Consider the following 55552-nt stretch of genomic DNA (forward strand, 5'->3'; position numbering starts at 1 on the left):
TCATCCATCTTGCCATGGATGTGCGGGAAGGCCGGGAGATCATGCGCGGCGATTATGGTTCCGCGCAGGTGATCTCCAAATCCGAGGTGACGCAGTCGCTGGTGCTCGATGCCGATCAGGTGCTGGTTGGCACCAACCGCACCCGCCGCCGCTACAATCAACGTCTTCGCGAGCTGAAGGGTTTTACCGCCGATTATCCGCAATCGGGCGACAAGCTGGTCTGCCTTCGCAACGATCCGGCCAAGGGCCTGCTCAACGGCTCGCTGTGGCAGGTGATGAGTTCGTCGCGCGAGACGGTGAAGCCTGGCATCAACCTGATGATCCGGCCTGAAGACGACGATATGGATCGCGGTGCGGCCAAGATCAAACTGCTGAAGGCGGCCTTCGAGGACGTGGAGACCGAAATTCCGTGGTCCACGCGCAAGCGTTATGACGAATTCGATTTCGGCTATGCGTTGACGGTGCACAAGGCCCAGGGTTCGCAATGGAATAACGTGGTTCTCTTCGATGAGAGTTATGCGTTCCGGGACTCGCGCGAGAGGTGGCTTTACACCGCCATTACCCGCGCGGCTGAGACCCTGACCATCGTTCGCTGATCCTGATCAGGCGCGGATGACGCCGAGCAGAACCGCCTTGGCCACCGCCTGAAAACGGTTGCTGGCGCTGAACTTGCCGATAATCTTCGCTTCGAGGATGTTAAGCTCGTTTGCCGAAAGGCCAAGGGCGCGGGCGAGCCTGACAGGGGCGTATCCTTCCGCCATGAGTTCGAGACATTTCCGTTCAGGATCGGTTAGCGCGATGTCGTTTGCCTGTCCCCGCTCGGCCGCGTCCGCGCGATCTTCGTCGCTATCGGTGACGAGCAGTTCCTCGATCTGCTGGGCCTGGCGCTGGAGCGTGGAAAGCTCCGCCGTCAACTCTCGCTTTCGCTGCCTTAGTGCGTCGCGAAATATATCGTCTGCCTCTTCCTGCGAGAGAGAACGGACCAGTTTTTCCATGATCTCCGTAATCGAAGCCACGGAAATACCGACTTCGCGGCAAACGTTGATAACGGCCATGCGCTGGACGTTGCGGTGAGAATAGACCCGCATCTGTCCGATGCGTTTAGACGTCAGCAGTGCCTTTTCTTCGTAAAAATGCAGGGTACGGTGGGTCACTCCGAAGATATTGGCCATGTCGGCGATCGGAACCGGTTCCGCGGGCAGCGATGAGGGCAGGCTTATATCCGGTAGAAAGCTGTTGACCCTTAGATTGGGTTTGTCCTCGTCGCCGTGACTTTCGAACGGCATCCGGCCATCCTGCATTGTCTCCCCCTTCGCGCTCTCCGGCAGCGTGTCTGCCTTTTTAAAGGCGTCTGTTGCTTATTCCCCCGCAACAGACCGTTTTTCGATAAAAACATAATGCCAAACGCTACATCAAAACCGGAACGTGTCATGCGCACTTTCGTTCCCGGTATGATAAAAAATTTATCAGCCTCCTTGCGGTCGGCGTCAACCTGCGTGAAACAGGATGTCAATTCCGAACCGGAGCCCGATGCCATGCCCGCAAAACTCTCTGTCAATCTGAACGCAATTGCCATGTTACGCAACCGCCGCGATCTTCCATGGCCGGATGTCGCGCATTTCGGGCATGTTGCACTGGAGGCGGGGGCAAGCGGGCTGACTGTACACCCGCGGCCTGACCAGCGCCATATCCGCTTCTCGGATCTACCGGCCCTGCGCGCGCTGATCGATGACAGGTTTCCCTCCGCGGAGTTCAATATTGAAGGATATCCGAGTGAGGATTTTCTCCTTCTGTGCGAAAAGACCCAGCCCGAACAGGTCACACTCGTACCTGACGATCCGTCGCAGGCAACCTCCGATCATGGCTGGGATTTCCGCGCGCATGCGAAATTTCTGAAGCAGGTCGTCGGACGGCTGAAATCGGGTGGCATGCGGGTGTCGCTTTTCGCAGATGGCGACGGCGAACGCGAGCCGGTGGAACTGGCGGCTGAGACGGGCGCTGCGCGTATCGAACTTTATACCGGGCCCTATGGCGGCTGTTATGACGATCCGCACAAGGCCGATGTGCTCGTCGAGACGCTTGGGCGGACGGCGGACCATGCTGCGGCGCTCGGACTTGCCGTCAATGCGGGCCATGATCTCACCGTCGCGAACCTGCCAAAGCTGATGAAACGTATCCCTTATCTGGCCGAGGTTTCAATCGGCCACGGGTTGACGGCGGATGCCCTGGAATATGGCATGGCGGAAACAGTCCGGCGTTTTCGGCAGGCCTGCGGTCAGGCTATTTCATAACCAAAGCCAATTTTTTCGCCTATGTTCTGCCTTGCGCATGCTCCGTGCGCGAGGGCGGCGGGAGATATGTCGGAACCGGTCCCGCCGAACTAGGTTCTGGGTTGAGTATCGGCGTTTCCGATAGTCGGAATTCACTTTCCGGACCGATGCTCGGGCTTTTGAAGGCAGAGACATATGCAAGAACATCATGTTGTCGTCGTGGGTGGAGGCTTCGGCGGTTTGCAGCTGGTACACGGGCTGGAGGGGGCCCCTGTCCGCATCACATTGATCGATCGTCGCAATCATCACCTTTTCCAGCCATTGCTTTATCAGGTTGCGACGACTGCGCTGGCGACATCCGAGATCGCGTGGCCGATCCGTCATCTCTACCGCGATCGCAAGGAGGTCACGACGCTGCTTGCCGAGGTGACCGGCGTGGATCGGGCGGCCCGGACCGTGCATCTCAACACCGGTGAAACGATCCGCTTCGACACTTTGGTGCTGGCTACAGGCGCACGCCACGCCTATTTCGGTCACGATGAGTGGGAGCGTTCCGCGCCGGGTCTCAAGACGCTGGAGGATGCGACAACGATCCGCCGCCGCCTGCTTCTGGCTTTCGAACGGGCCGAACTCGCGACCAGCGAAGAGGAACGACAGGCACTGCTAACCTTTGTCATCATAGGGGCAGGCCCGACCGGCGTGGAAATGGCAGGCATGATTGCAGAGCTTGCCCATAAGGCGCTGCCGGCGGAATTCCGCAACGTTGACACCCGAAAGACCCGCGTGCTGCTCGTCGAGGCTGGTCCCCGCGTGCTGCCGGTCTTTACGGAGGATCTTTCGGCCTATGCCAAGGAGGCGCTTGAGAAACTTGGCGTCGAGGTTCTGCTCGGAACGCCGGTGACGGCCTGCAGCGACGATGGCGTGACGGTGGGCGAGACCCATTATCCATGCCGTACGGTCGTCTGGGCCGCCGGCGTGCAGGCTTCTCCCGCGGCCAAATGGCTCAATGCCGCCGCCGACAGGGCAGGACGGGCCATTGTTGGGCCGCAGCTTAATCTGGAAGACGATCCCGATATCTTTGTCATCGGCGATACCGCCGCCGTCAATCAGGAAAACGGCAAGCCGGTGCCGGGTATTGCGCCTGCGGCAAAGCAGCAGGGCGCTTATGTCGCGAAGGTCATCAAGGCGCGGCTTGACGGCAAGCCGTTTCCTTCACCCTTCCGCTACAGCCATCAGGGCAATCTTGCCACGATCGGCAAACGCGCCGCGGTGATCGATTTTGGCCGGTTCAAGCTCAAGGGCGTGCTGGCATGGTGGATATGGGGACTTGCCCATATCTATTTCCTGATCGGAACGCGTTCGCGGCTGGCCGTGGCGTGGAGCTGGCTTTGGATTTACTTGAGTGGCCAGCACAGCGCGCGGCTGATCACCCAGAAAGAAACGCTGAAGGACGAGGCGTGAGGCAAGCGACAAAGAAACGGCGGGAAGCATGGCTTCCCGCCGTTTCCTGTTTCGCCGTTTCCGGACGCATCAAGCGTCGAGCGACGCCATGTCAATGACGAAGCGGTAACGTACGTCGCTCTTCAGCACGCGCTCATAAGCCTCGTTGACGTCCTTGATGTCGATCTTTTCGATTTCGGAGACGATGTCGTGCTTGCCGCAGAAATCCAGCATCTCCTGGGTTTCCTTGATAGAGCCGATCATAGAGCCAGCCAGAGAACGGCGGCCGGGGATGACCGAGAAGGCGTGCACGGGGATCGCATGTTCAGGCACACCGAGAAGCACCATGGTGCCATTGACCTTCAGCAGGCCGAGATAGGCATTCCAGTCGATTTCCGCCGAAACGGTGCAGAGGATCAGGTCGAAGGTGCCGGCGAGCTTTTCGAAGGTCGAGGCATCGCTGGTGGCATAATATTCCTTCGCGCCAAGCTTAAGGCCGTCTTCCTTCTTGGAGAGTGTCTGCGAAAGCACGGTGATATCCGCGCCCATGGCTGAACCGATCTTCACGCCCATATGGCCAAGACCGCCCATGCCGACGATAGCCACCTTCTTGCCCGGGCCGGCATTCCAGTGCTGAAGCGGCGAATAAAGCGTGATACCAGCGCAGAGCAGGGGAGCGGAGGCGTCGAGCGGCAGGTTTTCCGGAATGGAGAGGACGTAATCTTCCCGCACGACGATATGGTCGGAGTAACCGCCCTGCGTGGCGGTCTTGCCGTCGCGTTCGACGGAGTTATAGGTCTGCACGAGACCCGGCATGTACTGTTCATTGTCGAGATCGCGGGTGGCGCAACCGACGCAGGAATCGACAAAGCAGCCCACGCCGACATGATCACCGACCTTGAATCTGGTGACCTTGGAGCCAACGGCGCGGACGACACCGGCGATTTCGTGGCCCGGAACGATCGGGTAGACGGCGTTCTTCCATTCGTTGCGGACGGTATGAATGTCGGAATGGCAGATACCGGCATATTTGATATCGATGACGACGTCGTCATCATTCGGCTCGCGGCGTTCGAAGGTGAACGGGGTAAGCGGCTTCGACGCATCTGTCGCAGCGTAACCTCTTGCAATAGCCATCTGAATATCCTTTCGGAAGTTGGGGACGGCGGAATATGCAATGGAAGAACGAACGGGCGTTAGAGCGATCCTCCTAGCTTTTTGCACGATCCTGCAAAAATATGATGGTGCGCTCTTTGCGCGGGCCGAGAGGCTTTCTAGATAGATGACATCAAACACACCTCTTCCGTCAGTCAAGGGATTTCCCCTATGTCCTTGTCGTTCAATGTCTATCAGGAAATTGCTTCCATCGCCGCGCGGCATGCCACCAGTGACGGCGAGGTGCAGACGGCAATCGGCTCCCTTGGCATCAGCCGGCGTACGACTCCGAGCGCTCCCTGCCACGGCAGTTATCGCCCTTGTCTCGCCATGGTGATCCAGGGATCGAAAAGCGTCCAATTGGGGACGGACACCATCAACTACGGTGCCGGCGATTATCTCCTGACATCGCTTGATCTGCCGGTTGCGTGGCGGGTGGTGGAGGCGAGCAGGGAAGTGCCGCATTTCTGCATCTCGCTTGCCATCGACAGTGAAAAGCTGCTCGATCTCATGCGGCGTGTTCCTATCGATCCGCCGGTGGAGCCGACGAATGCGCAGCGCGGCATCGTGGTCAACACAGCCACGCCGGAACTTCTCGATGCGGCCATCCGCCTGCTGCGCCTGCTCGATCGTCCTGCAGACATTGCCGCCGTGGCGCCGCTCATCGAACAGGAAATCCTTTATCGCATTTTGACCGGACCGGCCGGCGGGCAGCTGATGAACATCATTGCCGCTGGAAGTCACGGCAACCGCATCGCCCGCGCCGTCGCATGGCTGCGCGAGAATTTCGCACGCCAGCTGCGCGTCGAAGACCTTGCAGATCACATCGGCATGAGCGTCTCGTCCTTCCATCATCATTTCAAGACGATCACGGCCATGACGCCGGTCCAGTACCAGAAGCAGCTTCGCCTGCATGAGGCCCGGCGGCTCATGATGCTGGAGCGACTGGATGCCGGCACCGCGGGCCATCGCGTCGGTTATCAGAGCCCTTCGCAGTTCAGCCGAGAATATAGCCGCTTTTACGGGCTGTCGCCGTCACGGGACGTCGATGCATCGCGCGAGATTGCGGCGGGGTAGACTGGGGCTGTGCATTCGTAGCGGGTCGTCGGTGGGTGTGGCTTACCCCCCTCTGCCCTGCCGGGCATCTCCCCCTCAAGGGGGAAATCAGCAAGAGGCCCCTTTCGCCACTCCATCCTCGACCGCTGAGATGGTCGAAACCTAGCCGCATATCGATCTCCCCCCTTGGGGGGGAGATGCCCGGCAGGGCAGAGGGGGGTAAGCCACACCCACCGACGACCCGCTACCACACACAACCGCCTGAAGACGTACCCCGCGTGCTATTCATCCCACGCCGCACCGCGTCAATTCTCATCCCCCTCTAAAGAATCCGCTTGACCGCAACGCAGCCTCCGCTTAAATGGCGCTCGAACCGTACCGTACGGTACATCAATCGAGCCCCTTGGAGTGGAAAGACTTGGCTTCCGACCCGATCACAGCGCAGGAATTTTCGCCGCGCCAGAACGCCGTTCTGGACCAGGCATTGCGTCTATTGGTCGAAGGCGGCGAGAAAGCGCTGACCACATCGGGACTGGCGCGCGCCGCCAACTGTTCCAAGGAAAGCCTTTACAAGTGGTTCGGTGATCGCGATGGCCTGCTGGCAGCGATGATCACCTTTCAGCAGAGCAAGGTCCGCACCTTCGAAAAGGCAGGTGACCGCGTCTCCGCACCGCAGCTTGCCGATCACCTCGAGGTTTTCGCCCATGATCTGCTGGATGTGCTGGCAGGCGACGTGTCATTGGCGCTTAATCGTTTGGCGATAGGGCAGGCGAGCCGGGATGGCTCGAAGCTCGGTGATCTGCTGCTGGAACGTGGTCGTCGCCAGATCGACCGCCGCGCCCGTGGGCTGATCGAGGCAGGTCGCCGTTCCGGTTACCTGCGTTTCGATGATGCGGAAGAGGCATATCGCAGTTTTTACGGCCTTATCGTTTCGGATCTGCATGTGCGCATGCTGCTGGGCGAGGCGCCGGACAAGGATTTTTCTGCCCGGGCGAAGAAGGCTGTCATTGCCTTCCTGACCCTCTACGGCACGGAAAAGGTACATTCGGAACTGGGCGGCAAGGTCGCTTAAGCTTCCGGTTCAGACAACTGAGAGACAAGCATTAGGGAAGGACCATAAAATGCGCGTTTATTATGATCGTGATGCCGATCTCAATCTCATCAAGTCCAAGAATGTCGTCGTCGTCGGTTACGGCTCCCAGGGCCGCGCCCATGCGCTGAACCTCAAGGATTCCGGTGCCAAGAACGTCGTCATCGCTCTCAAGGCCGGTTCTCCGACCGTCAAGAAGGCCGAAGCCGATGGCTTCAAGGTCATGACCGTTGCCGAAGCCGCCAAGTGGGGCGACCTGCTGATGATGGCAACGCCTGACGAACTGCAGGCCGACATCTACAAGGCCGACATTGCCGGCAACATCCGTGATGGCGCAGCGATTGCTTTCGCACACGGCCTCAATGTTCACTTCGGCCTCATCGAGCCGAAGGCATCGCTCGACGTCGTCATGATCGCACCGAAGGGCCCTGGCCACACGGTTCGCGGCGAATACCAAAAGGGCGGCGGCGTTCCCTGCCTCGTTGCCGTTCACCAGAACGCTTCGGGCAACGCCCTTGAACTCGCTCTCTCCTACGCCTGCGGCGTTGGCGGCGGCCGTTCGGGCATCATCGAGACCAATTTCAAGGAAGAGTGCGAAACCGACCTCTTCGGCGAACAGGTCGTTCTCTGCGGCGGTCTCGTCGAACTGATCCGCGCTGGTTTCGAAACTCTGGTCGAAGCCGGTTACGCTCCGGAAATGGCCTATTTCGAGTGCCTGCACGAAGTGAAGCTGATCGTTGACCTGATCTATGAAGGCGGCATCGCCAACATGAACTACTCGATCTCCAACACCGCAGAATGGGGCGAATACGTCACCGGTCCGCGCATCATCACTGCCGACACCAAGGCTGAAATGAAGCGCGTCCTGCACGACATCCAGACCGGCAAGTTCACCTCCGAGTGGATGCAGGAATGGAAGGCTGGCGGCGCTCGCTTCAAGGGTATCCGTCGCAACAACGACAGCCACCAGATCGAAGAAGTCGGCGCCAAGCTCCGCGGCATGATGCCCTGGATCGGCAAGAACAAGCTGGTCGACAAGGCCGTCAACTAAGCTTCATTGCTTGATGAAAATTTTGGAGGCCGGGGCGAAAGCTCCGGCCTTCCGTTTTCGATGTGCCCTCATATGATGGCGTCGTCTTCCTCGACGATAACGGAAACGGGAAAGTGATCGGAAAAACCGCCGAGATTGACATTTTTGACCGCGTCGCCCTTCGACAGGCCGAAGCGGATAGGCCCCTCGTTCTTGCTGTGACTGACCATGGCGGCGATGGCTTCGACCTTTGCGGTTTCTTCCCGCACCTTGAAACCGCTGCTGCCGACAAGAAGTGATCTGGAGACGAGAATCTGGTCGAAGATATTGGCATCGCCGTTAAAGTAGAGCGTGCCATAAATCGTTCGCGCTGAACCGACGGAATCCATCACCGGCTGGCGTAGGTAGTTCCAGGCAAGATTGTAGAACATGGCCGATTGCGAGTTTTCGACATCGTCGCGCTCGCGGGCGGAATTGGCGTGGTAGCGTAGCGAAGCATCGGAAGGATCGTCATTGAAGTCGCCGAAAGCGATGACGGCGATGTTGTTTCCTTTTTCTTCCCTGATGCGCTGGTGCCAGTAACCCAGCGTCTCACCGGCGGTCATGCGAAAACCGGCGCTTTCCACTGCGCCGCCGGATCGCGACGGCCAGTGATTGGAAAGCGCGATAAGCTGGCGGCCCCCCTTGGTGATGAAGGTGCACTGGGTAATGTCGCGCGTGCCGGTGCGGCGCATGACGAAATGGCTGAAAATCTCGTTCTCGTTGATCAGCAGCTTCCTGCTGTCATAGATGAAGGCGGTGTCGATGCCGCGCTGGTCCTTGCTGGAATCGGCGTGCACGACGCGATAGGCTCGCGTGGGCATGAGATCGTTCAGATGTTCCGCCAGCGTCTCCAGCACAAAACGGTTCTCGACTTCGCAGACACCCAGCAGATCCGGTCCCGCGCCGCCGATCTGACTTATGATCAGGCCGAGCTGTTTGACCTTGGTTTTGAACAGGTCTTCGGTCCAGCCTTTCAGATCGTTCTTCAGCCGCTCGGCAATCCACGGCTCGCGCGCCGGATAACCCTCCGGCGCAAACAGGTTTTCGACATTCCAGAATGCCAGGACATATCGTGTCATGATACCTCACCCCTCCGGTTGGTTTTGCGAACCCAGGGGAAGTTTCTGCCACAACAACTTGAAATTGTCATGACGGGTGAGATACCCGGCCCATCTTGTCGTGCGATCTTACTTGCCCGGCGGGATGACGCCCTTCGTCAGCAGAAAGCAGCCGTAAAACCGCGTCTCGCCCGTCGTGATGACGCAATAGGCCTGCTTGGCTTTTTCGTAGAAGGCAAAGCGTTCAATGCCGTACATGGGGGCGGATTTTCCTTCCGCCGCGTCTATTTCCTTCTGCACTTCGGCCTGCACCGGTTCCAGCTGATCGGGCGCCCCCATTACTTCCATGCGGCCGACCGAGGGCTGCAGCGGGGTATCGAGCGGCAGGACAGACAGGATCGCTTTCATTGCGCGGGCAGCGGAGACGTTGTCGATGTGAAGAACCTTGCCGACTGTGGTGTGGCGGGCAACAGAGTCGGAGGGGAAATTGGTGTCCGAGATCACCAGCGTGTCGCCGTGACCCATGGCGCGCAGCGCGTGCAGAACGTCGGCATTCAGCGCCGGGTCGATATTCTTCAGCATGTCCTCAAACTCCCATGATGCTTTCGCCGTGTCGTGGCTCGCGTGCAATCCAGCCGGAAAACCCCGTGGCGTCAATCGCAAAGGTGTGATTGTGAAGCTTTGCGCAAGGGTGTATTTGGCTTTGTCCGCGAAATCGGCCTCGATTGAGACCAGTTAAGGGCAATGTGCAGGGAGGCGGAAATAATTCGAAAAACTGATAAGTCAGTATTGCTGACGTATCGACATTTCTGTAAAGATGCACGCATAAAAACGACACAAGAGGAAACGTACCCATGCTCAATTGGGAACAAATTTTCGCCACGCGCTCTTCGCGTATGAAAGCGTCTGAAATCCGCGAGCTGCTGAAGCTGCTCGAGCAGCCCGACATCATTTCCTTTGCCGGCGGTATTCCGGACCCCGCTCTTTTCCCAGCAGAGGAGTTTCAGCAGGCTTACGCGGAGATTTTTTCCGGCGCGCAGGTCAACGCCGCGCTGCAATATTCCGTCAGCGAAGGTTACAAGCCGCTGCGCGAATGGCTGGCGAGCGAAATGGACAAGATCGGCATCGAATGCACCGCCGACAACGTCTTCATCGTTTCCGGTTCGCAGCAGGGTCTCGATTATCTCGGCAAGCTGTTCCTGTCGCCAAAGGATACGGCGCTGGTCACTTGGCCGACCTATCTCGGCGCGCTCTCGGCATTCAACGCCTATGAGCCCAACTATGACCAGCTGAACCCCGGCGGTAACCGCACGCCCGAGGCTTACCGCGAAACCGCGGCGAAGCTTGGCGGTTCGGTGAAGTTCGCTTATCTATCGGCCGATTTTTCCAATCCGACCGGCGAAACCGTCGATCTGGCCGGACGCCAGAAGCTTCTGAAGCTTGCTGACGAGCTCGATATCGCCGTCATAGAAGACGCGGCTTATCAGTCGCTGCGTTATGATGGCGAAGCCGTTCCGCCGATCATGGCGCTCGACATTGCCCGTTCGGGCGGCATCGAAAACACCCGCACCATCTATTGCGGCAGCTTCTCGAAGACGCTCGCTCCGGGTCTGCGCGTCGGTTACATCGTCGCTTCCGCCCCTGTCATCCGTAAGCTGGTGCTGATGAAGCAGGCCGCCGACCTGCATTCCTCGACGATCAACCAGATCGCCATCGAACGCGTCGCCTCGCGCGGCTTCGACAAGCAGGTGGCCAAGATCAAGGCAGCTTATAGCGCACGCCGCGATGCGATGCTGGCGGCGCTCGAGAAGTACATGCCGAAGACGACCAGCTGGACGAAGCCGGAAGGCGGCATGTTCATCTGGGTGACGCTGCCTGAGGGCATGGATGGGGCGGCGCTGCTTGCCAAATCCATCGCCACGGAAAAGGTCGCTTTCGTTCCCGGCCGTGCTTTCTTTGCGGATGGTTCGGGCACGAACACGCTGCGCATCAGCTTCTCCTGCGCCAACGAGGCGATGATCGAGGAAGGCATGAAGCGCCTCGGGCGGTTGATTGCGACGGCTCAGGCGGAAACGGCTGAGGTAGTTCCGGCGATTTGAGGGTTGCGAGGTTTTTCGGCGGCGACGGGGGTTGTGGCTTCACCCCCCTCTGTCCTGCCGGACATCTCCCCCTCAAGGGGGGAGATCGACTCGCGGTTAAGATATCGCCTATCGCAACAGTTGAAAATGAAGTGCTGTCAACGCCTCTTGCCGATCTCCCCCCTTGAGGGGGAGATGCCCGGAAGGGCAGAGGGGGGTGAGCCGCAAGCACCAAGAGGCACTGTTCCCCTCAATCCCGCTGGCCCCAACAGATCACACCACTAAAATCCTGCCTGTCACATACATGTTATGCAATCATGTTTTAGCGGTCCCACCGAACAACAGGGACTGGATCCATGAAAACGCTGCTCTCCGCTTTCACCGCCATCGTATCGCTTGGCTTCATCGCCACTGCTGCCAATGCCGCCGATCTGGTGCTTTATACCAGCCAGCCGAATGAGGACGCGCAGGCGACCGTTGACGGGTTCAAGGCTGCCAATCCCGGTCTCGAAGTCGAGTGGGTGCGTGACGGAACGCCGAAAATCATGGCCAAGCTGATGGCGGAAATCAGCGCCGGCAATCCGGTTGCCGACGTGCTTCTGATCGCCGATACCGTGACGCTGGAGCGCATGAAGCAGGCCGGTCAGCTGCTCGCCCACAAGTCTCCCGAAGCCAAGAATATCGATGCCACGCTCTATGATGCGGACGGCTTCTATTACTCCACGAAGCTCATCACGACAGGCATAATGTACAATACGGCCGCCGCGATGAAGCCGACGAGCTGGAAAGACCTGGCGAAGGCGGAAGCCAAGGGTCTCGTAACCATGCCGAGCCCGCTGACGTCGGGTGCGGCACTGATTCACGCGCAGACGCTTGCCGCCGCAAATGGCCTCGGCTGGGATTACTACAAGCAGCTGAAGGCCAATGAAGCCATTGCCGGCGGTGGCAACGGCGCGGTGCTGAAGTCCGTCGCTTCGGGCGAAAAGGCTTACGGCGTGGTGGTCGATTACATGCCGATCCGTGAAAAGGCCAAGGGCGCACCGGTCGAATTCGTCTTCCCGGAAGAGGGCGTTTCTGCTGTCACCGAGCCGGTCGCGATCATCAAGGGCACCAAGCACGAGGAAGCGGCCAAGAAGTTTGTCGATTACGTGCTTTCGGAAAAGGGCCAGCAGGGCTTCGTCAAGCTCGGTTACATCCCTGTCCGTGCCGATGCCGGCATGCCGGAAGGTTTCCCGGCCCGCGACAAGATCAAGGTTCTGCCGCTCAGCGCTGCCGATGCACTGAAGAATTCCGAACAGGATCTCAAGACCTTCTCCGATATTTTCGGTTCCAAGGGCTGATAAATCGGAATGACCCGTTCCAAGGCTTGTGGAAACAGCCAGCCGCGCTGGCTGTTTCCTTTTGTGGTGAGTGTTGTTTTTGCGCTGAGCGCGCTGCCGCTCGGACGCCTCGCCTATACCGGCGTCGTTTCGTCACTGAATGGTGATATATGGCGACTTCTGGCCGATCCGGCGCTCTGGGATGCGGCGCTGAACACGCTCTCCACCTCGTTTTTAGGCATGCTGATTTCACTCGGAATCGGCGGCGCTTTCGCGCTTGCCCTGACGCTCTGCGACATCCGCGGCAAGTCGATCTTAAGCTTCCTGTTCATGCTGCCGATGATGATCCCGCCGCAGGTGACGGCGCTGTCGTGGATCGGCATGACCGGCCCGTCAAGTACGCTGTTGAAGGCCATCGGCCTTGCGCCGGCGATGGGTTCGCCGCAGCCGCTTTATTCCATCGCTGGCATCGCACTCTTGCTCGGTGTGCAGCACGCGCCGCTCGTCTATCTGTCGCTGCGCGCGGGGCTACTCGCCTTGCCGCAGGATGGCATAGAGGCCGCCAAGCTTTCCGGTGCTTCACCGCGGCGCGTTTTGTGCGATATCATCCTGCCGCTTTCCACGCCTGGACTGATCGCCGGTGCGGCGATCTCCTTCGTCTCCAACGTCGGCAATTTCGGCATTCCGGCGATCCTCGGCATCCCGGCCTCGATCTTCACTTTGCCGACACTGATCTACAGCCGTTTTGCCAGTTTCGGTACCAGCACCTTCGGTGATATCGCCATTCTCTCGACCATGATCGCCATCATTTCGGTCGCCGGGCTTGCGCTGCAGGAACGGGCGATGAAGGGGAGGGACTATCGCATCATCGGCCTTTCCGGCAAGGCGGCGACCTTCCGGCTTGGGCTGTGGCGGGTGGCGGCGGAGCTTGCCCTGTGGCTCGTGCTGTTCATCATGCTGGTGGCGCCGCTGACGGCGCTGGTGGCAAGCTCGCTCGCTCCCGCCTATGGCGTGCCGCTCAGCCTCAAGACCGCAACGCTGCATGCCTATGAGGAACTGCTTTACCGGCAGAGCGTGACCCGCACGGCCTTCCGCAATTCGCTGTTTCTGGCGATGGCGACATCCTTGTGTCTCCTGGCGGTGACAGTGCTGACGGCTTATTTCCTCGTGCGTGGCAAAAGCCGGTTCATGTTCTTGCTCTCGGCGATGGTGGATATTCCCTATGCGCTGCCGGGGGTGGTGATTTCCGTCTCTTTCGTGCTGCTTTTCGCCGCTCCTATTCCATTGCTCGGCATTACGCTTTACGGCACGATCTGGATCATTCTGCTTGCCTATTTCTCCTCTTTCTTCGCGGTCAGCCTGAAACCAATGGTCAGCGCTTTCCTGCAATTCGATCCATCGCTGGAAGAGGCAGCAAGGCTGTCGGGCGCGGGTTTCTGGCGACGGCTCAAGGATATCATCCTGCCGCTGGTCGGGCCCGCGGCAGGGGCTTCCGTCATCCTCGTGTTTCTGATCGCCTGCAACGAACTGACGGTTTCGGCGCTCCTTTGGTCTGCCGGCACACAGACGCTCGGCGTGCTCATCTACAACCTCGATGACAGCGGCAGCTTCGATCTCGCCTCGGCGCTATCGGTGCTTGTCGTCATCATGGTGATTTTCCTCATGCTGCTGCTCGAAATTCTGGGGCGCTATCTGCCAAAAGGAGTTGTGCCTTGGCGAAACTGATCCTTAACCGCCTGTCGAAGAGCTTCGGTGCCGGTTCGAAACCGGCCGTGGACGATGTTTCTCTCACTGTGCGGGAAGGCGGCTTTCTGGCGCTGCTCGGACCCTCCGGCTGCGGCAAGACCACAGTGCTGCGCATGGTTGCCGGGTTCGAACAGCCGACGGATGGTTCCATCCTGCTCGGCGAGCGGGTGCTGGCCGATGCCGGCAGCATGGTGGCGCCGGAGCGGCGCAACATGGCAATGGTGTTCCAGTCCTATGCGCTGTGGCCGCACATGTCGGTTGCCGACAATGCCGGCTACCCTTTGAAGGTGCGCGGTATTACGGGCGAAAAATACCGCGAGAGGGTGCGTCAGGCGCTTGCCGCCGTCCGACTTGAGAGCTTCGCGGATCGCCGTCCCGCCGAACTTTCCGGTGGCCAGCGGCAGCGTGTTGCGCTCGCCCGCTGCCTCGTCACCGAGCCTGACGTCGTATTGCTCGATGAACCGCTCGCCAACCTCGACCGGCATCTGCGGCAGGAAATGGAAGAGACATTTCGGGATTTCCATGCCCGTTCCGGCGCGACGATGATCTATGTCACTCACGATCAGGCGGAAGCCATGGCGCTGGCAACCGATGTCGCCGTCATGTCGCACGGCAAGCTGCTTCAGGTCGCGGCGCCTGCGGAGCTTTACGCGCGGCCGGAGGGCAGGCTGGTCGGGTCGCTGGTCGGGCAGGGGACGATCCTCAGCCTCCCACTGCCGGAAGGGGCATCGCGCGATCTCGACTGGTCCGCACTTCGGGCGGCGATGGAGAGAGGCGCGGGAGCATCGCAGGCCGACGTGCTTGTGAGGCCGCAGGATGTGGTGCGGGACGCGGAAGGCATTGCCTGCACCGTCACCTCGGTTCTGTACGAGGGCGAGCGTTATGCCCTTCGTCTTGACCTGCCGGATGGGCAGGCGGTCAGAGCCTATTCGCGTGAAGCCGCAGCTGTGGGTGACAGGCTTCCGGTTGCCATTCGCAGCGGGTGGCGGCTTTGAGCGCACGCACTGCCGAACGCTGGAAAGGCGAAGCGACACCGGCTAAGCTGGGGTCGCAGCAATAGGAATGATTCATGTCGCTTCGGCTTGCCACCTTCAATATCGAAAATCTTCTCACCCGTTTCGATTTCACCGGCTTTCGCAACCAGACGCGACGCGACAGGGCGATCCAGCTTTTTGATATCAGGGACGAGGCGACCTATCAGGCCCTTGAAAGTGCGCGAATGGTGTCCTCCACCGACGATACGCGCCAGCTTTCGGCGCTCGCCATCGCCGACGCGGATGCCGATATTCTTTGCCTGCAGGAAGTCGACAACATGGCGGCCCTGCAGGCCTTCGAATATGGCTATCTCTATCGCATGGTCGGCAATGGCTATCTGCAGAAATATCTGGTCGAGGGCAATGACAGCCGCGGTATCGATGTCGCGGTCGTCATGCGCGAGGAGACGCGGGATGGCGAGAAGATCGAGGTGGTCGACATCAAGAGCCATGCGGCGCTGACCTATCGCAATCTCGATCTCTTCAATCCGGCACTTGCCGCGACCAACCAGATCGATGACAAGATATTCAAACGGGATTGCCTTGAAATCGATCTGAGGATCGGCGGCAAGCCGCTGACGCTTTACGTCACGCATTTCAAGTCCATGACCAATGCCCGCGAAGCATTGGACGCCCGGCTCGGCACCATGCCCATCCGCGAGGCGGAAGCCATGGCTGTGCGCCGCATCATCGAAAATCGCTGGGGTGCGGGCAATACGCGCAACAAGAATTTCGCGATCTGCGGCGACATGAACGACTATCAGGAACGCGTCGCGATTGCCGGTGACAGGCGCAATGGCTACAGCTTCACGCCCGTCGAAGAGGCAAGAAGTGCGCTCGATGTCTTCACTGCCGACGATTTCGTCATCAATCCGATGCTGCGTCGCGATGTCATGGACCGCTGGACGCTCTATCATTCGCGGGGCCCACAGGAGCAGCATTTGTGCCAGCTTGATTACATCTGGCTTTCTCCGCGCCTGGCCGAAAGCAACGCGACGCGGGTTCCCGAAATCGTCCGCGCCGGCCAGCCTTATCGCACCATCTTTCCGCCGGGGCAGGAGGTGGAGCGTTATCCGCGCACCGGCTGGGACCGCCCCAAGGCTTCCGATCATTGCCCTGTCGTGATGACGCTGGACCTGATCTGACGTCGCCGGCGGTCGGAAACCGGTGGCTTCTAACCGTTGGCGGCTTTCGGGAAATAGGTGGCCCAGACCCGGTTGCGACCTGCGCGCTTGGCTTCATAAAGCCGGTCATCGGCAATCGCGATCAACTCGTCCCAGCTGTTGACCGCCCGCGCTTCCTGCCAGACGACGCCAAAGCTCGCCGTCAGCGACAATCCACTTTGTTCATCCACGATCTGGGCTTCGATCAGGCGGCGGAGGCGGTCGGCCGTTGCCGTTGCCGTGGCATGGCTGACATCCTGCAGCACCACGACGAATTCTTCGCCGCCATAGCGGGCAAGAATGTCGTTCTTGCGCAATGCACCCCGCAACAGAGCCGCGGTCTTTTGAAGTGCAATGTCACCCATGGCATGGCCATAACGGTCATTGATCGATTTGAAATGGTCGATGTCGACGATCATCACGCCGAGCGACTGACACTGGTCCTCGCCCGTCAACAGGGAACGAACGGCCTTTTCGAGCGCCCGTCGGTTGAAGACGCCCGTCAGCGCATCCGTCTCGGAAAGTGCGCGTAACTGTTCGGCCAGCGCGCGCTGCTGGTTCTCCATTTCGCCCTTCTGACGAAGCTGCTCCCGCAGGAAGTCGAGTTCCTGGAACATCTTCTTCACCTCCGGGGCGACCCTGTCCTCATGCTGCGCCTCTGAAAGATCGCCCGCGGCGATGGCCGCAATCTGTGCCTGAACGGATTGCATGGGCCGGAACAGCGCTGTTTTGTAGACAGATGTGAGCCGTAGCAGGACCAGAACCGCAATACCTGCGAGAAAAAGCGATGTGGCGCCGTAGATCAGGGCTTCCTGCTGCTTCTTTTCGAGTCGCGCGCGTGTCTCGGCCAGAATGAGATCGCGCAAGGTATCGGATGAACGCATCCCCGAAATATAGTTCCTGGAAAATTCAAGCACGCTCGGCTGGGCGGACGGCATGGCGATCACGATCGTATTCTGCGCGTAGCGCAGCGCCTGTCCGAAATAATAGGTTTCGAGATCGCGGAATGCCCTGTCCAGTCGCGGCGTGGAAAGATAGGCGGCGGTGTAGTTGGTCAACGATGCCTTCAGTGATAGCAGGCTCTGCATCTCCGCATCGAACTTGGCGCGATAACCCAGCTTTTCCTGTCTGTTTGCCCGCAAACCCATGATCACATAGGAGCCGAGGCGGCCGATCCTGTCCCGCATGACACCGGCGGTGCCCGTCATCGCGATGTCTATCGCCACATCGGGCGTCACCTTGATGATGGCACGCGCTGCCTTGCCACGCAGCAGATTGACACTGTCGGCGGCCTTGAACATCGATGATATGGCGCCCGACATGGCCGTGTGGCTGCGTGCCGACAACGGCAGGGCGGCTACCTGATCCACCGCGTTGCGGGACTGCGCGAGTTTCTCGCGGGTCTCGACCAGCGATTTCGCCAGCTCCGGCTGGGTCCTGATGTCGTCGGCGAAGGAAGCTTCCAGTTCCGACAGCTTGTCGTCCGTTGCCTTGCGCGCGGCAGCGAGAGCTGCGACCAGATCCTGTTCAGCGGTGGATGCGCCCATCACATTGTTCGCGGGACCGCGCTCGGCCGAAACCAGCCATGCGGACTGGAGAGCGGTTTCGAAGCGGGTGAGCTGCGCCGCGTTGGTGCGGTAACGCAGATAGTTGGAAACGCTTGGCAGCGCGGCAAGTGTGGCCAGCAGGATGGAGCTCGCGGCGATGACGATCGTGCCCGTTAGCTGAATTTTCTGTATGCTTGCGCGCATTTGATGCGTTGTTCTCACTCAATCGGGTATAATTCATCACCATTTTAGCCGCGCCGCGTAAATACTTCGCTTATATTGCTGCGCTTTTGCCGTCTTGACGATCCTGCCGCCAAGCCTGCGGGCATGGTGTGGAAAAGCGCGCCGCCCGTGCTGCGTGATCAGTTTTCGCTTTACACCCGGTCAGAATCTGATAGTTGGCAAGGCACTGGATTGCCCTTGTAGCTCAGTTGGTAGAGCACCTGATTTGTAATCAGGGGGTCGCGGGTTCGAACCCTGCCGGGGGCACCAGTATTTTCAAGGATTTGGCCTGTCTTTCATACGCACTGCACGACTGATGTTCGTGCAGTGGCTACGGCTTTATGTGATAGAGCTTGTGCACGATCGTCCAGTTGCCGTCGTGTTCCAGCAGGGACAGATATTCGTAAAAATCCATACCGTCGAACCGGGTTGTCAGCTTTACCGAGGCGCTGTCTCCCTCCTTGTCGATGCCGAGGATTTCGAAGGCGGGGTCGTGATCGGGAAGGCCGCGTTCGGTTTTGCGGACCTGATCGACAAAATCCTCCAGAGACAGCCATTCAGTCGCGCCTTCGAATGTGCCGACGATGCTGGCGCGCGGGTCAAAAACATCGCGCATCAGGCCTTCATCCGCATAGGCCATGGCGTGCACATAATCCGTCACGGTCTGGGTAATGGTTTGCGGCATCGGATCGTCCCTCCCTCGGATCCAAAAGGGGAGCTTACACCCCTTGGCGACATTCCACCATAACCTCCTGAAAATGCGCTTGTTCGGGGCACGTGACGATCTCTCGTGGCGGCCCGTGCTGGAGGCGGTTCCGATGCCGGTCGACGTTTTGCGGCCACTGTCCACAATTTTGTCCCGGCTGTCGTTATAGTCGCCTTGGGTCCGACAAATTTCGGCATCAAGGGCTTTTTCGCCAGAGAGACCCTCTCGTGCGGGAGCGCGTAAATTCGTGTTCTGCCGGTTTAAGCGCCGTCGCGGGGTGCCGCACGGGGCGGATTTGGCCTATGATCCGGTTGCTGACCGGTTGAGAGTGGTAGCAGCGTGCGGGTAACAGTTTGCGTTTGAAGGTGTTTTTGTGATTGATCCCTATGTTTTGCTTGGCGTGGAGCGGGATGCCGACGAGGCGGCGATCAAGTCGGCCTACCGCAAGGTTGCGAAGGCTGCCCATCCCGACAGCGGTGGCGATGCCGAGCAGTTCGCGCGCCTGCAGACAGCCTATGAACTTCTGAAGGATCCCGTGCGCCGCAAGGTCTTCGATGACACGGGTTACGATCCGCAGCTTGCCGATGCCAAGGATCTCAAGGGCCTGCTGATGCTGGAAACGCTGGTCAATGAATTCATTCTGGACGAGCGGGAACCCGGCAGTTTTGATCCCGTGGCTGCCATGCGCCGGAAGCTGACCGATGATATTCTGAAAAGCCGCTTCCATATTCTGGAACTCGAACGGCACCGTACCCGGGTGCGTAAACATATGGACCGTCTCGGACGGAAGCCGGAAACCGATGTGCTGAGTTCGATGCTCCGCGCCCGAAGCCAGTCCATAGCCGAAGCCATACGCAACGCGGAGGCGCAGATCGAGGCGATAGAACAGGCCTATACCATGCTCGAGGGCTATTCCTACGAGCTGGAGAGCGTGACGCTCGCCGAGCCGTTGCTGAAGGGCGAGGCGGCGGAGTAACTGCCTGTCATGGGCCGTTGACGAGGGCGAGTATGAGCTGGTGAACCCGCCCGCCCGGGGACAGTTCATCCCGGTCGAAATCTCGGCCGCGTTGCCGCTGCTCGTTGGAAAGCTCACCCAACCTTTGCTGCAGAACAGCGCGCACCTTCTGGCATTTGGGATCGTCTTCCGCCCGTAGCCCGGTGCTGAAGGCTTCGATCTTTCTCACCATATCGAGAATGTGCTCGCCATGAACTCGCTCATGGGTTTCCACCCCGGAAATGAAGGTCTTCCAGCTGGCGGCGACGGCGGCCGGCAGATGGGCAGGTGCCTTTGGCCAGGTGTAGATGATGGTGAGATTGGGTCTGGCACTGGCCAGCACACAGGCACCGTCGGGCTGCGGTCGGTAGTCTCTCCGCCACGTCAGCTTGAAGGTGGTGTGGGCAATGGCCTGCACGCCCGCAGTCGGGCCGCGCTCGCCGATGGACTGATAAAGCGCACCGCCCGTATTGCCGCTGACGGCATAGGTCTTTATCTGCTCGGCGGGTTTCCAGCCGGTGGACTGTGCGGATAGCGGGAGAGCGCTCAGCAACATGATTGCGGCGCTGACGGTGAATTTGGGGAGGCTGTTGACGGGCACGCATCGATCCTTGCAGGTTTGCGCGCCGAAGATAGGCGAGAGGCGGGCAGTGAGGCAAGGGTGCGTGCGGTGGGAATGCTGCCTGATGTTCAGACTTCCACGCATGAAAAACCCCCGCGCCGGAGCGCGGGGGGACAAGCCTCGACTGCAGGGGTAATCAGTCGTCCAGCTTGTCGTAATCGAGCTTCGGAGCGTTCTGCAGTGCATCCTTGGTGGTGTCGACAAAGGCCTTCCATGTGCCGTTGTCATTATGAACGGCCACGGAGGCCGGATCGAGCACCACGTAGCTCTTGTCGATGCCCAGGAAGCCGCCGACGCTGGCAACGAGGCCGATCACCGCCTTGCCATCGCCGATCACGACGTCTTCGATTTCGCCGATGTTTTCATTCTGGGCGTTATAGATATCCATGCCATCAAGCTGGGAAGCGGTGAGATCGGTCTTCTGGACGTTGACGAACTTCAGCGGGCCGGTTGCCTTCGTACCCATGGTAATGCCGGGGCCCGACAAGGTCGCATCCGCGCCGGCAGCAGGAGCCGTGGCAGCCGTCTGGGCAAATGCCACGGAAGAGGAGAGCGCTGCTGCGGCAGCGAGAGCGATGACATTGATTTTCATGATGTTTCTTCCCTTTTTATGCTGAACATTGCGTTCGGGGAAGAAACGGCAAAGAGCGGATTTGGTTCCTCATGGGATGACAGGAAAATTTGGTCTATGGTGAAAAAGAAACAGGCGTGCGTCGAAATCGGGAGGATGTCATGGCGAAAAATACGGTGACTGAAGATGCGGAGCAGACCGCACCATCAGACTTCATCGACCGGAAGATCGCGGAGCTGGGCGACTGGCGCGGCGAGACGCTCGCGCGTGTTCGCGCGGTGATCCAGAAGGCCGATCCGGAAGTGGTGGAAGAGGTGAAGTGGCGCGGCGTTCCGGTCTGGTCGCATGCGGGCATTCTCTGTACCGGCGAAACCTATAAAAGCGCGGTGAAGATGACATTTGCGAAGGGCGCCTCTCTGGAGGACCTGTCAGGCCTGTTCAATTCGAGCCTTGAGGGCAACACGCGGCGCGCCATCGATTTTCACGAGGGCGATGTCGTTGATGAGGAGGCGCTGGCAGCGCTGATCCGCGCTGCGGTGGCGTTGAACGTGGCCGGAAAAAGCGGAAAGAAGCGGGGATAAAGCCGGGCGGTGTCACCGGCAAAGAACGACAGATCGTGATTTAATAGCGGTTGGCATCCGCTGTCTTGTCCCACTCTCCGTCGATGAATTTCAGCGCATCGATGATCGAAACCTTCCACACGGACCAGACGTGGTCGCCATCCGTCACCCGCAGTTCGGATTTGCGGTTGTCCGCCTGCAGGGTTTCATGCAGGGCAATGGCACCGCGCCAGAGGAAGAAGCCATCGTCATCTCCCACAGTCAAATAGGTGGCGGGGAGATCCTGACTTTCTGCGACATGCTGTGCGACGAGGGTGAAGACATTCTTTTCGTTAAAGAGACGTGCATCGAAAGGGGTGCCGAAGGCGCCGGAGAAATGATCGCCGGTTGAGGGAAGCACGATGCCGCTGGTGACGGTGGCGCGGTCGACGCGATGGAAAAAGGCGCTGTCCTGAATGAGCTTGAGTTCGGCGGGTGTCTTGTCGAGATCGGAGGCGGGCACGTTTTGCCAGATGGCGCCCGACAGGCTGGCGACGGCGCCATAGAGGTCCTCGTGGCCATAGGCGAGATGCAGGGCGCCGAAACCGCCCATGGAAAGGCCGGCAATGGCGCGGCCTTGACGATCTTTTCGCACCGGCAGCGTTTTTTCGATCTGGTGGCGCAGATCGCCGGTGAGGGCGGTCTCGTAATCGCCGGGACCGCCGACGGCGGCAGAATCCACATACCAGCTGTTTTTCACGCCGGGCATCACGACAACCAGAGGGCGGATGGCGCCAGCCTCGATGAGCGTGTCGAGCGTCTTTTCAATATTGCCGAGATCGCGCCAGCTGTTCTGGTCGCCGTCATGGCCGTGCAGGAGGTAAAGTACAGGCCAGTCGTTTTCGGGCGGCGGACCTTCGGGGCGATAGATATTGACAGGGAGCGGCGCGTTCAGGGCGGCGCTGTGAAAGGTGGCGTCTTCGATATGGCCGGCGAAGGCTGAACCGGAGGACATGAACAGACAGAAGGCCATAAGTTTTTTTCGATACATATGGGTCTCCTGTCATCATTCCCGAAAACGATCAACGTTCCCCGGGCCTACGCGTTCCTGATTTCATAATGTTACGGCAATGTTGTTCGCGCAAGTTTGCGCGCGGTCTGGCGATTGCGACGCCGCAAACGTGGTTTGACAAGCCCACTTCATTAAGCTGCTTTTTTCAGGTTCCAACAGGATGACATTGCTATTATCGCGTTTTGCCTGCCTGTCTGTTTTTCTACTGTTCCTCGCCGGTTGCATGACCGTACCGATTTCCAGCATTCCCAAGCTGATGCGGCAGGATTTTCTGACGATGGATTTCGAGCATGTGCGGGTCGGATTGCAACTGCCAGCCAATCTTTCCCTCCGGTCCGGTGACGCCGTGATGATCACCCGGAGCAGGACAGACGGCGCAGCCGAAGAAACCGTTGCGACCTACGCGCTGGTGGCGGATACGGATGCGGCTGCGCTCGCTAAATTCCGGCCGGAAAAACGGGATGGTATGTTGGCGAGCGTATGGCGGGTAAAGCCCGAAGACGTCGGAAGGCTCGCGGAGCTACAGGAGCGGGTGCGCCGTTCCCGCGCTCAGGGTCCCCGTATCAGAGGCAGCACCGAGATCAAGATCGTGAAAGCCTGCTTCAAAGGCACGTTTCCCGCTGGCCCGATCTATTCCTCGATCTATATGAAACCGGCGGAAAACGAAGACTATATTCCCACATCGCTTGATGCGGATCTGGTCAAGCTGTTCGGGGCAACCGCGGTCAAGTCGCTGATCACGCCTTGTGAAGGCTGACAGGCACCGCCGGCATGCGCAGACGGCGCTGACATGAACGATGGGAGCCTTAGCCGCTGTTCATGTCAGGCGGGCTTTGCACAAAGCGCATCAGCGGCCCGGACGGCCAGTCTTGCCCTTGGTCCGGCTTTTGCGCTTCTGCTCGCCGGCATCTTCATAGGAACCGGCGCCGATCTTGCCACGGACCAGCGGCCGCGGATCGTCCGTGGCGCGTTCGGGCTGGCCTTCCAGCAACGGGGAGAACCTCTTGCCGGGTTCGGTCGCGGGCTTATCGGGCACCGCGCCCCTTACGGGCTTTTCGGTCCGACCCACGGTCATCTCGTCCAGCGTGTTCTTGCGGAAAAGCGGTTTTCCTGCGTCGGAGCCCGGACCCATCTCGTCCAGTGAAGGTTTGGCGAAGAGAGACTTTCCGCTTTCGTTCGTGGAAGCGGCATCCCCGTCTGCCCTGCCGGATGTCTCCCCCTCAGGGGAGGAAATCGACAAGTGGCTCCGTCTGTTGTTTTTCCCGCCGCCTTCGACCGCACGTGCTTCTTCCTTGGCCATGGGGTCGTCCATGGTGGCAAGTTCGGCTGCCTTGAGGCGTTTGATTTCGTCGCGCAAGCGGGCTGCCTTTTCAAAGTCGAGGTCCGCTGCGGCGTCGCGCATGGATTTTTCCAGCGCGTTGAGATGCGCCTGGAGATTGTTGCCGACCAGATGACCGCCATCGGCGAAGCCCTTGCCGGAAACGCCTGAAATATCGGCTCTTACGTGGTCGCGTTCATATACGGAATCAAGAATGTCGGAGATCCTCGCCTTGACCGATTCCGGCGTGATGCCATGTTCCTGGTTATAGGCCATCTGCTTTTCACGGCGGCGGGAGGTTTCCTCCATCGCCCGCTTCATCGAACCGGTGATATTGTCGGCATAAAGGATGACCTTGCCATCGACGTTACGCGCGGCGCGGCCGATGGTCTGGATCAGCGAGGTCTCCGAGCGCAGGAAGCCTTCCTTGTCTGCGTCGAGGATGGCTACGAAACCACATTCCGGAATATCGAGACCCTCGCGCAGCAGGTTGATGCCGACGAGCACGTCGAAAGCGCCGAGGCGCAGGTCGCGGATGATCTCGATGCGCTCCAGCGTGTCGATATCGGAGTGCATGTAACGAACGCGGACACCCTGTTCATGCAGATATTCGGTGAGGTCTTCGGCCATCCGCTTGGTCAGCACGGTGCAGAGCGTGCGGTAGCCCTTGGCGGCGGTCTCGCGGATTTCGCCGAGAACATCGTCCACCTGGGTGCGGGCGGAGCGGACTTCGACCGGAGGATCGATGAGGCCGGTCGGACGGATGACCTGTTCGGCAAAAACGCCGCCGGATTGCTCCATTTCCCAGCCTCCGGGGGTGGCGGAGACGGAAATGGTCTGAGGGCGCATGGCGTCCCATTCCTCGAAGCGCAGGGGACGGTTGTCCATGCACGAGGGCAGGCGGAAGCCATATTCGGCCAGCGTTGCCTTGCGGCGGAAGTCGCCGCGATACATGCCGCCGATCTGAGGAACGGTGACGTGGCTTTCGTCGATGAAGATCAGCGCGTTGTCGGGAATATACTCGAACAGGGTCGGCGGCGGCTCGCCCGGATTGCGGCCGGTGAGATAGCGTGAATAGTTTTCGATGCCGGCGCAGGAGCCCGTGGCCTCCAGCATCTCCACATCGTAGCGCGTGCGCTGTTCCAGACGCTGGGCTTCCAGCAGGCGGCCGGCTTTTTCAAGCTCGGCGAGGCGCAGCTTCAGCTCTTCCTTGATCGACTTGATCGCGCCGTTCAGCGTCGGGCGCGGTGTCACATAGTGCGAATTGGCGTAAATCTTCACCGATTGCAGGTCGCCGGTCTTATGGCCGGTCAGCGGGTCGAATTCGGTGATGGATTCAATCTCGTCACCCCACATGGAAATGCGCCAGGCCGCATCTTCAAGGTGGGCGGGGAAGATTTCGATCGTATCACCGCGCACGCGGAAGGAGCCGCGCACGAAGTTGATGTCCTGCCGCTTGTATTGCTGGGCCACGAGGTCGGCAAGAAGCTGGCGTTGATCCAGCTTGTCGCCTACCTGCATCTGGAAGGTCATGGCCGTATAGGTCTCGACTGAACCGATACCATAGATACAGGAAACCGAAGCGACGATGATACAGTCGTCACGTTCGAGAATGGCGCGGGTTGCGGCGTGGCGCATACGGTCGATCTGCTCGTTGATCGACGATTCCTTCTCGATATAGGTGTCGGAACGCGGCACATAGGCTTCCGGCTGGTAATAATCGTAATAGGAAACGAAATACTCCACCGCATTGTTTGGAAAGAAGTTTTTGAATTCGGAATAGAGCTGGGCCGCTAGCGTCTTGTTGGGCGCCAGAATGACGGCCGGGCGCTGTGTGGCCTCGATCACCTTGGCCATGGTGAAGGTCTTGCCGGAGCCGGTGACGCCGAGCAGCACCTGCGAGCGGTCGCCGGAATTGAGGCCTTCGACGAGATCGGCAATGGCGGTCGGCTGATCGCCGGATGGCTTGTAGTCCGTCACCATCTCGATGGCGATGCCGCCTTCCGATTTCGGCGGACGGGCCGGCCTGTGGGGTGTCCACAGCTTGCCATCCTTGAAGAGCGGGTTGCCGCTTTCAATCAGTTTGGAAAGCGCGTCCACCGTCGCCGTCACCGCGCCCGGTGCCAGGGACTGGGCATCCTCCAAGGAGACATCGAGCCCTGCCACAGGATTGAGACCCGCGGCGGCGCGCGTTTTCGGATCGCTCGACGCGCCGATCGAAACGCCGCGTGCCGTTTTTGACGCGGTGGTCTTTTTCGCCGTCTTTGTGGCGGCTTTTTCCGCTTCCTTGCGCGCTTCTATTTCGATCTTCTTGCGGTGCTTGCCCGCCTTCGAAGCGATTTCGCGCTGGGTCTCCACGGAGGATGCTTCCGCTTCCGCCTCAAGTTGCTTGACCCAATCGGCAACGCTGCCGCCGAGCGGCGCGCCTTCGAATGACGATTGCGGAGCTTCCTCGAAGCCCGAGGGCGAGGAGGTGGAGTTTTTCTGTGATCTGGCCATGGGCGAAATATGGAGAGAGTCACGCGCAAAGGGAAGGGGAGACAGTGAAAAAATGAGTACAAAAAGGAAACGGAGCATGCGGAACAAAATTCCGCCGGATGCGTTGCGTAGCGGCTGAACACGGCCTTGCCGCGATCCGTAGAAATCGATTCCGGTTTTCGGTCGGATGCGCTAGAGCAAATCCATGACGGCGGGATGAGGGATCCCCTCAGACTGCCTTCTTCCGCTGCATTTTCAACATCCCTCTTTTTCCAGGACCCATCATGCCGTTCTCAATCAGCCCTGCCCACATCTGGCCTGTCCTGATGCTCATCGCCTCCAATGTTTTCATGACCTTCGCCTGGTACGGCCACCTCAAGCACAAGGGCAGCGCGCTCTTTCTGGCGATTGTCGCCAGCTGGGGCATCGCCTTTTTCGAGTATGTGCTCGCCGTTCCCGCGAACCGCATCGGGTCGGAGGTTTACTCCACCGCGCAGCTCAAGACCATTCAGGAGGTCATCACGCTCGCGGTCTTCGCGCTGTTTTCGATCTTCTGGCTGAAGGAAAGCATCACCATCAACCATGTCATCGGCTTTGCGCTGATCGCTTTCGGTGCTTCCTTCATTTTCCGGTCCTGAATAGGAGGAGACCCGCGCTTTGCCTGCCCAGAACCATCGCAACGGACAAGAGGTGATGTATCGATGAAAATACGGCCTGCGAGACTTGACGATGCAAAGGGAATGGCAGCGGTTCAAAACGAGATATTCGCGGCCGGCCTTCGAAAAGCGCCGACGGACGTCGCGGCGGTGCTGGAGAATTACATCCAGCACGCCGACCGTATCGAGTGTTCGGTCGCGGAGGATGAAGACGGGCATATCCTGGGCTTCCAGTCGCTGCGTTATGCACGGGCCGACAATCCCCATGGCGTGGCGGAAGGGTGGGGCATCATCGGCACCCATGTCAGTCCGCAGGCGGCGCGAAGAGGCGTTGGATCCACCCTCTTCGCCGCGACGCGCAGGGCGGCGGAGGCGCGGGGCCTCAAGAATATCGACGCCAGCATCGGCGCGGACAATGCGCTCGGGCAGAGTTATTATGATGCCATGGGCTTCATGACCTACCGCCAGCCGGAAGGGTTGGTCTGCAAGGTTTACCGACTGTACTAGATGCGGCGTGCCGCTGCCGGTCAGGTATTGCTCTGATGGTCAGCTGCGATTGTCGTTTTCGGAATATTGCAGGCGGGCCTTGCAGATGCGGACGTGGTTTTCGTCGGCCCATTGGACCAGCAATTGCATTGGTACCAGAAACGAGCGGCCAAGACCTGTCAGCTCATACTCCACGCGCGGCGGCACCTCGGCATAAAGCGTGCGCCGGATGAATCCATCCTCCTCCAGCCGCTTCAGCGTACGGGACAACATCTGCTTGGAAATGTCGTCAATCCTGCGGTTCAACTCGTTGAAGCGCAGCACGCCGCCCTGCAGCGCTTCGAGAACCAGAAGGCTCCATTGGTCTCCGATGCGGTCCAGCACATCCCGAATGGGGCAGGGCTGCTCGAAGTCGAAGATTTCTTTCGTCTGCGTATCCGACATTTCGATTACCCCATATCCTTGCAGGTCATCGCCATGTGACCAGATCACCGGCTGCTGACTTCTTGCGGCCGGGGACGCGATACCATAGCCCTTTCTTTCGGTCTATTATTTAGACCAACGACAATAGCAACAAAAGGAAGAAGCCATGGCTAAAATCGCGCTCATCGGTGCTTCCGGCAATGCCGGGTCCCGTATTCTCAAGGAACTTTCCGACCGCGGGCATCATGTTACGGCCATTGCCCGCAGCCCCGAAAAGATTGCCGCCCTGCCGAACGTCGTTGCAAAGAAAGGCGATGTCTTCGATCAAGCCGGACTTTCAAAACTGCTTGCAGGTCACGATGCCGTGATCAGTTCGGTGCATTTCACGGCGAGCGACCCGGTGACGCTGATCGAGGCCGTGCGTGCCTCCGACGTTCCACGCTACCTCGTGGTTGGTGGCGCCGGCAGTCTTGAAATCGCGCCCGGCCAGCGTGTCGTCGACCTGCCGGATTTTCCTGCCGATTACAAAGCCGAGGCCACCAAGGGTGCGGAGTTTCTTGATTTGCTGAAACAGGAAACGCAGCTCGACTGGACCTTTCTTTCGCCTTCCGCCGAGTTCGTGCCGGGTGAAAGAACGGGCAAATTCCGCATCGGCAAGGACAATCTTCTGAGCAATGAAGAGGGTAGCCGCATTTCCTTCGAAGACTACGCGATTGCGCTTGTCGATGAAATCGAGAAGCCGCAGCATTCCCGCCAGCGCTTCACCGTCGGTTATTGAGAGGTATCACCCATGAATGTCATGACACGTCGTCTCGCCATCGCCGCTCTCGCTCTTGCGCCCGCATTGACAGCCGTTCCGGTGCTGGCCGAAACCGCCGGGCGGGATTTCGCCCGGGAAGAGGCCAATCGCAAGCTGGTGATCGAGTTTTACGATACCGTCTTCAACAAGCACGAAGTGGAAAAGGGTGCTGCCGTTATTGTCGACAGCTACAAGCAGCACAATCCCATGGTGCCGGATGGCAAGAAACCGTTCGTGGATTACTTCACCGGCCACTTCAAGGAAAACCCGCAGTCCAAGGCGCGGATCGTGAGAAGCGCCACGGATGGCGACCTTGTCTATCTGCATATTCATTCAACAGAAAAGGACGGAGACCGGGGCAGGGCCATCGTCGATATTTTTCGGGTGACCGATGGCAAGATCACCGAGCATTGGGATGTAATCCAGCCCGTGCCGGAGACGGCGGCGAACAACAATACGATGTTCTGAGGCGACGAACTTTTGAGGCAGGCGGGCACGCCGGGATCGTGCCCGCTTGCCGGAACGGGTAAACTTCAGGCCAGAAGATCGTAAGTACGGAAAATCCAGGCGATCTGGTAAATCAGCGCAAAGATGACGAGAAACCGATGGAAACGGCGGTTCTCGATGAAGATCGCCAGCGTGAACAAAATGACGTAGATGGCGGTGCGTATAAGGTATTCCGGACCAAGTGAGGCGAGATAGTCCTGGCCTTTCAGCAAAGTATCCCCGACATCGGTGACGAAAAGCGCTGCCAGAAAGGCGAAGAACCAGCTTTTGCGGGAAAGGAAATAATCCTCATATCCCTTGTACTCCTTCATCTCCGTGGGAAAGAGCAGAACGCACAGGAAATAAAACAGCGAGCAGAACAGGATCAGGAAAAGGAACGCGCCGAAGCCCAGTACATGGCCTGTGGCAGAAAGCCGGTGCTCCCACCACCAGAAATGCACCAGCATCAGAAACAGGAACGCCACCCAGCCGATGTGCAGGGGATAAATCCGTTCTTTTTTGGGATGCTGCACGAAACCTGCAAGGCCGGTCAGCAATCGGGCGAGGCTGAGGCCGACCACCATGCCCATGACCGCGCGGATGTGCGAATAGGCTTCTGCGGCGTTGACGGCGGCCTCCATCGCTCCTACTCCGCCGGAGGAATGGGCGTCGGTTGCCCGTTTTCGTCCATCGCCACCATGATGAAGGTGCCGGCGGTTACCTTTTCCAGCTTGTCGTAACGCGACCGCTGCGCCCAGGCCTCTACCGTCAGCGTGATGGAGGTGCGGCCGACGCGGGCAATATCGGTATAGATGGACAGCGTGTCGCCGATCTTCACCGGCAGTTCAAAGGCCATTTCCTTGACTGCCGCCGTGACCACGCGACAGCGAGAGCGTTCCGCCGCACGAATGCCGCTCGCCAAGTCCATCTGTGACATGACCCAGCCCCCGAAAATATCGCCGGCCGGATTGGCGTCGGCCGGCATGGCGAGCGTTCTGAGCGTCAGCTCGCCGGTCGGTTTGATGGTCTGGTCGGTCATGTTGAGATGTGCTCCGTGCGAATGACAAAGGCGCAGCATGCGATGCGCTTTGTGATTTCGCAAGGAATGGCAAGCGTCAGGACGACGCTTTGCCCAGAAATTGCTGCGTTGCGTAAAGGGCGATGGCCGCCGCGTTCGACACGTTGAGCGATTTGATCGCTCCCGGCATATCGAGACGGGCGAGCGCCGAGACGGTCTCGCGGGTCTTCTGGCGCAGGCCCTTGCCTTCGGCGCCCAGCACCAGTGCGATTTTTTCGCCGCTGAAGGTCCGTTCAATCGGGGCGGGGCCCTCCGAATCGAGGCCGACCGAGAAGAAGCCGAGCTTGTGCAGTTCACCCAGCGCATCGGCGAGATTGGTGATCTGGATATAGGGGATGAGTTCCAGCGCGCCTGAGGCGGATTTCGCCAGCACACCCGATTCGGTCGGGCTATGGCGCATCGTGGTGATGACGGCGCCCGCATTGAAGGCGACTGCCGAGCGCATGATGGCGCCAACATTATGCGGATCGGTGACCTGATCGAGCACGAGAATGAGTGGGCTATCCTTCAGCGCGCCCAGCCGCTTGACCGGCAGCGGCCGGGTCTCCAGCATCACGCCCTGATGGATCGCCTCAGGCCCCAAAACCCTGTCGATATCCTGCGGGGATACTATCTCGACCGGGAAGGGCTGCGCCTCCGCCTCGCCGATATCGAGACGTGCAAAGGCATTCTGGGTAACCGAAAGCTTGACGATCTGCCGCTCCGGATTGGCAAGGGCTGCGCGTACGGTATGCAGGCCGTAAAGGTGCACCTGGTCGGGCGCAAGTTGCGGCGGCTTCCAATCGTCGGCGCCGCGGTTCCGGCGCTTCGACTGCTGCGGGGTCGGAATTTCACCGCGCTCGCGCTTCGCGTCGCGCACGGCACGACGCAGGTTGGCGTAATGTGTGTCGCGGGTGGATTTGTTGTTGGGATCGTCTTTGCTCATGGCGCCTTATATCTCCGGCGCGTGCCGCGCACCAGCCCCCGTGATAATCCACAGGGCTGCAAAGGGGATTGAATTTTTTCCCGAAAATTCGTGAAAGGGCGTGTTGACAGAAACGAACGAGGCCGTCATATACGCGCCACAGACGACGCAACGGCGCTTCGCCGCAGCGAAATCTGAAGAGCTTGGTCGCTTGATCCTCGCAGATAACTGGAGGGATGCCCGAGTGGTTAAAGGGGACGGACTGTAAATCCGTTGGCTACGCCTACGTTGGTTCAAATCCAACTCCCTCCACCATTCTGCACGGATCGAAATCGCCACCGCGGGTATAGCTCAATGGTAGAGCAGCAGCCTTCCAAGCTGAATACGCGGGTTCGATTCCCGCTACCCGCTCCAGCTTCCTACCAGTAAATCACCTTATCGCTGCGCGACGTGTTTCGCGTCCTCGGGTATTTGTGCCGTGAGCATTCAGCCGATGCGGTGATGGGCTCTAATTTATCCTATACGCCATGAATGCCGCGCCCCCAGTCACGCTCAGTAAGGCGAACGGCACTGGCTTCTTGTGCCTGCGGGCGCCAGGTAGCTGTTGTCAGTAGGATGATAGGAGGCGTAACGCGCCGCGCACCATTTTACGTGATTTATTTCGGCCTGCGACAGGGCGTATCCGTCAGGCGTGGCTTCTTCCCCGGTTCCCGCGGCAAAGGCGGATGCGGGATAACCGCGCTGGCCCGAATTTTGTGCCTGCGTTTCATAGGCTGGCTGTATGAGGCTCAACGCCTCAGCGGGCATAACAAAAGCGGCAGATAATGCGACGCCAAGAGCGAGCGCGGAGATGGTCTTCGGCATCCTCAACATCGATAAATCCTCATTATTCGTTCGGGATGCTAACGAAAATTTAGGAATTTCGTTCCGATGGAGGCTTGACGCCACACGAAGACGTGATTCTTCGGCTTGATCGGAGAGCGTGGGTTCGGATCGGGCCTCATGGGGGAATCCGAGGCGCGGCAGGATGGATTTATGCTCGCTCAACCGGACTTTGTATCCATGCCGCACTGCTCGTTGACAAGCGGAAAATCCGGTCAGATAGTCGACCGGCAATCATGCAAACGGGAGTCTTCAATGTTGAACAGGGTTGTCATTCTCTCATCCTTTGCGCTGCTGGCATCGGCGGCGTTTGTCTCCCCCGCTGCCGCACTCACCATGAAGGAGTGCAGCGTAAAATATCAGGCGGCGAAAGCTGACGGGTCCGCCAAGGACGTCAAGTGGAACGATTATCGCGCCAAGTTCTGCGGCAGCGAGGCGGCGGCTGAAGATGCGGCCGACGACAAGCAGGTCGCGGCCACAACCGAGAAGGAACCCGAGAAAGCGACGATCAAGGCTCCGAAGGGCGTCGCTTTCCCGAGCGCTGTTGACAAGAAATATTCAAGCGAGACGCCGGCAAAGGCCCGCCTGAAAACCTGTGTCGACTCCTATCACAAGAACAAGAATGACGGTACGCTCGGTGACCTGAAATGGATCCAGAAGGGCGGCGGCTACTGGAGCCTGTGCAACACGGCGCTGAAGAGCTGAGGCGGGCAGGGGCGGCGGTCGGTTTCCGCCGCCCTCTCCCAAGCCGATATCGCATGAAGCGTGTAGCGCTGGTGGCGAAGACCCGCGCGCTGGCGGATCTGTGCGTCCTGCTCCGTCCATCGACCCCATTTCGGGCGGGTAAAATATCCGAATAGCCTGTGATTCAGCCTCTTGGTAGACAGGCTGATCCCTGCGGTTTATCCGCATCCAGCAATTCAACGGTTACGGCTGTCGAGCAACGGCCGTCCGGCGATGGGGGCGGATGACCAGACGGTTTCGAAATTATCTCGTAGTTCTGGCCATATCCTTGGCGATGTGGGCTGTGATTCTCGGCATTGTTTACTGGCTGTTTCGATAGCCAGCCCCGCTTGGGGTGGATTGCAATGATGCACGCGTCCAGCGGCAATGAATCGGGGATATGGCGGCGGTTCCTGGAGCTGCCGCAATTTGGCTTTGCTGGCGTGACCTTATGACGGGGTCAAACCAGGAAGGCCCATCATGAAGAAATCCGTTGCAGCACTCTATCTTGCCGCTCTGTCCCTGCCGGCTGCCTCCAGCGCGCTTGCCGAGGATCTGGTGATTCCGCTTCCCGGGGATACAACGGTTGAAAAAACCGATGCCGTCTATCGGTGCGGCGCCGAGACGGTGGAGGCGGTTTATTACAATGCCGGCGACATCAGTCTTGTTCGGCTGGGCTTGAAGGACGGCGTTATCGTCGCCGCCAATGTCGTTTCAGGCTCCGGAGCAAAATACCAGGGCGGCGCTCGTGTCTGGTGGTCCAAAGGAGACGAAGCCGATCTCTACGATGTGATGGCGGATCCGGACATGAAACAGCCGGTTCATTGTGTGGAAGAGAAAAAAACCTGATCGCCATGATATTCATGGAGCGGCGGCAGGGCGGTTTTGAAAACCGTGCCATGCCGCCGGTCAGTGTCAGGCTGCGTGCTCAGCCAAGAACAAGCGACGCTACAAGCGCCAGCAGAATGAGAGAACTGGCGACGACGCCAAGCTTCATTCGGCGAAGACGACGGGTACGTCCGCCGCTCCAGTCATAAGCCATTGGGAGCTCTACCTTTCTTTTTATTATTATGACTTATAAGTAGCTCCCTAGGCTTGCCCGTGGCTGACCTCAATTGCCAGAATCCACCGGCGACAAATCACGATTTCCCAATCTTCTCCGGATGTTGCAGCGAAGGCGACAGCTGATTCCCCGCTCGCTCCACCAACGCAAAGGCCGGGTGGTCGGTGAGCTGGCCCCGTCATGCAAAAGGCCCGGAAAGCGAGGCTTCCGGGCCTTTTGAAAGTGTGTTTCTGCAGGTGGCTCAGCCGAGATAGGCCTGAATGTAGGGCAGGACTTCGAGCGTGCCGTGATACAGCATGTTGAGCGCCACGTAGATGATGACCATCAGGCCGAGATAGGAAATCCAGCGGTAGCGGTGCAAAAGCTTGGCGACGAAGTTGGCTGCAAGTCCCATCAGCGCGATCGAGACGATGAGCCCGATGACCAGAACAGTCACATGTTCCTGCGCGGCGCCGGCGACGGCGAGCACATTGTCCAGCGACATGGAGACGTCGGCGATGACGATCTGGGTCGCTGCCTGGAAGAACGTCTTGTGGCCCTTGGTCAGGTCGGCCTCTTCATCCGTCACCTCGTCCTCGATGGATCCCGAAGCTTCGCGCAGTTCGCTCCACATCTTCCAGCAGACCCAGGCGAGCAGCAGGCCGCCAAAGAGTTGCAGGCCGACGATGGCAAGAAGCTGTACGGTGACGGCGGCAAACCCGATACGGAGAACCGTGGCGGCGATGATGCCGACAAGGATCGCCTTGCGGCGGAGATGCGCGGGAAGACCGGCTGCGGCAAGGCCGATGACGATGGCGTTGTCGCCTGCCAGAACGAGATCGATCGCAATGACCTGTAAGAATGCCGTGAAACCGGCGGCTGTGAAGATTTCCATTGGCTGGTCCTGAAACGGATAGAGAGGCGGCGCGGGGAAAAGCGGCGGTCGAGACATGCATGGCAGCGCCGCAGCGCCCGTTTCTGCTCGCCCGTCTCCCCCCGGCGATGAAGTGTCCTTAAGCCATTGGGCCGCCCCAGGTAAAGAAGTTGTGATGGAAATATCTTAATTAGTGATCGGCTGCGACTGAAAAGGCGGCTCGTCTGTATCTCTGTGTGATGCCACGGCGCGGGTTTGAATGTCGCAAAACATACACCATATACGCCCCACAAGGCACGCTTAGAGCGCGCGCGAAGGCGCTTTCACAATTAAGTCTTGCGCATTCGCTTACAAAGCCTTAAACGGCGACACCAAACCGGTTCGCCGGGGAAACTACTTCACGTTCACAGGAAGCAATTCACATGGCAAAGAGCAAGTTTGAGCGGACGAAGCCGCACGTCAACATTGGCACGATCGGTCACGTTGACCATGGCAAGACGTCGCTGACGGCAGCAATCACGAAGTTCTTCGGCGAGTTCAAGGCGTATGACCAGATCGACGCGGCTCCTGAAGAGAAGGCTCGTGGTATCACGATCTCGACGGCACACGTTGAGTACGAGACGGCCAACCGTCACTACGCTCACGTTGACTGCCCCGGCCACGCCGACTACGTGAAGAACATGATCACCGGTGCTGCCCAGATGGACGGCGCGATCCTGGTTTGCTCCGCCGCTGACGGCCCGATGCCGCAGACGCGCGAGCACATCCTGCTTGCCCGTCAGGTTGGCGTTCCGGCCATCGTCGTGTTCCTCAACAAGGTCGACCAGGTTGACGACGCCGAGCTTCTCGAGCTCGTCGAGCTTGAAGTTCGCGAACTTCTGTCGTCCTACGACTTCCCGGGCGACGATATTCCGATCATCAAGGGTTCGGCGCTTGCTGCTCTTGAAGATTCCGACAAGAAGATCGGTGAAGACGCGATCCGCGAGCTGATGGCTGCGGTTGACGCCTACATTCCGACGCCTGAGCGTCCGATCGACCAGCCGTTCCTGATGCCGATCGAAGACGTGTTCTCGATCTCGGGCCGTGGTACGGTTGTGACGGGTCGCGTTGAGCGCGGTATCGTCAAGGTTGGTGAAGAAGTCGAAATCGTCGGCATCCGTCCGACCTCGAAGACGACTGTTACCGGCGTTGAAATGTTCCGCAAGCTGCTCGACCAGGGCCAGGCTGGCGACAACATCGGTGCACTTGTTCGCGGTGTTAACCGTGACGGCGTCGAGCGTGGTCAGATCCTGTGCAAGCCGGGTTCGGTAAAGCCGCACAAGAAGTTCAAGGCAGAAGCCTACATCCTGACGAAGGAAGAAGGCGGCCGTCATACGCCGTTCTTCACGAACTACCGTCCGCAGTTCTACTTCCGCACGACGGACGTTACGGGCATCGTTACGCTTCCGGAAGGCACGGAAATGGTTATGCCTGGCGACAACGTCACGGTTGACGTCGAGCTGATCGTTCCGATCGCGATGGAAGAAAAGCTGCGCTTCGCTATCCGCGAAGGCGGCCGGACCGTCGGCGCCGGCATCGTTGCCTCGATCGTCGAGTAATCTTAAGGCCTGAAAAGGCTTGACGAAAACCCCGCTGGAGACAGCGGGGTTTTTTGTTTTGTGTCTCGCGCCTGGAGGATGGGAGCTTTCGTTCCTCGGTCCCGGCTGCTACTTCATTGCTGGGGAGATGATGAGGAGTATCATGCAGAAGCGCATTCTGTTTACCGGTGGTTCCGGCAAGGCCGGACGGCATGTGATCCCGTGGCTCATCGGCAAGGGATATGAGGTCCACAACATCGATCTCGTTCCGCTCGACAGGCCGGGCGTGACCAATCTCATCGTCGATATCACGGACAGCGGGCAGGTTTTTAATGCCCTTTCCATGCATCGGAACTTCGCGGAGCTCGAAAGCGGGAAGGGTGTTCCGCCCTTTGATGCGGTGATCCATTTTGCTGCGGTTCCACGCATTTTGATCAAGCCGGACAACGAGACGTTCCGTATCAACACCATGGGAACCTATAATGTCATCGAGGCCGCGATAAAGCATGGCATCCGAAAGGTAGTGATAGCATCGAGCGAGACCACATACGGGGTCTGTTTCGCCGAGGGCGAGAAGGATTTTCACCACTTCCCGCTTGAAGAGGACTACGATGTCGATCCGATGGATTCCTACGGACTGTCGAAGGTGGTGAATGAAAGAACCGCGCGGGCCTTTGCCGAGCGAAGCGGATATGACATTTACGCGCTGCGAATCGGCAATGTCATCGAACCCGATGAGTATGAGAAGTTTCCCGATTTCTTTGCCCATCCGGAAACACGCAAACGCAACGCCTGGGGCTACATCGACGCACGTGATCTCGGCCAGATCTGCCATCTTTGCATCGAAAAGGATGGCCTCGGTTATCAGGTCTTCAATGCCGTTAATGATACAGCTACGGCAACGGTCCCCACGCGCGAGCTTGCCCGGACATATTTCCCTCAGGTGCAATTCCGCCGAGAGATCGGAGAGCATGAGGGATTGATCTCCAACCGCAAGATTCGCGAGATCCTTGGTTTCAAGGAAGAGCATGACTGGCGGAAATACGTCAAAACCTGACGGGTGCATGATTTTCGGGGGCAGAGTGGAAAAAACAAAAAACACACTTGCCATTCTTTTCCCTGCACCTTAAAGGAGCGCATACCGAATTGGCCAAGCGATTTCGCGGCCGGTTCAGGTGATTAAGGGGTATAGCTCAGTTGGTAGAGCGGCGGTCTCCAAAACCGCAGGTCGGGGGTTCGAGCCCCTCTGCCCCTGCCACTTTCCATTCGCAAGCGCGGTTTTCGCTGCATGGCAGATGGGGCCGGTTTACCGGCGAATTTCGCCGAATGTCGATTTCCTCTTGTTAAAAGTGGAATCGGTGTTTATGTAGGGTCAAAACAGACACGCGGTGCGTGGGGCTGATTAGTTCGGCTTTACGCGCCGTAATTGCGTGGGCAGTCAATGGCATCCAAAACCAATCCGTTTACGTTTCTGCAGCAGGTTCGCGCCGAAGCGTCAAAGATCACTTGGCCGTCGCGCCGCGAGACCATGATTTCGACGGCTATGGTGCTGGTGATGGTCATTTTCGCGGCTCTGTTCTTTTTTGCTGCTGACCAGCTCATTGGCTGGATTCTCAGCCTTGTGCTGAACGTCGGCCGGTAACGGATTGAACGGAGAGTAAAGATGGCAGCGCGCTGGTATATCGTTCACGCATATTCGAATTTCGAAAAGAAGGTCGCCGAGTCGATCGAGGAAAAGGCCCGTCAGAAGGGTCTGGACCATCTTTTCGAGAAAATCCTCGTGCCGACCGAAAAGGTGGTCGAGGTGCGCCGCGGCCGCAAGGTCGATAGCGAGCGCAAGTTCTTTCCGGGTTACGTGCTGGTGCGCGCCAACCTGACGGATGAGGCTTATCACCTCATCAAGAACACGCCGAAGGTCACCGGTTTCCTCGGTTCGGACAGCAAGCCTGTTCCGATTCCGGATTATGAAGCCGAGCGTATCCTTGGTCAGGTTCAGGAAGGTGTCGAGCGTCCGAAGTCTTCGGTTTCGTTCGAGATCGGCGAGCAGGTTCGCGTCTCCGACGGTCCTTTCGCGTCATTCAACGGCGTGGTTCAGGACGTGGACGAAGAGCGTTCGCGCCTGAAGGTGGAAGTTTCGATTTTCGGCCGCGCAACGCCGGTCGAGCTGGAATACAATCAGGTCGAGAAGGTCTGATTGGCGGGGCGATGCCCCAAGCGCGTGGAAGGCTAACTGGCTCTCTAAGCCGGGGCAGGGCGCCGCACCACGCAACCGCAGCCGCCGGAGAAATCCGGCTTAAGAGAAGCCGGGCAACCGGTTTGAATTGAAAGGCAGAGAGATATGGCTAAGAAAGTTGCAGGCCAGCTCAAGTTGCAGGTAAAGGCTGGGTCGGCCAATCCGTCCCCGCCGATCGGTCCGGCACTTGGTCAGCGTGGCATTAACATCATGGAATTCTGCAAGGCGTTCAATGCCGCCACGCAGGAAATGGAAAAGGGTATGCCGATCCCGGTCGTCATCACCTATTACCAGGACAAGTCCTTCACCTTCGTCATGAAGCAGCCGCCGATGACGTACTGGCTGAAGAAGGAAGCAAAGATCACCTCCGGTTCCAAGACGCCTGGCAAGGGCGCCAAGGTCGGCTCCATCACCAAGGCTCAGGTCAAGTCGATCGCAGAAGCCAAGATGAAGGATCTGAACGCAGCCGACATCGAAGGCGCAATGGCAATGGTTGAGGGCTCTGCCCGCGCCATGGGCCTGGAAGTGGTAGGTTGATCATGGCCAAGGTAGCAAAGCGCATTCAGAAGATCCGCGAAGGCGTGGATCCGAACAAGCTCTACGTTCTCACCGACGCCATTTCGATGGTCAAGGAACGTGCAGTCGCCAAGTTCGACGAAACCGTTGAAGTTTCGATGAACCTCGGCGTTGACCCGCGCCATGCGGACCAGATGGTTCGTGGCGTTGTCAACCTGCCGAACGGCACCGGCCGTGACGTTCGCGTCGCCGTCTTCGCCCGTGGCGCCAAGGCTGATGAAGCCACGGCTGCCGGCGCTGACGTTGTTGGTGCGGAAGAACTGGTTGAAATCGTTCAGGGCGGCAAGATCGACTTCGATCGCTGCATCGCGACCCCGGACATGATGCCGCTCGTCGGCCGTCTCGGCAAGGTACTCGGCCCGCGTGGCATGATGCCGAACCCGAAGGTCGGAACCGTGACCATGGACGTTGCCGGTGCTGTCAAGGCATCCAAGGGTGGTGCTGTCGAGTTCCGCGTCGAAAAGGCCGGTATCGTACACGCTGGCGTTGGCAAGGCTTCGTTCGACGCCAAGGCTCTTGAAGAAAACATCAAGGCTTTCGCCGATGCGGTCATCAAGGCAAAGCCGGCTGGCGCCAAGGGCAACTATGTCAAGCGCGTCGCCATCTCCTCGACCATGGGTCCGGGCGTCAAGATCGACCCTTCGTCGGTTACGGCTTAATCAATTCTCGCGCTTCCCGAGTGAAGTGTGAATAAAAGAATTTCCGGCTCCCAGGAGCCGGAGATTTCCGGGGAAACCCGGAACTCCTGTCCGAGATTGCGGGTGGCCATGTCCTTCGGGGCCCGGCCTTAATCATTTAGCCTGCATGAGACGGGTGAGGCTGGATTTGAGGCATCTGTCGATGCCTGACTGTCCGGTTCGAACCTGGTGTGCCTGTGCCTGAAGCCGTTTGCGGCGACAGAGCGGGGGACAGGATCCTCGAGCGTCGCTCGGGATCTTTGTAAAAAGGTCCCTTGGGGCAAAGGCAAACCCGACGGGTTCACAATCATGTGGCCCCGTCTACTGGAGACAGACAGTGGAAAGAGCGGAAAAACGCGAATTCGTCACGGAGCTGAACGAAGTCTTCAAGGCTTCCGGTTCGGTTGTCGTGGCCCACTATGCTGGTGTCACCGTTGCGCAGATGAACGACTTCCGTTCGAAGATGCGCGCTGCCGGAGGCACCGTCAAGGTCGCGAAGAACCGCCTGGCCAAGATCGCTCTTCAGGGTACGGAGTCGGAAGGGATGACCAATCTCTTCAAGGGACAGACGCTGATTGCATACAGCACTGACCCGATGATCGCTCCGAAAGTCGTCATGGATTTCGCCAAGACCAACGACAAGGTCGTTGTTTTGGGCGGTGCCATGGGCGCAACCACGCTCAACGCCGAAGCAGTCAAGTCGCTCGCGACCCTGCCTTCGCTGGACGAGCTGCGCGCAAAGCTGCTGGGCCTTCTCAATGCCCCGGCAACTCGCGTCGCTACGGTTGTCGCCGCACCTGCAAGCCAGCTGGCTCGGGTGTTCTCGGCTTACGCCAAGAAGGACGAAGCCGCTTAAGGCGGTTTTTCGCTGTAAATATTCAAACTGGTTCGAACTGAACAAAAGGAACTATCAAAATGGCTGATCTCGCAAAGATCGTAGAAGACCTCTCCTCGCTGACCGTTCTGGAAGCTGCAGAACTGTCCAAGCTTCTCGAAGAAAAGTGGGGCGTTTCCGCTGCTGCTCCGGTAGCCGTTGCTGCTGCTGGCGGCGCTGCTGCTGCTGCTGCTCCGGAAGAAGAAAAGACCGAGTTCGACGTTATCCTGGTTGACGCTGGCGCCAACAAGATCAACGTCATCAAGGAAGTTCGCGGCATCACCGGCCTCGGCCTCAAGGAAGCCAAGGACCTCGTTGAAGGCGCTCCGAAGCCGGTCAAGGAAGCCGTTTCCAAGGCTGAAGCTGCTGATCTCAAGAAGAAGCTTGAAGACGCAGGCGCCAAGGTTGACGTTAAGTAATCTTGCGATTGCTGGCGGGAAGGGGCTTAATGCCCCTTCCCGTCGTCATCGTTTTTAAAACTCATTACCCAAAAGCCGCGTGAAAATGGCTTTTGGGTAATGGGTTCTTCAAGAGAATGGTTCCGAACCGGCTCATCAAGGCAATCCGGCCTGATCGATCCGGGATGTGGAACGAGATTGAGGATACCCATTGATTGACGGGATCGACTGGCCATCGGTTCCCGTCCGTTGCAGGCCCGGATGCAATTTTTAAAGGAGCGACGATGGCTCAGACCCTTTCGTTTAACGGTCGCAGGCGCGTACGCAAGTTTTTCGGCAAAATTCCAGAAGTAGCGGAAATGCCGAACCTCATTGAGGTTCAGAAGGCTTCGTACGACCAGTTTCTCATGGTTGACGAGCCCAAGGGTGGCCGTCCCGACGAGGGATTGAATGCCGTTTTCAAATCCGTATTCCCGATCACCGATTTTTCCGGCGCCTCCATGCTCGAATTCGTATCCTACGAATTCGAAGCGCCGAAGTTCGACGTCGAGGAATGCCGTCAGCGCGATCTGACCTATGCAGCGCCGCTCAAGGTGACGCTGCGCCTCATCGTGTTCGATATCGATGAAGATACGGGCGCGAAGTCCATCAAGGACATCAAGGAACAGTCCGTCTACATGGGCGACATGCCGCTCATGACCAATAACGGCACGTTCATCGTCAACGGCACCGAGCGCGTCATCGTTTCGCAGATGCACCGTTCGCCGGGCGTGTTCTTCGATCACGACAAGGGCAAGAGCCATTCTTCCGGCAAGCTGCTCTTTGCTGCCCGTGTCATTCCGTATCGCGGTTCCTGGCTCGACATCGAGTTCGACGCCAAGGATATCGTCTATGCGCGTATCGACCGTCGCCGCAAAATCCCCGTCACCTCGCTGCTGATGGCGCTTGGCATGGACGGCGAAGACATTCTGTCGACCTTCTACACCAAGGCTTCCTATGAGCGCGACGGCGACGGCTGGCGTATTCCGTTCCAGCCCGAAGCGCTGAAGAACGCCAAGGTCGTCACCGACATGATCGACGCCGATACCGGCGAAGTGGTCGTCGAGGCCGGCAAGAAGCTCACGCCGCGCCTTATCCGCCAGCTCTCCGAAAAGGGCCTCAAGGCGCTGAAGGCGACCGACGAAGACCTTTACGGCAACTACCTGGCCGAAGACATCGTCAACTACGAGACGGGTGAAATCTATCTCGAGGCCGGCGACGAAATCGACGAGAAGACCCTCGGTCTGATCCTGCAGTCCGGTTTTGACGAGATTCCGGTTCTCAACATCGACCACGTCAATGTTGGCGCCTATATCCGCAACACACTGTCTGCCGACAAGAACGAGAACCGCCAGGAAGCCCTGTTCGACATCTACCGCGTCATGCGTCCGGGTGAGCCGCCGACCATGGATTCGGCGGAAGCGATGTTCAACTCGCTGTTCTTCGATGCAGAGCGTTACGATCTTTCGGCGGTTGGTCGCGTGAAGATGAACATGCGCCTCGACCTCGACGCGGAAGACACCGTGCGCACGCTGCGCAAGGAAGACATCCTCGCCGTCGTCAAGATGCTGGTCGAACTGCGCGACGGCAAGGGCGAAATCGACGACATCGACAACCTCGGCAACCGCCGTGTGCGTTCTGTCGGCGAGCTGATGGAAAACCAGTATCGTCTGGGCCTTCTGCGCATGGAACGTGCGATCAAGGAACGTATGTCCTCGATCGAAATCGACACCGTGATGCCGCAGGACCTGATCAACGCGAAGCCGGCAGCTGCTGCCGTTCGCGAATTCTTCGGTTCCTCGCAGCTGTCGCAGTTCATGGTCCAGGTGAACCCGCTTTCGGAAATCACCCACAAGCGTCGTCTTTCGGCTCTTGGACCGGGTGGTCTGACCCGCGAGCGCGCCGGCTTCGAAGTCCGCGACGTTCACCCGACCCACTACGGCCGTATTTGCCCGATCGAGACGCCGGAAGGCCCGAACATCGGTCTGATCAACTCGCTTGCAACCTTTGCCCGTGTCAACAAGTACGGCTTCATCGAGAGCCCGTACCGCAAGATCACCGACGGCAAGGTCACGAACGACGTTATTTACCTCTCCGCCATGGAAGAGGCGAAATATTACGTCGCGCAGGCCAACGCGCCGCTCAATGAAGACGGTTCTTTCTCGGAAGAGTTCGTCGTCTGCCGTCACTCGGGCGAAGTTATGCTCGCACCGCGTGACAACATCAACCTGATGGACGTTTCGCCGAAGCAGCTCGTTTCGGTCGCAGCGGCTCTCATTCCGTTCCTGGAAAACGACGACGCCAACCGCGCTCTCATGGGCTCGAACATGCAGTGTCAGGCCGTTCCGCTTCTGCGCGCAGAGGCGCCTTTCGTGGGCACCGGCATGGAACCGATCGTTGCGCGTGACTCCGGCGCTGCCATCGCGGCTCGCCGCGGCGGTGTCGTCGACCAGGTCGACGCGACGCGTATCGTTATCCGCGCCACGGAAGATCTCGATGCAGGCAAGTCCGGCGTTGACATCTACCGTCTGCAGAAGTTCCAGCGTTCGAACCAGAACACCTGCGTCAACCAGCGTCCGCTGGTGTCCGTCGGTGATATCATCTCCAAGGGTGACATCATCGCGGATGGTCCGTCGACCGACCTCGGTGACCTGGCCCTCGGCCGTAACGCGCTCGTCGCGTTCATGCCCTGGAATGGCTACAACTACGAAGACTCGATCCTGATGTCGGAGCGTATCGTTTCCGACGACGTGTTCACCTCCATCCACATCGAAGAATTCGAAGTGATGGCGCGTGACACGAAGCTCGGTCCGGAAGAAATCACGCGCGATATTCCGAACGTTTCGGAAGAAGCGCTGAAGAACCTCGACGAAGCCGGTATCGTCTACATCGGTGCGGAAGTTCAGCCGGGCGACATCCTCGTCGGCAAGATCACGCCGAAGGGCGAAAGCCCGATGACGCCGGAAGAAAAGCTTCTGCGCGCCATCTTCGGTGAAAAGGCTTCCGACGTTCGCGACACCTCCATGCGCATGCCTCCGGGCACGTTCGGTACGGTCGTGGAAGTCCGCGTCTTCAACCGTCACGGTGTGGAGAAGGACGAGCGCGCGATGGCTATCGAGCGCGAAGAGATCGAGCGTCTGGCGAAGGACCGTGACGACGAGCAGGCGATCCTCGACCGTAACGTCTACGGCCGTCTGATCGACATGCTGCGTGGCCAGGTTTCGATTGCCGGTCCGAAGGGCTTCAAGAAGGGCGTCGAGCTCTCCAACGCCGTCGTCTCCGAATATCCCCGCTCGCAGTGGTGGATGTTCGCCGTCGAGGACGAAAAGGCCCAGGCTGAGATCGAAGCACTTCGCGGCCAGTACGACGAATCCAAGTCGCGCCTTGAGCAGCGCTTCATGGACAAGGTCGAAAAGGTCCAGCGCGGCGATGAAATGCCTCCGGGCGTCATGAAGATGGTCAAGGTCTTCGTTGCCGTTAAGCGCAAGATCCAGCCGGGCGACAAGATGGCCGGCCGTCACGGTAATAAGGGCGTCGTCTCGCGTATCGTTCCCGTCGAGGACATGCCGTTCCTCGAAGACGGCACGCATGTCGACATCTGCTTGAATCCGCTCGGCGTGCCTTCGCGCATGAACGTCGGCCAGATCCTCGAAACCCACCTCGCATGGGCATGCGCAGGCATGGGCAAGAAGATCGGTGAGATGCTCGAAGAGTATCGCAAGACGATGGACATCAGCGAGCTTCGCAGCGAACTGACGGAAATCTATGCGTCTGAAGCCAATGACGAGGTTCAGCGTTTTGATGACGACTCGCTCGTCAAGCTCGCCGAAGAAGCCAAGCGCGGTGTTTCCATCGCGACTCCGGTTTTCGACGGTGCGCATGAGCCTGACGTTGCCGCGATGCTGAAGAAGGCAGGTCTGCATGAATCCGGTCAGTCCGTTCTTTACGACGGCCGTACCGGTGAGCCGTTCGACCGCAAGGTCACCGTCGGCTACATGTACATGATCAAGCTGAACCACCTTGTCGACGACAAGATCCACGCTCGTTCGATCGGTCCTTACTCGCTCGTTACCCAGCAGCCGCTGGGCGGCAAGGCGCAGTTCGGCGGTCAGCGCTTCGGGGAAATGGAAGTCTGGGCTCTGGAAGCATACGGCGCGGCTTACACGCTGCAGGAAATGCTCACCGTCAAGTCGGACGACGTGGCTGGCCGCACGAAGGTTTACGAAGCAATCGTCCGTGGCGACGACACCTTCGAAGCCGGTATCCCCGAGAGCTTCAACGTTCTCGTCAAGGAAATGCGGTCGCTCGGCCTGTCCGTCGAGCTGGAAAACTCGAAGATCGAGAACCAGCCCGAAGACCAGCTGCCTGACGCGGCGGAATAAACACGATAGAGGCGGGCGCCTGAGAGGGCGCCTGCCGGTTTCCCGAGCGGTCTTTGCGGTTCGGGATACTTTCGCCGCATTATGCGGTTAATCCGTATTTAAAGCTCTGGACGGCGACCCGGGAAGAAGCCGGTCCAGATGCAAACAGGGGCAGCAGCTAGCCTCTCAAGGAGACAAGGCATGAACCAAGAGGTCATGAATCTTTTCAATCCTCAGGTGCCTGCGCAGCATTTCGATTCCATCCGGATTTCGATCGCTTCGCCGGAAAAAATCCTGTCGTGGTCCTACGGCGAGATCAAGAAGCCGGAAACCATCAACTACCGTACGTTCAAGCCTGAGCGTGACGGTCTTTTCTGCGCGCGTATCTTCGGGCCGATCAAGGACTATGAGTGCCTGTGCGGCAAGTACAAGCGCATGAAGTACAAGGGCATCATCTGCGAAAAGTGCGGCGTCGAAGTCACGCTGTCGCGCGTTCGCCGTGAGCGCATGGGCCATATCGAGCTCGCAGCGCCGGTTGCCCACATCTGGTTCCTGAAGTCGCTTCCTTCGCGTATCTCGACCCTGCTCGACATGACGCTGAAGGATGTCGAGCGTGTTCTCTATTTCGAGAACTACATTGTCACGGAACCCGGTCTCACCTCGCTCAAGCAGAACCAGCTTCTGTCTGAAGAAGAGTACATGATCGCCGTCGACGAGTTCGGCGAAGACCAGTTCACCGCCATGATCGGCGCTGAAGCCATCTATGAGATGCTGGCTTCGATGAACCTCGAAAAGATCGCCGGCGACCTGCGTGCCGAACTTGCTGAGACCACGTCGGATCTCAAGCAGAAGAAGCTGATGAAGCGCCTGAAGATCGTCGAGAACTTCATGGAATCGGGCAACCGTCCTGAATGGATGATCATGAAGGTCGTTCCGGTCATTCCGCCGGACCTGCGTCCGCTGGTTCCGCTGGATGGCGGCCGTTTTGCGACGTCCGACCTTAACGATCTCTATCGCCGCGTCATCAACCGTAACAACCGTCTGAAGCGCCTGATCGAGCTTCGTGCGCCTGGCATCATCATCCGCAACGAAAAGCGTATGTTGCAGGAATCCGTCGATGCGCTGTTCGACAACGGCCGTCGCGGTCGCGTCATCACGGGTGCCAACAAGCGCCCGCTGAAGTCGCTCTCCGACATGCTCAAGGGCAAGCAGGGCCGTTTCCGCCAGAACCTTCTCGGCAAGCGCGTCGACTATTCCGGCCGTTCGGTCATCGTGACCGGTCCGGAACTGAAGCTGCACCAGTGCGGTCTGCCGAAGAAGATGGCGCTCGAACTGTTCAAGCCGTTCATCTACGCCCGCCTCGACGCCAAGGGTTACTCCTCGACCGTCAAGCAGGCCAAGAAGCTGGTTGAAAAGGAAAAGCCTGAGGTTTGGGATATCCTCGACGAGGTCATCCGCGAACATCCGGTTCTGTTGAACCGCGCGCCGACGCTGCACCGTCTGGGTATCCAGGCTTTCGAACCCATGCTGGTTGAAGGCAAGGCCATCCAGCTGCACCCGCTCGTCTGCACGGCCTTCAACGCCGACTTCGACGGTGACCAGATGGCTGTTCACGTTCCGCTTTCACTGGAAGCCCAGCTGGAAGCGCGCGTGCTGATGATGTCGACCAACAACATCCTGCATCCGGCAAACGGCCACCCGATCATCGTTCCTTCGCAGGACATGGTTCTCGGCCTGTATTACCTGTCGATCATGAACCAGAACGAGCCGGGCGAAGGCATGGCCTTCTCCGACATCGGTGAGCTGCATCACGCGCTTGAAAACAAGGTCGTGACGCTGCATGCCAAGATCCGTGGTCGCTTCAAGACCGTGGATGCCGATGGCAAGCCGGTTTCGAAGATCCATGAGACGACCCCTGGTCGTATGCTGATTGGCGAACTTCTGCCGAAGAACGTCAACGTGCCTTTCGACGTCTGCAACCAGGAAATGACCAAGAAGAACATCTCCAAGATGATCGACACGGTCTACCGTCATTGCGGCCAGAAAGACACGGTCATCTTCTGTGACCGCATCATGCAGCTCGGCTTTGCCCATGCCTGCCGCGCCGGCATTTCGTTCGGCAAGGACGACATGGTCATTCCTGACAGCAAGGTGAAGATCGTTGGCGACACCGAAGCTCTCGTGAAGGAATACGAACAGCAGTACAATGATGGTCTCATCACCCAGGGCGAAAAGTACAACAAGGTTGTCGACGCCTGGGGCAAGGCAACTGAAAAGGTCGCCGAAGAGATGATGGCACGCATCAAGGCTGTCGAGTTCGATCCGGAAACGGGCCGCCAGAAGCCGATGAACTCCATCTACATGATGTCCCACTCGGGTGCTCGTGGTTCTCCGAACCAGATGCGTCAGCTGGGCGGCATGCGCGGTCTGATGGCGAAGCCATCGGGTGAAATCATCGAGACGCCGATCATCTCGAACTTCAAGGAAGGCCTGACCGTTAACGAGTACTTCAACTCGACCCACGGTGCCCGTAAGGGTCTCGCAGACACCGCCCTGAAGACCGCGAACTCGGGTTACCTGACCCGTCGTCTCGTCGACGTCGCGCAGGATTGCATTGTCAACTCCAGGGATTGCGGCACCGACAAGGGCCTCACCATGACTGCCATCGTTGATGCCGGTCAGGTGGTTGCTTCGCTCGGCGCGCGTATCCTCGGTCGTACGGCTCTCGATGACATCGACAACCCGGTCACCGGCGAGAACATCGTCAAGGCTGGCACGCTGATCGACGAAGCCGACGTGGCTGCCATCGAGAAGGCTGGCATCCAGTCCGTTCGCATCCGCTCGGCGCTCACCTGCGAAGTGCAGGTTGGTGTCTGCGGCGTCTGCTACGGTCGTGACCTTGCACGCGGTACGCCTGTCAACATGGGCGAAGCCGTTGGCGTTATCGCCGCACAGTCGATCGGTGAACCGGGCACGCAGCTCACCATGCGTACGTTCCACCTTGGTGGCACGGCAAACGTGGTCGACCAGTCGTTCCTCGAAGCGTCTTATGAAGGCACGATCCAGATCAAGAACCGCAACATCCTGCGGAACTCCGAAGGCGTTCTCATCGCCATGGGCCGTAACATGTCCGTTACGATCCTTGATGAGCGCGGCGCGGAACGTTCTACACAGCGTGTGGCTTACGGTTCGAAGATCTTCGTTGATGATGGCGACAAGGTAAAGCGTGGCCAGCGTCTTGCAGAGTGGGACCCCTACACCCGTCCGATGATGACGGAAGTGGAAGGTACCGTTCACTTCGAAGACCTCGTCGACGGTCTATCCGTTCTGGAAGCAACCGACGAATCCACCGGCATCACCAAGCGTCAGGTCATTGACTGGCGCTCGACGCCGCGCGGTTCGGATCTCAAGCCTGCGATCGTCATCAAGGACGCGTCCGGCGCTGTTGCGAAGCTTGCCCGTGGTGGCGAAGCCCGCTTCCAGCTCTCGGTCGACGCCATCCTGTCGGTCGAGCCGGGTGCGAAGGTCTCCCAGGGTGACGTGCTTGCACGTTCGCCGCTGGAAAGCGCCAAGACGAAGGACATCACCGGTGGTCTGCCGCGCGTTGCGGAACTGTTCGAAGCCCGTCGTCCGAAGGATCACGCCATCATCGCAGAGATCGATGGTACGATCCGCCTCGGCCGCGACTACAAGAACAAGCGCCGCGTGATGATCGAGCCTGCGGAAGACGGCGTCGAGCCGGTCGAATACCTGATCCCGAAGGGCAAGCCCTTCCACCTTCAGGAAGGCGACTATATCGAAAAGGGTGAATACATCCTCGACGGTAACCCGGCGCCGCACGACATTCTGGCGATCAAGGGCGTGGAAGCTCTGGCTTCCTACCTCGTGAACGAAATCCAGGAAGTCTACCGTCTGCAGGGCGTTGTGATCAACGACAAGCACATCGAGGTGATCGTTCGCCAGATGCTGCAGAAGGTTGAAATCACCGATGCTGGCGATAGCCAGTACATCGTGGGTGACAACGTTGATCGCATCGAGCTCGATGACAACAACGACCGCCTGATCGAAGAAGGCAAGAAGCCTGCCTACGGCGAGCCGGTTCTGCTCGGCATCACCAAGGCTTCGCTGCAGACGCCGTCCTTCATCTCGGCCGCATCCTTCCAGGAAACCACCAAGGTTCTCACGGAAGCTGCGATTGCCGGCAAGACGGACACGCTGCAGGGTCTCAAGGAAAACGTCATCGTCGGCCGTCTCATCCCGGCCGGTACCGGCGGTACCATGACGCAGATCCGCCGCATCGCCACCTCGCGCGACGACCTCATTCTCGAGGAACGCCGCAAGGGTACCGGTGCAGGTTCTGCAAACCAGATGCTGCAGGACATGACGGACCAGGCTCCGGCTGCCGAGTAAGGTCAGACAGGGCAGGGGCTTTGCGGAGCCCCCCAAAGTTCGAAGCAAAACGCCCGGAGCAATCCGGGCGTTTTTGTTTGTATGGACAGAGGCCGGGCGCCTCCACCGCCGCCCGGCATTCCTGCATATGCAACAGGGTTAGTCCGGTTTCCGGATGTTATAGCGGGTCAGGACAGAGAGGCGCCGAACAAGATCGGTCTGGCCTGCGCTGCCGGTCTTGGCATAGATCGACTTTGCGTTGCTGCGCACCGTTTCATGGGAAATCTGCAATTGCTTCGCCACTGCCGGTAGCGAAAGTCCTTTCATGATTTCCAAAGCCACGCGTGCCTCGCCTCTTGTGAGGTCGTATAGCCCCTTCAACAACGCGCTTGCGTCGGCAATGGTGCCGGTGGGCTGCGATATGAGCACGATGGCGTTGCCTTTCGGAGATAAGTCGAGCGCCTTCTTGCGCAGCGGTATGACGTGAAGAATGCAGGGTCTATCTTCACCGGCGGGGAGAGGGAAGGAACCGGCATCGTGCCCGGCCAGCGCTTTGTACAGGAGCCGGTTCACCCTCTCGTCAGCAATGGCAATACTGTCGCGTGTGGGGGCGGCGAAACATTTCTGCAGTGACAGGAAGAGATCGTTGGCCGAGAGAATAAGGCCGTTTGCCTGCAGCACGGCTGCCGGAGCGCCAATGGCATTGAGGCCGAAGGTCATCGCGTCGGCTTTCTGCCGTTGCAGCCGCGTTGCGAGCGCAAGGCTACGGGCGATATGTGGCCTCAGTCCGGCGAGTGCAGCCATCGTATCAGGCCGGATTATGCCAGCTTCCAGCCTGTGTTCAAACAGTACCGTCATCTCCGGATGGCCGGGCGGCGCGACCTGTGTCGTCGCACCATAGCCCAGGCCGCGGGGCCTGAGGAACTCACGGACGATCGGCAGTTCGGCCCATTCATCAGGGGTGAAGACGTCGAAATCCTGCACGAAGGCGAACCGGCCTTCACGGGCAGTACGCGTAAGGCGATCATTGCGGTGATTCCAGCCTCCCGCCATGTAGTCCTTCATCAGTTCTTGAAAGTTGGGCGTGTGCAGCCAGGCCTGGTCTTCCCCCTTGCCCCAGGTGATGGCGCCGCCCCAGAAACCGAGGCGGCCGCCGGCATTTGCCAGAACCTGCGACCAGCGGTCGGGAAAAAGCGCCGCTTCATAAATGTCATCGATAATGTCAGACGATGATAAAGTATCCAACCCGACCCCGAAATTTTGCGTCGGAACTATTCTAAGCCTATGTTTGTGCAGCATTCAATCTTTTAAGAATCAATACTATTATTCAGACTCTATATTCTATAAGTGACTTAATATATTGACAAGCTTTCCAAAAGGGTCGCGTACGAACAGGCGACGTACGCCCCAGGACTCGACGGTGGGGCCGTATTCTATCGGCAGTCCGGCTGCGACGATCCGGTCGCGGACCTCATCGAAATTGTCGACTTCTATGGAGAAGTCCGGCACATCTGTGCCGGAACCGCCTTCGCGCGCAAAGCTTAGCTGCGCCGGCGCCTTGAGCGGGCTGGCATGGGTGACGATCCAGCCGTGATCCATGGCGACCGGCATGCCGAGGATATCGCCATAAAAGACCTGCGCCAGCGCGGGGTCGGAGGTAGCGATGTTGGCGACGACACGTCTGACCGCCATGGCCAAGGCTCTTCAGGCGAAGCGGATGATGGCGACTTCGCCTTCGAGCGCGCCCTGATAGGCCGAGGCGTGCGGCTCTTCATCGGGAATTTCGGTCAGCATGCCGATCTGGTCGAGATCGGCTTCGATGAAGCCTTCCTCGGAAAGCGCATTCAGCGTTTCGCGAACGGCTGTGTCGTCATCCGGCGCCCTGAGGATGACGTGAATGTCGATACCCTCGGAGTTGTCGGTTTCGTAAGCCTTGCCGATGACGATGAAGACCATCGGCTCATCGCGTCCGTTGTCGTTGTCGGGGAGGGTGCTCATGACGCGGTTCCTTGATCTTTCGTTGCTGTCATCAGGGCAGGGGGAATCGGTTCCGCCCGCGGGGCGGCCATGTCCGGCCAGCCTGAGGGAATCAATAGACGGATTTTATGAAAAGCCAAAGGCCGGAGGTTAAAATCGCTGCCGTTGATGCCGACTTATGGTATAGGGAGGGGGAAATGGCGTTGCGGTGGCGTTCGTGGCCCCGGGCGCGGGCGCAAAATGCGGATTCACCCTTGACGAAAGCTGGCTAAAACAGTAGTACGCCCGCCATCGGAGCCTCTGTGGGTGCTGGCCGTTCGGTAAGCTTTTTCCCGAACATCATCTCAAACGGGTCTCCATTGCACGTAGAAGACACGAATGTTGCACGCAAGACGCCTCATCCGGTGTCCTCTGCTCTTGGTGGTCCATCCGTGAAACCGGATCGGGCCACGTTTTGCGCATGAGGATATATGCGTGCATCGTCGCCGGCAACGGCATAGCCGCCACCCGTGAGGGTGGCTAAAGTAGTTTTTGCAAGGGATGGTTATATGCCTACCGTAAACCAGCTGATCCGCAAGCCTCGCCAGGCACAGGTAAAGCGCAACAAGGTTCCTGCCCTGCAGGAAAACCCGCAGAAGCGTGGTGTTTGCACCCGCGTTTACACGACGACCCCGAAGAAGCCGAACTCGGCTCTGCGTAAGGTTGCCAAGATCCGCCTCACCAACGGCTTCGAAGTCATCGGCTACATTCCTGGCGAAGGTCACAACCTTCAGGAACACTCTGTCGTCATGATCCGCGGCGGCCGCGTGAAGGACTTGCCGGGCGTTCGTTACCACATCATCCGCGGTGTTCTCGATACCCAGGGCGTCAAGAACCGCAAGCAGCGCCGTTCGAAGTACGGTGCGAAGCGTCCGAAGTAATTTCGGCAACAACAATTCGGCGCTGCGCGAGGTTCTCCGCGTGGTATAGCGTCAATAACATTGAGAGACAAAAAGTATGTCCCGTCGCCATAGTGCAGAAAAGCGTGAGATCAACCCGGATCCGAAGTTCGGTGATCTGGTCGTCACCAAGTTCATGAACGCCATCATGCTTCACGGCAAGAAGTCGGTAGCAGAAAGCATCGTTTACGGCGCGTTCGACGTCGTTCAGGGCAAGACGAAGCAGGAGCCGCTCGCCGTGTTCCATTCGGCCCTCGACAATGTTGCGCCGCATGTTGAAGTGCGTTCGCGCCGCGTTGGTGGTGCGACATACCAGGTTCCGGTTGATGTTCGTCCCGAGCGTCGCCAGGCCCTCGCAATCCGCTGGTTGATCACCGCTGCGCGCAAGCGCAACGAAACGACCATGATCGATCGCCTCTCCGGCGAACTCATGGACGCTGCGAACAACCGCGGCTCCGCCGTCAAGAAGCGTGAAGACACGCACAAGATGGCCGACGCTAACCGCGCATTCTCGCATTACCGCTGGTAATCTTAACCGATCGCATATCGAAAGGCAGTCCATTATGGCTCGCGAATATAAAATCGAAGACTACCGCAATTTCGGTATCATGGCGCATATCGACGCCGGCAAGACGACCACCACCGAGCGTATTCTCTATTACACCGGTAAGTCGCACAAGATCGGCGAAGTTCACGATGGCGCAGCCACGATGGACTGGATGGAGCAGGAGCAGGAGCGTGGTATCACCATCACGTCCGCTGCGACCACGACCTTCTGGAAGGGCCGTGACGGCAAGACCCGCCGCTTCAACATCATCGACACCCCCGGCCACGTTGACTTCACCATCGAAGTCGAGCGTTCGCTGCGCGTTCTTGACGGCGCCATCGCGCTGCTCGACGCCAACGCCGGTGTTGAGCCGCAGACGGAAACCGTCTGGCGTCAGGCTGAGAAGTATCATGTTCCGCGCATGATCTTCTGCAACAAGATGGACAAGACCGGTGCTGACTTCTACCGCTCGGTAGAAATGATCAAGACCCGTCTCGGCGCCACTGCCGTTGTCATGCAGCTGCCGATCGGCGCTGAGACCGAGTTCAAGGGCGTTATCGACCTGATCGAGATGAATGCTCTCGTATGGCGCGACGAGTCGCTCGGCGCCCAGTGGGACGTCGTCGAGATCCCCGAGGACATGAAGGCCAAGGCTGAAGAATATCGTGAAAAGCTGATCGAGACGGTTGTCGAGATCGACGAAGAAGCGATGGAAGCCTACCTCGAAGGCAACTACCCGGACAACGACAAGATTCGTGAACTCGTTCGCCGCGGCACCATCGACGTGAAGTTCCACCCGATGTTCTGCGGTACCGCGTTCAAGAACAAGGGCGTTCAGCCGCTCCTCGACGCCGTTGTCGACTATCTCCCTTCGCCGCTGGACATTCCGGCGATCAAGGGCATCGACGCCAAGACGGAAGCCGAAATCGAGCGTCACGCTGACGATTCCGAGCCGCTTTCCATGCTCGCGTTCAAGATCATGAACGACCCCTTCGTTGGTTCGCTCACTTTCGCGCGCATCTACTCGGGCAAGCTCGAAAAGGGCACGTCTGTCATGAACACGGTCAAGGACAAGCGCGAGCGCGTCGGCCGTATGCTTCAGATGCACTCCAACAGCCGTGAAGACATCGAAGAAGCCTATGCAGGCGACATCGTTGCTCTGGCTGGCCTCAAGGAAACCACCACTGGCGATACGCTCTGCGATCCGCTGAAGCCGGTTATCCTCGAGCGCATGGAATTCCCCGAGCCGGTCATCCAGATCGCGATCGAGCCGAAGACCAAGGGCGACCAGGAAAAGATGGGCCTCGCGCTCAACCGTCTGGCTGCAGAAGATCCGTCCTTCCGCGTCAAGACCGACGACGAATCCGGCCAGACCATCATTGCCGGCATGGGCGAACTTCACCTCGACATCATCGTTGACCGTATGCGTCGCGAGTTCAAGGTTGAAGCAACCGTCGGTGCTCCGCAGGTTGCCTACCGCGAAACGATCACGCGTCAGCACGAAGAAGACTACACGCACAAGAAGCAGTCCGGTGGTACCGGTCAGTTCGCTCGCGTGAAGATCATCTTCGAACCGAACCCCGAAGGCGAAGACTTCAAGTTCGAGTCGAAGATCGTCGGTGGTGCTGTTCCGAAGGAATACATCCCGGGCGTTCAGAAGGGTATCGAAAGCGTTCTGTCTTCCGGTCCGCTGGCTGGCTTCCCGATGCTCGGCGTCAAGGCGACGCTGGTCGACGGTGCATTCCACGATGTTGACTCGTCGGTTCTCGCCTTCGAAATCGCATCGCGTGCCTGCTTCCGTGAAGCAGCCAAGAAGGCTGGTGCACAGCTTCTCGAGCCGATGATGAAGGTCGAAGTCGTAACGCCGGAAGACTATGTCGGCGACGTTATCGGCGACCTGAACTCCCGTCGTGGTCAGATCCAGGGCCAGGAAAGCCGTGGTATCGCCGTCGTCATCAACGCGCATGTTCCGCTCGCGAACATGTTCAAGTACGTCGATAACCTGCGCTCCATGTCGCAGGGTCGCGCTCAGTACTCGATGACGTTCGATCACTATTCGCCGG

At 58.9% G+C, this 55552-nt stretch carries 52 protein-coding genes and 4 tRNA genes (2 of these 56 only partly in view); 37 read left to right on the top strand and 19 right to left on the bottom strand.

Annotation, left to right across the window (positions count from 1 at the left end):
- Positions 1-596, top strand: the 3' portion of a protein-coding gene (locus BLU28_RS06210; RefSeq protein ID WP_004442716.1) for an ATP-dependent DNA helicase. The gene continues 532 nt to the left of window position 1, outside the view; only the last 596 of its 1128 coding nucleotides appear in the window; its start codon lies off the left edge, out of view; its stop codon occupies positions 594-596.
- 6 nt (positions 597-602) lie between these two features.
- Here the strand turns inward: BLU28_RS06210 and BLU28_RS06215 are convergent, their stop codons facing one another.
- Positions 603-1301 (bottom strand): MerR family transcriptional regulator, encoded by a 699-nt coding sequence (locus tag BLU28_RS06215; RefSeq protein ID WP_045531869.1) that lies wholly within the window; start codon positions 1299-1301, stop codon positions 603-605.
- A gap of 234 nt (positions 1302-1535) precedes the next feature.
- On the opposite strand from BLU28_RS06215, the gene BLU28_RS06220 reads away from it, so the two are divergent.
- The gene (locus BLU28_RS06220) at positions 1536-2291 is read left to right on the top strand and encodes a pyridoxine 5'-phosphate synthase (protein ID WP_077987500.1); all 756 of its coding nucleotides are present in this window, start codon (positions 1536-1538) and stop codon (positions 2289-2291) included.
- Between the two features lie 174 nt (positions 2292-2465).
- On the top strand, positions 2466-3731 hold the full coding sequence (locus tag BLU28_RS06225) for an NAD(P)/FAD-dependent oxidoreductase (protein ID WP_077987460.1): 1266 nt from the start codon (positions 2466-2468) through the stop codon (positions 3729-3731).
- A 69-nt stretch (positions 3732-3800) separates the two neighbouring features.
- On the opposite strand, the gene BLU28_RS06230 is transcribed toward BLU28_RS06225, so the two are convergent.
- The gene (locus tag BLU28_RS06230) at positions 3801-4847 is read right to left on the bottom strand and encodes an NAD(P)-dependent alcohol dehydrogenase (protein WP_004442709.1); all 1047 of its coding nucleotides are present in this window, start codon (positions 4845-4847) and stop codon (positions 3801-3803) included.
- Between the two features lie 189 nt (positions 4848-5036).
- Here BLU28_RS06230 and BLU28_RS06235 point away from each other — a divergent pair, with 189 nt between their 5' ends.
- The 3 genes from BLU28_RS06235 to ilvC all read left to right on the top strand — a co-directional run bounded on the left by BLU28_RS06235 (position 5037) and on the right by ilvC (position 8062).
- Positions 5037-5942: an AraC family transcriptional regulator gene (locus BLU28_RS06235; protein ID WP_077987461.1), complete on the top strand. Its 906-nt coding sequence runs from the start codon at positions 5037-5039 to the stop codon at positions 5940-5942.
- 397 nt (positions 5943-6339) lie between these two features.
- Positions 6340-6993 (top strand): TetR/AcrR family transcriptional regulator, encoded by a 654-nt coding sequence (locus tag BLU28_RS06245; protein ID WP_004442706.1) that lies wholly within the window; start codon positions 6340-6342, stop codon positions 6991-6993.
- A gap of 49 nt (positions 6994-7042) precedes the next feature.
- Positions 7043-8062, top strand: a complete 1020-nt coding sequence (ilvC, locus tag BLU28_RS06250) for a ketol-acid reductoisomerase (protein WP_003495030.1) — start codon at positions 7043-7045, stop codon at positions 8060-8062.
- A gap of 68 nt (positions 8063-8130) precedes the next feature.
- Here ilvC and BLU28_RS06255 read toward each other — a convergent pair whose 3' ends face one another.
- Positions 8131-9162 carry an endonuclease/exonuclease/phosphatase family protein gene (locus BLU28_RS06255; RefSeq protein WP_077987463.1) on the bottom strand — a complete coding sequence of 344 codons (1032 nt, stop codon included), beginning with the start codon at positions 9160-9162 and terminating at the stop codon, positions 8131-8133.
- 108 nt (positions 9163-9270) lie between these two features.
- Positions 9271-9723 (bottom strand): RbsD/FucU family protein, encoded by a 453-nt coding sequence (locus BLU28_RS06260; protein ID WP_045531865.1) that lies wholly within the window; start codon positions 9721-9723, stop codon positions 9271-9273.
- A gap of 272 nt (positions 9724-9995) precedes the next feature.
- Here BLU28_RS06260 and BLU28_RS06265 point away from each other — a divergent pair, with 272 nt between their 5' ends.
- From BLU28_RS06265 to BLU28_RS06285, 5 genes are all read left to right on the top strand, one after another.
- The gene (locus tag BLU28_RS06265) at positions 9996-11240 is read left to right on the top strand and encodes an aminotransferase-like domain-containing protein (RefSeq protein ID WP_077987464.1); all 1245 of its coding nucleotides are present in this window, start codon (positions 9996-9998) and stop codon (positions 11238-11240) included.
- 335 nt (positions 11241-11575) lie between these two features.
- Positions 11576-12559: an ABC transporter substrate-binding protein gene (locus tag BLU28_RS06270; RefSeq protein WP_004442696.1), complete on the top strand. Its 984-nt coding sequence runs from the start codon at positions 11576-11578 to the stop codon at positions 12557-12559.
- A 9-nt stretch (positions 12560-12568) separates the two neighbouring features.
- Complete coding sequence (locus BLU28_RS06275) at positions 12569-14263, top strand: ABC transporter permease (RefSeq protein ID WP_077987465.1); 1695 nt, start codon at positions 12569-12571, stop codon at positions 14261-14263.
- Positions 14251-15279, top strand: coding sequence for an ABC transporter ATP-binding protein (locus BLU28_RS06280; RefSeq protein WP_077987466.1), 1029 nt, complete (start codon positions 14251-14253; stop codon positions 15277-15279). Before BLU28_RS06275 ends, BLU28_RS06280 begins: the two co-directional genes overlap by 13 nt.
- Positions 15280-15353: 74 nt before the next feature.
- On the top strand, positions 15354-16463 hold the full coding sequence (locus BLU28_RS06285) for an endonuclease/exonuclease/phosphatase family protein (RefSeq protein ID WP_004442690.1): 1110 nt from the start codon (positions 15354-15356) through the stop codon (positions 16461-16463).
- A 29-nt stretch (positions 16464-16492) separates the two neighbouring features.
- On the opposite strand, the gene BLU28_RS06290 is transcribed toward BLU28_RS06285, so the two are convergent.
- Positions 16493-18232 (bottom strand): GGDEF domain-containing protein, encoded by a 1740-nt coding sequence (locus BLU28_RS06290; RefSeq protein WP_045531852.1) that lies wholly within the window; start codon positions 18230-18232, stop codon positions 16493-16495.
- Between the two features lie 212 nt (positions 18233-18444).
- Between BLU28_RS06290 and BLU28_RS06295 the strand changes: the two genes are divergently transcribed.
- A tRNA-Thr gene (locus BLU28_RS06295) sits at positions 18445-18520 on the top strand.
- Between the two features lie 61 nt (positions 18521-18581).
- On the opposite strand, the gene BLU28_RS06300 is transcribed toward BLU28_RS06295, so the two are convergent.
- On the bottom strand, positions 18582-18935 hold the full coding sequence (locus tag BLU28_RS06300; RefSeq protein ID WP_004442686.1) for a nuclear transport factor 2 family protein: 354 nt from the start codon (positions 18933-18935) through the stop codon (positions 18582-18584).
- A 394-nt stretch (positions 18936-19329) separates the two neighbouring features.
- Between BLU28_RS06300 and BLU28_RS06305 the strand changes: the two genes are divergently transcribed.
- Complete coding sequence (locus tag BLU28_RS06305) at positions 19330-19932, top strand: J domain-containing protein (RefSeq protein WP_003522436.1); 603 nt, start codon at positions 19330-19332, stop codon at positions 19930-19932.
- A gap of 7 nt (positions 19933-19939) precedes the next feature.
- Here BLU28_RS06305 and BLU28_RS06310 read toward each other — a convergent pair whose 3' ends face one another.
- A complete protein-coding gene (locus BLU28_RS06310; RefSeq protein ID WP_153776300.1) occupies positions 19940-20506 on the bottom strand; it encodes a DUF922 domain-containing Zn-dependent protease in 567 nt (188 codons plus the stop codon).
- 202 nt (positions 20507-20708) lie between these two features.
- Positions 20709-21164, bottom strand: coding sequence for a PRC-barrel domain-containing protein (locus tag BLU28_RS06315; RefSeq protein ID WP_004442682.1), 456 nt, complete (start codon positions 21162-21164; stop codon positions 20709-20711).
- Positions 21165-21304: 140 nt separating this feature from the next.
- Between BLU28_RS06315 and BLU28_RS06320 the strand changes: the two genes are divergently transcribed.
- On the top strand, positions 21305-21724 hold the full coding sequence (locus BLU28_RS06320; protein WP_077987502.1) for a DUF1801 domain-containing protein: 420 nt from the start codon (positions 21305-21307) through the stop codon (positions 21722-21724).
- A 40-nt stretch (positions 21725-21764) separates the two neighbouring features.
- On the opposite strand, the gene BLU28_RS06325 is transcribed toward BLU28_RS06320, so the two are convergent.
- Complete coding sequence (locus BLU28_RS06325) at positions 21765-22733, bottom strand: alpha/beta hydrolase (protein ID WP_077987467.1); 969 nt, start codon at positions 22731-22733, stop codon at positions 21765-21767.
- 181 nt (positions 22734-22914) lie between these two features.
- On the opposite strand from BLU28_RS06325, the gene BLU28_RS06330 reads away from it, so the two are divergent.
- Positions 22915-23511: a hypothetical protein gene (locus tag BLU28_RS06330; RefSeq protein WP_223215381.1), complete on the top strand. Its 597-nt coding sequence runs from the start codon at positions 22915-22917 to the stop codon at positions 23509-23511.
- Positions 23512-23601: 90 nt separating this feature from the next.
- Here the strand turns inward: BLU28_RS06330 and uvrB are convergent, their stop codons facing one another.
- Positions 23602-26571 carry an excinuclease ABC subunit UvrB gene (gene uvrB, locus BLU28_RS06335; RefSeq protein ID WP_072494942.1) on the bottom strand — a complete coding sequence of 990 codons (2970 nt, stop codon included), beginning with the start codon at positions 26569-26571 and terminating at the stop codon, positions 23602-23604.
- 263 nt (positions 26572-26834) lie between these two features.
- Between uvrB and BLU28_RS06340 the strand changes: the two genes are divergently transcribed.
- Both BLU28_RS06340 and BLU28_RS06345 read left to right on the top strand, forming a co-directional pair.
- A complete protein-coding gene (locus BLU28_RS06340) occupies positions 26835-27188 on the top strand; it encodes a DMT family protein (protein WP_003507620.1) in 354 nt (117 codons plus the stop codon).
- 102 nt (positions 27189-27290) lie between these two features.
- On the top strand, positions 27291-27713 hold the full coding sequence (locus BLU28_RS06345) for a GNAT family N-acetyltransferase (RefSeq protein WP_077987468.1): 423 nt from the start codon (positions 27291-27293) through the stop codon (positions 27711-27713).
- A gap of 39 nt (positions 27714-27752) precedes the next feature.
- Here the strand turns inward: BLU28_RS06345 and BLU28_RS06350 are convergent, their stop codons facing one another.
- On the bottom strand, positions 27753-28136 hold the full coding sequence (locus BLU28_RS06350; protein WP_004442667.1) for a winged helix-turn-helix transcriptional regulator: 384 nt from the start codon (positions 28134-28136) through the stop codon (positions 27753-27755).
- 145 nt (positions 28137-28281) lie between these two features.
- Here BLU28_RS06350 and BLU28_RS06355 point away from each other — a divergent pair, with 145 nt between their 5' ends.
- Both BLU28_RS06355 and BLU28_RS06360 read left to right on the top strand, forming a co-directional pair.
- The gene (locus BLU28_RS06355; protein WP_035209758.1) at positions 28282-28893 is read left to right on the top strand and encodes an NAD(P)-dependent oxidoreductase; all 612 of its coding nucleotides are present in this window, start codon (positions 28282-28284) and stop codon (positions 28891-28893) included.
- Between the two features lie 12 nt (positions 28894-28905).
- On the top strand, positions 28906-29382 hold the full coding sequence (locus BLU28_RS06360) for a nuclear transport factor 2 family protein (protein WP_004442663.1): 477 nt from the start codon (positions 28906-28908) through the stop codon (positions 29380-29382).
- Between the two features lie 65 nt (positions 29383-29447).
- On the opposite strand, the gene BLU28_RS06365 is transcribed toward BLU28_RS06360, so the two are convergent.
- The 3 genes from BLU28_RS06365 to BLU28_RS06375 form a co-directional block, all read right to left on the bottom strand.
- Positions 29448-30041, bottom strand: coding sequence for a hypothetical protein (locus tag BLU28_RS06365; RefSeq protein ID WP_035209760.1), 594 nt, complete (start codon positions 30039-30041; stop codon positions 29448-29450).
- A gap of 5 nt (positions 30042-30046) precedes the next feature.
- Positions 30047-30439: an acyl-CoA thioesterase gene (locus tag BLU28_RS06370; protein ID WP_004442658.1), complete on the bottom strand. Its 393-nt coding sequence runs from the start codon at positions 30437-30439 to the stop codon at positions 30047-30049.
- A 76-nt stretch (positions 30440-30515) separates the two neighbouring features.
- Positions 30516-31403 carry a TrmH family RNA methyltransferase gene (locus BLU28_RS06375; protein WP_006700352.1) on the bottom strand — a complete coding sequence of 296 codons (888 nt, stop codon included), beginning with the start codon at positions 31401-31403 and terminating at the stop codon, positions 30516-30518.
- A 209-nt stretch (positions 31404-31612) separates the two neighbouring features.
- On the opposite strand from BLU28_RS06375, the gene BLU28_RS06380 reads away from it, so the two are divergent.
- Positions 31613-31697: transfer RNA gene (locus BLU28_RS06380), tRNA-Tyr, on the top strand.
- A gap of 25 nt (positions 31698-31722) precedes the next feature.
- Positions 31723-31796: transfer RNA gene (locus BLU28_RS06385), tRNA-Gly, on the top strand.
- Positions 31797-31934: 138 nt separating this feature from the next.
- Here the strand turns inward: BLU28_RS06385 and BLU28_RS06390 are convergent.
- Positions 31935-32255 (bottom strand): BA14K family protein, encoded by a 321-nt coding sequence (locus BLU28_RS06390; protein ID WP_004442654.1) that lies wholly within the window; start codon positions 32253-32255, stop codon positions 31935-31937.
- Between the two features lie 264 nt (positions 32256-32519).
- Here BLU28_RS06390 and BLU28_RS06395 point away from each other — a divergent pair, with 264 nt between their 5' ends.
- Entirely contained in the window at positions 32520-32969 is a 450-nt protein-coding gene (locus tag BLU28_RS06395; protein WP_077987469.1) for a hypothetical protein, read from the top strand.
- A gap of 498 nt (positions 32970-33467) precedes the next feature.
- The gene (locus BLU28_RS06400; protein ID WP_004442650.1) at positions 33468-33836 is read left to right on the top strand and encodes an MliC family protein; all 369 of its coding nucleotides are present in this window, start codon (positions 33468-33470) and stop codon (positions 33834-33836) included.
- A 455-nt stretch (positions 33837-34291) separates the two neighbouring features.
- Here the strand turns inward: BLU28_RS06400 and BLU28_RS06410 are convergent, their stop codons facing one another.
- Positions 34292-34924, bottom strand: coding sequence for a TerC family protein (locus BLU28_RS06410; protein WP_004442646.1), 633 nt, complete (start codon positions 34922-34924; stop codon positions 34292-34294).
- A gap of 401 nt (positions 34925-35325) precedes the next feature.
- Between BLU28_RS06410 and tuf the strand changes: the two genes are divergently transcribed.
- From tuf to rpoC, 11 genes are all read left to right on the top strand, one after another.
- Entirely contained in the window at positions 35326-36501 is a 1176-nt protein-coding gene (tuf, locus tag BLU28_RS06415; RefSeq protein WP_004442617.1) for an elongation factor Tu, read from the top strand.
- Between the two features lie 142 nt (positions 36502-36643).
- Positions 36644-37537 (top strand): NAD-dependent epimerase/dehydratase family protein, encoded by an 894-nt coding sequence (locus BLU28_RS06420; protein WP_077987218.1) that lies wholly within the window; start codon positions 36644-36646, stop codon positions 37535-37537.
- 125 nt (positions 37538-37662) lie between these two features.
- Positions 37663-37738, top strand: a tRNA-Trp gene (locus tag BLU28_RS06425).
- Between the two features lie 183 nt (positions 37739-37921).
- The gene (gene secE, locus BLU28_RS06430; protein WP_004442643.1) at positions 37922-38122 is read left to right on the top strand and encodes a preprotein translocase subunit SecE; all 201 of its coding nucleotides are present in this window, start codon (positions 37922-37924) and stop codon (positions 38120-38122) included.
- A 21-nt stretch (positions 38123-38143) separates the two neighbouring features.
- A complete protein-coding gene (nusG, locus tag BLU28_RS06435) occupies positions 38144-38674 on the top strand; it encodes a transcription termination/antitermination protein NusG (RefSeq protein ID WP_003523721.1) in 531 nt (176 codons plus the stop codon).
- 144 nt (positions 38675-38818) lie between these two features.
- Positions 38819-39250 (top strand): 50S ribosomal protein L11, encoded by a 432-nt coding sequence (gene rplK / locus BLU28_RS06440; RefSeq protein ID WP_004442641.1) that lies wholly within the window; start codon positions 38819-38821, stop codon positions 39248-39250.
- Positions 39251-39252: 2 nt separating this feature from the next.
- Positions 39253-39948: a 50S ribosomal protein L1 gene (gene rplA / locus BLU28_RS06445; RefSeq protein WP_003507704.1), complete on the top strand. Its 696-nt coding sequence runs from the start codon at positions 39253-39255 to the stop codon at positions 39946-39948.
- A 355-nt stretch (positions 39949-40303) separates the two neighbouring features.
- On the top strand, positions 40304-40822 hold the full coding sequence (gene rplJ, locus BLU28_RS06450; RefSeq protein WP_004442637.1) for a 50S ribosomal protein L10: 519 nt from the start codon (positions 40304-40306) through the stop codon (positions 40820-40822).
- A 59-nt stretch (positions 40823-40881) separates the two neighbouring features.
- Positions 40882-41259 carry a 50S ribosomal protein L7/L12 gene (gene rplL / locus BLU28_RS06455; RefSeq protein ID WP_004442635.1) on the top strand — a complete coding sequence of 126 codons (378 nt, stop codon included), beginning with the start codon at positions 40882-40884 and terminating at the stop codon, positions 41257-41259.
- Between the two features lie 263 nt (positions 41260-41522).
- On the top strand, positions 41523-45659 hold the full coding sequence (rpoB, locus tag BLU28_RS06460) for a DNA-directed RNA polymerase subunit beta (protein ID WP_077987217.1): 4137 nt from the start codon (positions 41523-41525) through the stop codon (positions 45657-45659).
- 180 nt (positions 45660-45839) lie between these two features.
- Positions 45840-50048 (top strand): DNA-directed RNA polymerase subunit beta', encoded by a 4209-nt coding sequence (gene rpoC, locus BLU28_RS06465; RefSeq protein ID WP_004442633.1) that lies wholly within the window; start codon positions 45840-45842, stop codon positions 50046-50048.
- Positions 50049-50186: 138 nt separating this feature from the next.
- On the opposite strand, the gene BLU28_RS06470 is transcribed toward rpoC, so the two are convergent.
- The 3 genes from BLU28_RS06470 to BLU28_RS06480 all read right to left on the bottom strand — a co-directional run bounded on the left by BLU28_RS06470 (position 50187) and on the right by BLU28_RS06480 (position 52025).
- On the bottom strand, positions 50187-51272 hold the full coding sequence (locus BLU28_RS06470; protein WP_035211818.1) for a helix-turn-helix transcriptional regulator: 1086 nt from the start codon (positions 51270-51272) through the stop codon (positions 50187-50189).
- 96 nt (positions 51273-51368) lie between these two features.
- Entirely contained in the window at positions 51369-51719 is a 351-nt protein-coding gene (locus tag BLU28_RS06475; protein ID WP_077987216.1) for a VOC family protein, read from the bottom strand.
- Between the two features lie 12 nt (positions 51720-51731).
- Positions 51732-52025 carry a hypothetical protein gene (locus tag BLU28_RS06480; protein WP_003523731.1) on the bottom strand — a complete coding sequence of 98 codons (294 nt, stop codon included), beginning with the start codon at positions 52023-52025 and terminating at the stop codon, positions 51732-51734.
- 527 nt (positions 52026-52552) lie between these two features.
- On the opposite strand from BLU28_RS06480, the gene rpsL reads away from it, so the two are divergent.
- The 3 genes from rpsL to fusA form a co-directional block, all read left to right on the top strand.
- Positions 52553-52924 carry a 30S ribosomal protein S12 gene (gene rpsL / locus BLU28_RS06485; protein ID WP_003507760.1) on the top strand — a complete coding sequence of 124 codons (372 nt, stop codon included), beginning with the start codon at positions 52553-52555 and terminating at the stop codon, positions 52922-52924.
- A gap of 76 nt (positions 52925-53000) precedes the next feature.
- Positions 53001-53471 carry a 30S ribosomal protein S7 gene (rpsG, locus tag BLU28_RS06490; RefSeq protein WP_004442621.1) on the top strand — a complete coding sequence of 157 codons (471 nt, stop codon included), beginning with the start codon at positions 53001-53003 and terminating at the stop codon, positions 53469-53471.
- Between the two features lie 34 nt (positions 53472-53505).
- A protein-coding gene (fusA, locus tag BLU28_RS06495; RefSeq protein ID WP_004442619.1) for an elongation factor G crosses the window boundary here: on the top strand, positions 53506-55552 show its 5' portion. It continues 53 nt past the right edge of the window; the window shows 2047 of its 2100 coding nt (coding positions 1-2047); its start codon is at positions 53506-53508; its stop codon lies off the right edge, out of view.

The sequence above is a fragment of the Agrobacterium pusense genome (assembly GCF_900102105.1).
In the GTDB taxonomy this organism is placed as follows: domain Bacteria; phylum Pseudomonadota; class Alphaproteobacteria; order Rhizobiales; family Rhizobiaceae; genus Agrobacterium; species Agrobacterium pusense.

What these genes read in the sequence shown, in the direction of transcription:
- BLU28_RS06215 (WP_045531869.1), bottom strand. Translation starts at nt 1,301, where the DNA reads ATGCAGGATGGCCGGATGCCGTTCGAAAGTCACGGCGACGAGGACAAA.
- BLU28_RS06220 (WP_077987500.1), top strand. Translation starts at nt 1,536, where the DNA reads ATGCCCGCAAAACTCTCTGTCAATCTGAACGCAATTGCCATGTTACGC.
- BLU28_RS06225 (WP_077987460.1), top strand. Translation starts at nt 2,466, where the DNA reads ATGCAAGAACATCATGTTGTCGTCGTGGGTGGAGGCTTCGGCGGTTTG.
- BLU28_RS06230 (WP_004442709.1), bottom strand. Translation starts at nt 4,847, where the DNA reads ATGGCTATTGCAAGAGGTTACGCTGCGACAGATGCGTCGAAGCCGCTT.
- BLU28_RS06235 (WP_077987461.1), top strand. Translation starts at nt 5,037, where the DNA reads ATGTCCTTGTCGTTCAATGTCTATCAGGAAATTGCTTCCATCGCCGCG.
- ilvC (WP_003495030.1), top strand. Translation starts at nt 7,043, where the DNA reads ATGCGCGTTTATTATGATCGTGATGCCGATCTCAATCTCATCAAGTCC.
- BLU28_RS06255 (WP_077987463.1), bottom strand. Translation starts at nt 9,162, where the DNA reads ATGACACGATATGTCCTGGCATTCTGGAATGTCGAAAACCTGTTTGCG.
- BLU28_RS06260 (WP_045531865.1), bottom strand. Translation starts at nt 9,723, where the DNA reads ATGCTGAAGAATATCGACCCGGCGCTGAATGCCGACGTTCTGCACGCG.
- BLU28_RS06265 (WP_077987464.1), top strand. Translation starts at nt 9,996, where the DNA reads ATGCTCAATTGGGAACAAATTTTCGCCACGCGCTCTTCGCGTATGAAA.
- BLU28_RS06270 (WP_004442696.1), top strand. Translation starts at nt 11,576, where the DNA reads ATGAAAACGCTGCTCTCCGCTTTCACCGCCATCGTATCGCTTGGCTTC.
- BLU28_RS06275 (WP_077987465.1), top strand. Translation starts at nt 12,569, where the DNA reads ATGACCCGTTCCAAGGCTTGTGGAAACAGCCAGCCGCGCTGGCTGTTT.
- BLU28_RS06285 (WP_004442690.1), top strand. Translation starts at nt 15,354, where the DNA reads ATGTCGCTTCGGCTTGCCACCTTCAATATCGAAAATCTTCTCACCCGT.
- BLU28_RS06290 (WP_045531852.1), bottom strand. Translation starts at nt 18,232, where the DNA reads ATGCGCGCAAGCATACAGAAAATTCAGCTAACGGGCACGATCGTCATC.
- BLU28_RS06300 (WP_004442686.1), bottom strand. Translation starts at nt 18,935, where the DNA reads ATGCCGCAAACCATTACCCAGACCGTGACGGATTATGTGCACGCCATG.
- BLU28_RS06310 (WP_153776300.1), bottom strand. Translation starts at nt 20,506, where the DNA reads ATGTTGCTGAGCGCTCTCCCGCTATCCGCACAGTCCACCGGCTGGAAA.
- BLU28_RS06315 (WP_004442682.1), bottom strand. Translation starts at nt 21,164, where the DNA reads ATGAAAATCAATGTCATCGCTCTCGCTGCCGCAGCAGCGCTCTCCTCT.
- BLU28_RS06320 (WP_077987502.1), top strand. Translation starts at nt 21,305, where the DNA reads ATGGCGAAAAATACGGTGACTGAAGATGCGGAGCAGACCGCACCATCA.
- BLU28_RS06325 (WP_077987467.1), bottom strand. Translation starts at nt 22,733, where the DNA reads ATGTATCGAAAAAAACTTATGGCCTTCTGTCTGTTCATGTCCTCCGGT.
- BLU28_RS06330 (WP_223215381.1), top strand. Translation starts at nt 22,915, where the DNA reads ATGACATTGCTATTATCGCGTTTTGCCTGCCTGTCTGTTTTTCTACTG.
- uvrB (WP_072494942.1), bottom strand. Translation starts at nt 26,571, where the DNA reads ATGGCCAGATCACAGAAAAACTCCACCTCCTCGCCCTCGGGCTTCGAG.
- BLU28_RS06340 (WP_003507620.1), top strand. Translation starts at nt 26,835, where the DNA reads ATGCCGTTCTCAATCAGCCCTGCCCACATCTGGCCTGTCCTGATGCTC.
- BLU28_RS06345 (WP_077987468.1), top strand. Translation starts at nt 27,291, where the DNA reads ATGGCAGCGGTTCAAAACGAGATATTCGCGGCCGGCCTTCGAAAAGCG.
- BLU28_RS06350 (WP_004442667.1), bottom strand. Translation starts at nt 28,136, where the DNA reads ATGTCGGATACGCAGACGAAAGAAATCTTCGACTTCGAGCAGCCCTGC.
- BLU28_RS06355 (WP_035209758.1), top strand. Translation starts at nt 28,282, where the DNA reads ATGGCTAAAATCGCGCTCATCGGTGCTTCCGGCAATGCCGGGTCCCGT.
- BLU28_RS06360 (WP_004442663.1), top strand. Translation starts at nt 28,906, where the DNA reads ATGAATGTCATGACACGTCGTCTCGCCATCGCCGCTCTCGCTCTTGCG.
- BLU28_RS06365 (WP_035209760.1), bottom strand. Translation starts at nt 30,041, where the DNA reads ATGGAGGCCGCCGTCAACGCCGCAGAAGCCTATTCGCACATCCGCGCG.
- BLU28_RS06370 (WP_004442658.1), bottom strand. Translation starts at nt 30,439, where the DNA reads ATGACCGACCAGACCATCAAACCGACCGGCGAGCTGACGCTCAGAACG.
- BLU28_RS06375 (WP_006700352.1), bottom strand. Translation starts at nt 31,403, where the DNA reads ATGAGCAAAGACGATCCCAACAACAAATCCACCCGCGACACACATTAC.
- BLU28_RS06390 (WP_004442654.1), bottom strand. Translation starts at nt 32,255, where the DNA reads ATGTTGAGGATGCCGAAGACCATCTCCGCGCTCGCTCTTGGCGTCGCA.
- BLU28_RS06395 (WP_077987469.1), top strand. Translation starts at nt 32,520, where the DNA reads ATGTTGAACAGGGTTGTCATTCTCTCATCCTTTGCGCTGCTGGCATCG.
- BLU28_RS06400 (WP_004442650.1), top strand. Translation starts at nt 33,468, where the DNA reads ATGAAGAAATCCGTTGCAGCACTCTATCTTGCCGCTCTGTCCCTGCCG.
- BLU28_RS06410 (WP_004442646.1), bottom strand. Translation starts at nt 34,924, where the DNA reads ATGGAAATCTTCACAGCCGCCGGTTTCACGGCATTCTTACAGGTCATT.
- tuf (WP_004442617.1), top strand. Translation starts at nt 35,326, where the DNA reads ATGGCAAAGAGCAAGTTTGAGCGGACGAAGCCGCACGTCAACATTGGC.
- BLU28_RS06420 (WP_077987218.1), top strand. Translation starts at nt 36,644, where the DNA reads ATGCAGAAGCGCATTCTGTTTACCGGTGGTTCCGGCAAGGCCGGACGG.
- secE (WP_004442643.1), top strand. Translation starts at nt 37,922, where the DNA reads ATGGCATCCAAAACCAATCCGTTTACGTTTCTGCAGCAGGTTCGCGCC.
- nusG (WP_003523721.1), top strand. Translation starts at nt 38,144, where the DNA reads ATGGCAGCGCGCTGGTATATCGTTCACGCATATTCGAATTTCGAAAAG.
- rplK (WP_004442641.1), top strand. Translation starts at nt 38,819, where the DNA reads ATGGCTAAGAAAGTTGCAGGCCAGCTCAAGTTGCAGGTAAAGGCTGGG.
- rplA (WP_003507704.1), top strand. Translation starts at nt 39,253, where the DNA reads ATGGCCAAGGTAGCAAAGCGCATTCAGAAGATCCGCGAAGGCGTGGAT.
- rplL (WP_004442635.1), top strand. Translation starts at nt 40,882, where the DNA reads ATGGCTGATCTCGCAAAGATCGTAGAAGACCTCTCCTCGCTGACCGTT.
- rpoB (WP_077987217.1), top strand. Translation starts at nt 41,523, where the DNA reads ATGGCTCAGACCCTTTCGTTTAACGGTCGCAGGCGCGTACGCAAGTTT.
- rpoC (WP_004442633.1), top strand. Translation starts at nt 45,840, where the DNA reads ATGAACCAAGAGGTCATGAATCTTTTCAATCCTCAGGTGCCTGCGCAG.
- BLU28_RS06475 (WP_077987216.1), bottom strand. Translation starts at nt 51,719, where the DNA reads ATGGCGGTCAGACGTGTCGTCGCCAACATCGCTACCTCCGACCCCGCG.
- BLU28_RS06480 (WP_003523731.1), bottom strand. Translation starts at nt 52,025, where the DNA reads ATGAGCACCCTCCCCGACAACGACAACGGACGCGATGAGCCGATGGTC.
- rpsL (WP_003507760.1), top strand. Translation starts at nt 52,553, where the DNA reads ATGCCTACCGTAAACCAGCTGATCCGCAAGCCTCGCCAGGCACAGGTA.
- rpsG (WP_004442621.1), top strand. Translation starts at nt 53,001, where the DNA reads ATGTCCCGTCGCCATAGTGCAGAAAAGCGTGAGATCAACCCGGATCCG.